The sequence below is a fragment of the Idiomarina sp. H2 genome (assembly GCF_004364275.1).
Taxonomy (GTDB): Bacteria; Pseudomonadota; Gammaproteobacteria; order Enterobacterales; family Alteromonadaceae; genus Idiomarina; species Idiomarina loihiensis.
Map to the genome: position 1 here is coordinate 286,831 of NZ_SNZY01000003.1, position 57,671 is coordinate 344,501.

48 protein-coding genes (1 of these 48 running past the window's edge) are annotated in these 57,671 nt (G+C 46.5%); 21 read left to right on the plus strand and 27 right to left on the minus strand.

Going from position 1 to position 57,671, the window contains the following annotated elements:
- Nucleotides 1-89: 89 nt before the first annotated feature.
- On the minus strand, nucleotides 90-602 hold the full coding sequence (locus tag DET62_RS05460) for a hypothetical protein (RefSeq protein ID WP_110013268.1): 513 nt from the start codon (nucleotides 600-602) through the stop codon (nucleotides 90-92).
- 389 nt (nucleotides 603-991) lie between these two features.
- On the opposite strand from DET62_RS05460, the gene DET62_RS05465 reads away from it, so the two are divergent.
- Together DET62_RS05465 and DET62_RS05470 are read left to right on the plus strand one after the other, a co-directional pair.
- On the plus strand, nucleotides 992-2,107 hold the full coding sequence (locus DET62_RS05465; protein ID WP_110013269.1) for a DEAD/DEAH box helicase: 1,116 nt from the start codon (nucleotides 992-994) through the stop codon (nucleotides 2,105-2,107).
- Between the two features lie 359 nt (nucleotides 2,108-2,466).
- Entirely contained in the window at nucleotides 2,467-3,165 is a 699-nt protein-coding gene (locus DET62_RS05470; RefSeq protein ID WP_110013270.1) for a GPP34 family phosphoprotein, read from the plus strand.
- A 35-nt stretch (nucleotides 3,166-3,200) separates the two neighbouring features.
- Here DET62_RS05470 and DET62_RS05475 read toward each other — a convergent pair whose 3' ends face one another.
- Nucleotides 3,201-4,151: a prolyl oligopeptidase family serine peptidase gene (locus tag DET62_RS05475; protein ID WP_110013271.1), complete on the minus strand. Its 951-nt coding sequence runs from the start codon at nucleotides 4,149-4,151 to the stop codon at nucleotides 3,201-3,203.
- Between the two features lie 130 nt (nucleotides 4,152-4,281).
- Nucleotides 4,282-5,721, minus strand: coding sequence for a serine hydrolase (locus DET62_RS05480; protein ID WP_110013272.1), 1,440 nt, complete (start codon nucleotides 5,719-5,721; stop codon nucleotides 4,282-4,284).
- A gap of 169 nt (nucleotides 5,722-5,890) precedes the next feature.
- On the opposite strand from DET62_RS05480, the gene DET62_RS05485 reads away from it, so the two are divergent.
- The 6 genes from DET62_RS05485 to DET62_RS05505 all read left to right on the plus strand — a co-directional run bounded on the left by DET62_RS05485 (nucleotide 5,891) and on the right by DET62_RS05505 (nucleotide 12,087).
- A complete protein-coding gene (locus DET62_RS05485; RefSeq protein ID WP_166635824.1) occupies nucleotides 5,891-7,465 on the plus strand; it encodes a winged helix-turn-helix transcriptional regulator in 1,575 nt (524 codons plus the stop codon).
- Between the two features lie 220 nt (nucleotides 7,466-7,685).
- Nucleotides 7,686-7,862: a DUF6435 family protein gene (locus tag DET62_RS05490; RefSeq protein ID WP_110013274.1), complete on the plus strand. Its 177-nt coding sequence runs from the start codon at nucleotides 7,686-7,688 to the stop codon at nucleotides 7,860-7,862.
- A gap of 335 nt (nucleotides 7,863-8,197) precedes the next feature.
- Entirely contained in the window at nucleotides 8,198-9,109 is a 912-nt protein-coding gene (locus DET62_RS14535; RefSeq protein ID WP_243734848.1) for a TonB-dependent receptor plug domain-containing protein, read from the plus strand.
- 66 nt (nucleotides 9,110-9,175) lie between these two features.
- Nucleotides 9,176-10,351 carry a TonB-dependent receptor gene (locus DET62_RS14540; protein WP_347876345.1) on the plus strand — a complete coding sequence of 392 codons (1,176 nt, stop codon included), beginning with the start codon at nucleotides 9,176-9,178 and terminating at the stop codon, nucleotides 10,349-10,351.
- A gap of 12 nt (nucleotides 10,352-10,363) precedes the next feature.
- Nucleotides 10,364-11,596, plus strand: a complete 1,233-nt coding sequence (locus DET62_RS05500) for a PepSY-associated TM helix domain-containing protein (RefSeq protein ID WP_110013275.1) — start codon at nucleotides 10,364-10,366, stop codon at nucleotides 11,594-11,596.
- Between the two features lie 125 nt (nucleotides 11,597-11,721).
- Nucleotides 11,722-12,087: a hypothetical protein gene (locus DET62_RS05505; RefSeq protein ID WP_110013276.1), complete on the plus strand. Its 366-nt coding sequence runs from the start codon at nucleotides 11,722-11,724 to the stop codon at nucleotides 12,085-12,087.
- Between the two features lie 216 nt (nucleotides 12,088-12,303).
- Here DET62_RS05505 and sucD read toward each other — a convergent pair whose 3' ends face one another.
- From sucD to sdhC, 8 genes are all read right to left on the minus strand, one after another.
- A complete protein-coding gene (gene sucD, locus DET62_RS05510; RefSeq protein ID WP_011234743.1) occupies nucleotides 12,304-13,176 on the minus strand; it encodes a succinate--CoA ligase subunit alpha in 873 nt (290 codons plus the stop codon).
- Nucleotides 13,176-14,342 (minus strand): ADP-forming succinate--CoA ligase subunit beta, encoded by a 1,167-nt coding sequence (gene sucC, locus DET62_RS05515; protein WP_011234744.1) that lies wholly within the window; start codon nucleotides 14,340-14,342, stop codon nucleotides 13,176-13,178. The genes sucD and sucC overlap by 1 nt, the downstream gene beginning before the upstream one ends.
- A gap of 136 nt (nucleotides 14,343-14,478) precedes the next feature.
- The gene (gene odhB, locus DET62_RS05520) at nucleotides 14,479-16,041 is read right to left on the minus strand and encodes a 2-oxoglutarate dehydrogenase complex dihydrolipoyllysine-residue succinyltransferase (RefSeq protein WP_110013277.1); all 1,563 of its coding nucleotides are present in this window, start codon (nucleotides 16,039-16,041) and stop codon (nucleotides 14,479-14,481) included.
- Between the two features lie 13 nt (nucleotides 16,042-16,054).
- On the minus strand, nucleotides 16,055-18,862 hold the full coding sequence (locus DET62_RS05525; RefSeq protein WP_110013278.1) for a 2-oxoglutarate dehydrogenase E1 component: 2,808 nt from the start codon (nucleotides 18,860-18,862) through the stop codon (nucleotides 16,055-16,057).
- A 111-nt stretch (nucleotides 18,863-18,973) separates the two neighbouring features.
- Complete coding sequence (locus DET62_RS05530) at nucleotides 18,974-19,687, minus strand: succinate dehydrogenase iron-sulfur subunit (RefSeq protein WP_034821292.1); 714 nt, start codon at nucleotides 19,685-19,687, stop codon at nucleotides 18,974-18,976.
- A gap of 12 nt (nucleotides 19,688-19,699) precedes the next feature.
- Nucleotides 19,700-21,466, minus strand: coding sequence for a succinate dehydrogenase flavoprotein subunit (sdhA, locus tag DET62_RS05535; protein ID WP_011234748.1), 1,767 nt, complete (start codon nucleotides 21,464-21,466; stop codon nucleotides 19,700-19,702).
- Entirely contained in the window at nucleotides 21,467-21,814 is a 348-nt protein-coding gene (gene sdhD / locus DET62_RS05540) for a succinate dehydrogenase, hydrophobic membrane anchor protein (RefSeq protein WP_011234749.1), read from the minus strand. It abuts the gene before it with no gap.
- The gene (gene sdhC / locus DET62_RS05545) at nucleotides 21,808-22,182 is read right to left on the minus strand and encodes a succinate dehydrogenase, cytochrome b556 subunit (RefSeq protein ID WP_011234750.1); all 375 of its coding nucleotides are present in this window, start codon (nucleotides 22,180-22,182) and stop codon (nucleotides 21,808-21,810) included. Before sdhC ends, sdhD begins: the two co-directional genes overlap by 7 nt.
- Before the next feature lie 326 nt (nucleotides 22,183-22,508).
- Between sdhC and gltA the strand changes: the two genes are divergently transcribed.
- Nucleotides 22,509-23,789, plus strand: coding sequence for a citrate synthase (gltA, locus tag DET62_RS05550; protein WP_011234751.1), 1,281 nt, complete (start codon nucleotides 22,509-22,511; stop codon nucleotides 23,787-23,789).
- Nucleotides 23,790-24,005: 216 nt separating this feature from the next.
- Nucleotides 24,006-25,352, plus strand: coding sequence for a lysine 2,3-aminomutase (locus DET62_RS05555; RefSeq protein WP_110013279.1), 1,347 nt, complete (start codon nucleotides 24,006-24,008; stop codon nucleotides 25,350-25,352).
- Here DET62_RS05555 and kdsB read toward each other — a convergent pair.
- From kdsB to DET62_RS05580, 5 genes are read right to left on the minus strand one after another with little or no spacing between them, the layout of a single operon-like run.
- Nucleotides 25,349-26,110, minus strand: a complete 762-nt coding sequence (gene kdsB / locus DET62_RS05560; protein WP_110013280.1) for a 3-deoxy-manno-octulosonate cytidylyltransferase — start codon at nucleotides 26,108-26,110, stop codon at nucleotides 25,349-25,351. The genes DET62_RS05555 and kdsB overlap by 4 nt on opposite strands.
- Complete coding sequence (locus tag DET62_RS05565; protein WP_110013281.1) at nucleotides 26,107-26,304, minus strand: Trm112 family protein; 198 nt, start codon at nucleotides 26,302-26,304, stop codon at nucleotides 26,107-26,109. The genes kdsB and DET62_RS05565 overlap by 4 nt, the downstream gene beginning before the upstream one ends.
- Nucleotides 26,291-27,280, minus strand: coding sequence for a tetraacyldisaccharide 4'-kinase (gene lpxK, locus DET62_RS05570; protein WP_110013282.1), 990 nt, complete (start codon nucleotides 27,278-27,280; stop codon nucleotides 26,291-26,293). Before lpxK ends, DET62_RS05565 begins: the two co-directional genes overlap by 14 nt.
- Complete coding sequence (gene msbA / locus DET62_RS05575; protein WP_110013283.1) at nucleotides 27,280-29,028, minus strand: lipid A export permease/ATP-binding protein MsbA; 1,749 nt, start codon at nucleotides 29,026-29,028, stop codon at nucleotides 27,280-27,282. The genes lpxK and msbA overlap by 1 nt, the downstream gene beginning before the upstream one ends.
- A gap of 35 nt (nucleotides 29,029-29,063) precedes the next feature.
- The gene (locus DET62_RS05580; RefSeq protein WP_110013284.1) at nucleotides 29,064-31,361 is read right to left on the minus strand and encodes a DNA internalization-related competence protein ComEC/Rec2; all 2,298 of its coding nucleotides are present in this window, start codon (nucleotides 31,359-31,361) and stop codon (nucleotides 29,064-29,066) included.
- Between the two features lie 50 nt (nucleotides 31,362-31,411).
- On the opposite strand from DET62_RS05580, the gene DET62_RS05585 reads away from it, so the two are divergent.
- Entirely contained in the window at nucleotides 31,412-31,927 is a 516-nt protein-coding gene (locus tag DET62_RS05585; RefSeq protein WP_110013285.1) for a DUF2062 domain-containing protein, read from the plus strand.
- On the opposite strand, the gene DET62_RS05590 is transcribed toward DET62_RS05585, so the two are convergent.
- The 3 genes from DET62_RS05590 to DET62_RS05600 are packed head-to-tail and all read right to left on the minus strand — an operon-like array spanning nucleotide 31,924 to nucleotide 35,067.
- Nucleotides 31,924-33,159, minus strand: coding sequence for a lipoprotein-releasing ABC transporter permease subunit (locus tag DET62_RS05590; RefSeq protein ID WP_110013286.1), 1,236 nt, complete (start codon nucleotides 33,157-33,159; stop codon nucleotides 31,924-31,926). The two genes, DET62_RS05585 and DET62_RS05590, sit on opposite strands and share 4 nt — an antisense overlap.
- Nucleotides 33,159-33,845 (minus strand): lipoprotein-releasing ABC transporter ATP-binding protein LolD, encoded by a 687-nt coding sequence (lolD, locus tag DET62_RS05595; protein ID WP_110013287.1) that lies wholly within the window; start codon nucleotides 33,843-33,845, stop codon nucleotides 33,159-33,161. The genes DET62_RS05590 and lolD overlap by 1 nt, the downstream gene beginning before the upstream one ends.
- Nucleotides 33,838-35,067, minus strand: a complete 1,230-nt coding sequence (locus DET62_RS05600; RefSeq protein ID WP_110013288.1) for a lipoprotein-releasing ABC transporter permease subunit — start codon at nucleotides 35,065-35,067, stop codon at nucleotides 33,838-33,840. The genes lolD and DET62_RS05600 overlap by 8 nt, the downstream gene beginning before the upstream one ends.
- Nucleotides 35,068-35,173: 106 nt before the next feature.
- Between DET62_RS05600 and DET62_RS05605 the strand changes: the two genes are divergently transcribed.
- From DET62_RS05605 to DET62_RS05625, 5 genes are read left to right on the plus strand one after another with little or no spacing between them, the layout of a single operon-like run.
- Nucleotides 35,174-35,782 carry a PilZ domain-containing protein gene (locus DET62_RS05605; protein WP_243734846.1) on the plus strand — a complete coding sequence of 203 codons (609 nt, stop codon included), beginning with the start codon at nucleotides 35,174-35,176 and terminating at the stop codon, nucleotides 35,780-35,782.
- A 47-nt stretch (nucleotides 35,783-35,829) separates the two neighbouring features.
- Complete coding sequence (gene mfd, locus DET62_RS05610) at nucleotides 35,830-39,312, plus strand: transcription-repair coupling factor (protein ID WP_110013290.1); 3,483 nt, start codon at nucleotides 35,830-35,832, stop codon at nucleotides 39,310-39,312.
- A gap of 15 nt (nucleotides 39,313-39,327) precedes the next feature.
- Nucleotides 39,328-40,425 (plus strand): peptidoglycan binding protein CsiV, encoded by a 1,098-nt coding sequence (locus tag DET62_RS05615; protein ID WP_110013291.1) that lies wholly within the window; start codon nucleotides 39,328-39,330, stop codon nucleotides 40,423-40,425.
- A 17-nt stretch (nucleotides 40,426-40,442) separates the two neighbouring features.
- Entirely contained in the window at nucleotides 40,443-40,922 is a 480-nt protein-coding gene (locus DET62_RS05620) for a MarR family transcriptional regulator (RefSeq protein ID WP_110013292.1), read from the plus strand.
- 1 nt (nucleotide 40,923) lies between these two features.
- Nucleotides 40,924-42,693, plus strand: a complete 1,770-nt coding sequence (locus DET62_RS05625) for an ExeM/NucH family extracellular endonuclease (protein WP_110013293.1) — start codon at nucleotides 40,924-40,926, stop codon at nucleotides 42,691-42,693.
- On the opposite strand, the gene DET62_RS05630 is transcribed toward DET62_RS05625, so the two are convergent.
- The gene (locus DET62_RS05630) at nucleotides 42,597-43,646 is read right to left on the minus strand and encodes a hypothetical protein (RefSeq protein WP_110013294.1); all 1,050 of its coding nucleotides are present in this window, start codon (nucleotides 43,644-43,646) and stop codon (nucleotides 42,597-42,599) included. The two genes, DET62_RS05625 and DET62_RS05630, sit on opposite strands and share 97 nt — an antisense overlap.
- A 99-nt stretch (nucleotides 43,647-43,745) precedes the next feature.
- On the opposite strand from DET62_RS05630, the gene msrB reads away from it, so the two are divergent.
- On the plus strand, nucleotides 43,746-44,804 hold the full coding sequence (gene msrB / locus DET62_RS05635; RefSeq protein WP_279513162.1) for a peptide-methionine (R)-S-oxide reductase MsrB: 1,059 nt from the start codon (nucleotides 43,746-43,748) through the stop codon (nucleotides 44,802-44,804).
- Between the two features lie 14 nt (nucleotides 44,805-44,818).
- Here the strand turns inward: msrB and asnB are convergent, their stop codons facing one another.
- The 4 genes from asnB to DET62_RS05655 all read right to left on the minus strand — a co-directional run bounded on the left by asnB (nucleotide 44,819) and on the right by DET62_RS05655 (nucleotide 49,951).
- Entirely contained in the window at nucleotides 44,819-46,834 is a 2,016-nt protein-coding gene (gene asnB / locus DET62_RS05640) for an asparagine synthase (glutamine-hydrolyzing) (protein ID WP_110013296.1), read from the minus strand.
- An 18-nt stretch (nucleotides 46,835-46,852) separates the two neighbouring features.
- Nucleotides 46,853-47,920 (minus strand): aspartate carbamoyltransferase, encoded by a 1,068-nt coding sequence (locus DET62_RS05645; RefSeq protein ID WP_110013297.1) that lies wholly within the window; start codon nucleotides 47,918-47,920, stop codon nucleotides 46,853-46,855.
- A gap of 113 nt (nucleotides 47,921-48,033) precedes the next feature.
- Nucleotides 48,034-49,470 carry a sodium:solute symporter family protein gene (locus DET62_RS05650; RefSeq protein ID WP_110013298.1) on the minus strand — a complete coding sequence of 479 codons (1,437 nt, stop codon included), beginning with the start codon at nucleotides 49,468-49,470 and terminating at the stop codon, nucleotides 48,034-48,036.
- Nucleotides 49,463-49,951 (minus strand): hypothetical protein, encoded by a 489-nt coding sequence (locus tag DET62_RS05655; protein ID WP_110013299.1) that lies wholly within the window; start codon nucleotides 49,949-49,951, stop codon nucleotides 49,463-49,465. Before DET62_RS05655 ends, DET62_RS05650 begins: the two co-directional genes overlap by 8 nt.
- 145 nt (nucleotides 49,952-50,096) lie before the next feature.
- Here DET62_RS05655 and DET62_RS05660 point away from each other — a divergent pair, with 145 nt between their 5' ends.
- A complete protein-coding gene (locus DET62_RS05660) occupies nucleotides 50,097-50,468 on the plus strand; it encodes a 2-amino-4-hydroxy-6-hydroxymethyldihydropteridine diphosphokinase (protein WP_110013300.1) in 372 nt (123 codons plus the stop codon).
- Complete coding sequence (locus DET62_RS05665) at nucleotides 50,465-51,172, plus strand: SDR family NAD(P)-dependent oxidoreductase (RefSeq protein WP_110013301.1); 708 nt, start codon at nucleotides 50,465-50,467, stop codon at nucleotides 51,170-51,172. The genes DET62_RS05660 and DET62_RS05665 overlap by 4 nt, the downstream gene beginning before the upstream one ends.
- Before the next feature lie 45 nt (nucleotides 51,173-51,217).
- Here the strand turns inward: DET62_RS05665 and acnA are convergent, their stop codons facing one another.
- The gene (acnA, locus tag DET62_RS05670) at nucleotides 51,218-53,887 is read right to left on the minus strand and encodes an aconitate hydratase AcnA (protein WP_110013302.1); all 2,670 of its coding nucleotides are present in this window, start codon (nucleotides 53,885-53,887) and stop codon (nucleotides 51,218-51,220) included.
- 259 nt (nucleotides 53,888-54,146) lie between these two features.
- On the opposite strand from acnA, the gene tesB reads away from it, so the two are divergent.
- Nucleotides 54,147-55,007, plus strand: a complete 861-nt coding sequence (tesB, locus tag DET62_RS05675) for an acyl-CoA thioesterase II (RefSeq protein ID WP_110013303.1) — start codon at nucleotides 54,147-54,149, stop codon at nucleotides 55,005-55,007.
- Between the two features lie 18 nt (nucleotides 55,008-55,025).
- On the opposite strand, the gene DET62_RS05680 is transcribed toward tesB, so the two are convergent.
- Together DET62_RS05680 and udk are read right to left on the minus strand one after the other, a co-directional pair.
- Entirely contained in the window at nucleotides 55,026-56,234 is a 1,209-nt protein-coding gene (locus DET62_RS05680) for a NupC/NupG family nucleoside CNT transporter (RefSeq protein WP_110013304.1), read from the minus strand.
- A gap of 13 nt (nucleotides 56,235-56,247) precedes the next feature.
- Entirely contained in the window at nucleotides 56,248-56,880 is a 633-nt protein-coding gene (gene udk, locus DET62_RS05685; RefSeq protein ID WP_054487310.1) for a uridine kinase, read from the minus strand.
- A 214-nt stretch (nucleotides 56,881-57,094) separates the two neighbouring features.
- On the opposite strand from udk, the gene DET62_RS05690 reads away from it, so the two are divergent.
- Nucleotides 57,095-57,671 carry the 5' portion of a pitrilysin family protein gene (locus DET62_RS05690; RefSeq protein ID WP_110013305.1) on the plus strand. It continues 2,198 nt past the right edge of the window, so only the first 577 of its 2,775 coding nucleotides appear in the window; it begins with the start codon at nucleotides 57,095-57,097; its stop codon lies beyond the right edge, outside the window.

The window sequence follows — 57,671 nt, forward strand, 5'->3', positions numbered from 1 at the left end:
GATATAACGCCCGGCTCACGCGCCGGTTTGGAGCCGCGAAAGCGGCGGAAAATCGGTCGCCGTGCAGCCGATTGTTATGCAAAGCTCGCTCATACTGAACTTCCCAAGGGAACTCCTTTCCAGATTGGATGTTTCAAAGCCGGTCCAGTTGCGCCTAGCTCTGAGATGTCATGAGCAACTTGGTAACGCTTTCCGTTTGCTGAGATCACCTCAAGACTCAATATTGTATGCCGATGCTGATTTGGATCTGATTCCTTTGGCGGTCTATAGGCAGCATCATGCACCACAGTGAAAGGCCGAATCTCCCCTGGTTTTAACACAAACGGATCAAGATGGTTGATTGGGACTTCAAGATATGGGGCATCATGCTTCAAATGCCCAAGTGGAGATGGCCCCATCAACAAAGCGATATCCTTGATGTAAAGCTCCTGATTACCAGTATTACTGAAGGTGTAGTTCAGCTCTCTATTCGTTTTTTCACTGAGGCAATCAAAAAATCGGCTATTCAAACAAAGAATAGCTTTTGAAGATTTATGCCAGTGGGAAAGGTACAGCGCTATTAAAGAGACCAGAAAGGCACCCACCGAAACTACCATCTCCATCAGCTAACCCCTTTCATTTCGAACAACCTGTGCATAACATATATATACTGCGCATGCGCATTTTGTAACGCCCAAAAACAGCACTCCAAACCGTCTTAGCGACTGATAATAATTACTATTTTTACTCTTAGGTCAAACTTACCCGAAAAAACAATTCGAGCATGCTCACTTTCGTTCAACCTAATGCGCAATATTATACTTTAATTTTTTGTTATATAGCTGACGATAAAAGAGTTAATTCCATAAAGCAATGCTAAACGGTGCGACATCACCGAAGAATGTGCGCAGGCAACTGAATCAACCAGCCAGTCATAAGCGGCGGAACCGTACCAAATAACCCGAATCTAACGTACAATACACAGCCTAAACACCAAACCGCACACGGTCACATGACTTTTTCTGATCTCGAACTTTCTCCTGAAACTCTTGCAGCCCTTGCACGTCAAGGTTACGGCGAGCCTACGCCCATTCAAGCTCAGACTATTCCTTTGGTGCTTGCAAGGAAAGACGTCATGGCAGCGGCGCAAACGGGTACGGGAAAAACAACCGCTTTCACCGCACCTATTTTAGAGCTTCTGAAAGGTAACGAGCGCGCAAAGGCAAACACGGCGCGCGTACTCATTTTAACGCCGACTCGCGAATTAGCTGCTCAGGTGGGTGAGAACGTTGCGAACTTAAGTGCGGGTCTGCCACTGAATTATGCGGTGGCGTTTGGTGGTGTGAAAATTAATCCGCAAATGATGAAGCTTCGTAAAGGCGTGGATATTCTGGTGGCGACGCCAGGCCGCTTGCTGGATTTATACAAACAAAACGCGGTTCGTTTCCCCAAGTTAGAAGTGCTGGTGTTAGATGAAGCCGACCGTATGCTCGACATGGGCTTTATTCACGACATAAAGAAAATTATTAAGTTACTTCCGGCTAAGCGCCAAACACTTCTGTTCTCGGCAACCTTTTCCGATGACATTCGTACGCTGGCTAAGGGCTTGCTGAAAAGCCCGGTAGAAATTGCCGTGGCACCACCCAACTCCACAGCCGAGCCTATTGAGCAAACAGTGTATGAAGTACAAAAAAGTCAAAAGTTAGGGCTGCTATTAAAGCTACTGAAAAGTATCAACTTACCCCAGGTGCTTGTGTTTTCGCGCACCAAGCAAGGCGCTAACCGGTTAGTCAAACAGCTGGATAAAGCCGGCTTCTTGGCAGCGGCTATTCACAGCGCCAAAAGCCAGGGTGCCCGCACCAAAGCATTAACTGACTTTAAAAGCGGCAAAGTGCAGGTGCTTGTCGCCACCGATATCGCATCACGCGGCATCGACATTGAAAAGCTGCCGTACGTTATCAATTACGATCTCCCCCACGTTGCGGAAGATTACATACATCGTATTGGCCGCACTGGCCGCGCCGGTCAAACCGGTCATGCTATATCATTGGTAACGGACGAGGACGCTGAAGCGCTAAAAGCCATTGAGGATCTTATAGGGGAGCGGATTAAGCAGCGTGAGTTGTAGAGGTTTGCCGACGTCGAACTTACTGGAACGATTCTGCCTAAAAGCGAGACAGTAGAAAGCATAGCACCAATTGGCACAAGCTGGTTTTCATTCGAGCTACGTACAATATTTAACTCAAATATTTTATTATGTAATTGGCATTAGTCGAATTAAACACACAAGACAACAAACTAGGCTGTATTGCTGACAAAAGCTAGTAATATTAGACTAAAGTTAACAGTAAAACTCAGATCTAATTCACTACTTAAGCAGGTATCAACAAGCATCTACTGTACCTACCCTATCTTAGCCTTGCCTGTCTCAACCCAAAATGCTTATTATGAACAATCTTATAACAACTATTATTAAGCAGGTACCGAATGCCGGACAACTTAAAGCTTCACGAAGCCATTGTGCTGCTCGCGTTATGCGAGGAAAAAGGCACCATGAACGGAGCGTATGTAGAATATGCGACCGCGGCCGCACTAGCTGCCGAGCTATTGATTCTTGGACGTATAAAAGTTGATGACGGCAATAAAGAAAAAGTCACGTTAGTTAACGACAGCCCAACAGGTGACTCGTTATTAGATGAAGCGTTAGCTAAGATCTCGGACACAAAGCGGCAATACCAATTAGAGTACTGGGTAGAGAAACTCGCTGGCATTAAAGACCTTAAACACAAAGTAGCGCAGGCACTCGCTGCTGACGGAATAGTGGCGTCAGAGAAAGAGAAAGTCTTGTGGCTGTTTGAGCGCCGTGTTTACCCAGAGGTGAATCCTGAACCTGAAGAGCAGTTGCGCCAGGAAATGCGCAATGTAGTACTGAGTGATGAAAACGATATTGGGCCGCGAATAGCTATTACAATTGCTTTAGCCAATAGCGCAGCGCTTTTACCTCAGGTATTTAGCCAACAAGAGCTGAAAGATCGCAAACAGCGTATTAAGCAAATAGAAAACGGCGAACTGGTATCCAAAGCCGCAAAAGAAGCGATCCAGGCTATAGAAGCAGCAGTTATGATAGCTGCCATCATGCCGGCTATAACTGCAGCAACAGTGACATCGAGCCCAAGCTCCTGTTAAAAAAATACGGTTGCCGTTGCAGGCTAGTTTACCGTTTATTCTGCCTTGGGCTCTCCCGTTATCCATGCTTTTATCTCTTTAAACATTAGGCCTTGCGAAAACTGTAAACCGTGGTAGTCATCATAAATAACCAGCTTATGGGGATGATTAATATCGGATAACTTATCCGCTAAGATCTTTGCTTGCTCCACAGAAACCCTTTTATCCTTAGCTCCGTGAAGTATGAGAGTAGGTAATTCATCAGGGAGTTCGTCTAACCAATACACTACGGAGCGCTTTCTTAATTCGGACTCTTTGTTGCTCGTGAAATTCGGTACTCTATAATCGAAGACCTTTTCCATTTCAGGTCTTTCCTCAATTGTTTTGAATAAATTAGAGGGCGCACCGAGCACCGTCAGTGACTTTATATTATTCAGCTTTTTGAGCGATATAAAAGCCGACATTGCCCCCCGACTAAACCCAACCATATGAATTTGATGTTCATCTATGTATGGCAACTGAGAGGCTAGCCGGACAATATTAGTAACATCTTTCACATCGCTCCCGCCAAACTCATCAACACTCTCGTCCGGCCCATCAGTTAACTCCATTCCACCTCTGTATTGAGTGGCTAAAACAGCAACTCCCATTTCAGCAATCGGTTTCAAATGCAGAAAAATATTGGAATAGTTTAGAGCCCCAAAATGGCCATTACCCCCTCGATTGAAAATGACCGCAGGCACTTTTTGGTCGCCCTCGGTTTTCGGGGTTAACAGTATTCCGCCAACAGGATACTGGCCGCTTTGGTAGACAATGACCTTGCAGATAAAATTAGCTTGTAAATCCAGGAACTCTTTTTTGTTTATCCTTGAGTGCATGGCCTCTTCATAAGTATCCCCGAAGCAATTTTTCTCTCTAAGAATATCGCCAGAGTCATTCGCCAAAGAGCTGTCGGAAAATATCAACGAAATAAATATTAAAGCTAATTTTGTGATGTTCCTTATCATTTTTCAGTCTCAGATTGCCATAATTTAAAGTGTGATTCGCTTGATAGCGACGGAATATTATCTGACTCAAGATATTGTTATTAGTTCTTTTAACAATGAGTATATAAACGATTCACAAGTCAGCCATGGCTCATAGTGATTTTTTTATCTTAACGATAGCTTCAGCCGCATTTCGATTATCTTCATCCAGTAAAAATGCTTTCTCGTAAGCTACCAATGCTTTCTTAAATTCCTTGTTCGCAAGGTAAGCCTCACCGAGACTGTCATAGGCATTGGATGAGTTTGGGTACTCTTCAGAGTTAATCTGAAAGAAAGCTATCGCCGCTTCTATACTGCTTACTTCCATCAATTGATAACCAAATGAGTTCAAACCTCGTTCACTGAAACCACGGTCCAATTTCTGAAGTTGCATATACGTGTTAATAGCAGTTCGGAGCCCATTCTGGCGAAGTGTAGAATAGAGCCTATCTTCAATACCGATTTGTGCAAAAGTAACCGGTTTATTGTAAATAATATTCAGGATCCCCTCAGTCATAGCACGAAGTGGAGCGCCTCCAGTGTTATTTTGAATGATGATAGTAATATCGTCTTCAATAATCCGAACCACGTCACCATTGAAGCCGGGCATCATTCCGGGATGGTGTATTTGAGTTAGCTTTTTATCGAACTTGTCCTCCGGTAAGTCAGTAATTAACCAGCCGTAACCATAGTTTCGGTGAGGTGACACTGAAAAGGCTTTTTGCTTTAGCTCTTCACTCAATAGTCCACCTGAATGTAAAGCCTTGCTGAACTGATATAAGTCTCTAACCGTTGAATAAATCGATCCAGCTGCATGCGTAACTGTCATATCAATGTTCTTCGCTGGTTTAAACCCTGCTAACGTTCTCTCGTAACCTTCGGCTAATTTCGGAACAACAGCTCCGGCGTAGGAATCTCCGCTGTTATGCATTTTCAGTGGATCAAAAATATATTTCTGCAAAGCCTGTTGATAACTTAACTCGCTTACCTGCTCTACTATTTTTCCCAAAATGGTGTAGCCAGCATTACTGTAACGAAACTGAGTGCCTGGTTCGAACTGCAAATCGCCACTGCAAAATTTTGAAATAAAATCATCCAGGCCGTAAGGGTTATTTGCTTCTATATTTCTGAACTCAGGGTGACTAAAGACGTTTGGAATGCCTGATGTATGATTTAACAACTGATGAATACTAACTTTTCCGCCAGTGTCACTGCGATAATCAGGCAGGTAGTCACTGATAGGATGGCTTAGCTTTATCTTTCCTTCTTCGACTAACTTTAGAACCAAAGCAGCTGTAAAAGGCTTGGTTGTGGAGGCTATCCTGAATTTTGTATCAACCGAATTGGGAATTTTCCACTCCATATTGGCATAGCCATAACCTTTTTCCAGCAGCACATTGCCTTTATAAGAAATCAACGCCGAACCATTAAACTCGCGATTTTCAGCGTATGACTCAATAAAATCATCTAATTTTTTGGCTTTGTTTTCAGTTGCTCCGGCAATGCCAGTCGCCAAAAACAGAAAGTAAATACCCAATAATTTTATGTACATAAATATCCTTAAGTCGTTCGAAATAAGATAAGGTTTACACTAAGTTGAGGAACTGTACTGAATATATAAAAAGAAACATGACTAAGCCGGTCCTTTTCGGTGACTTATAGTGACGACCAAATAAAATATTTGAAATCAATTATTTAAAATGCAAAAAGTGAGTTTGATAATGAATGTCTTTAAAGTGGGGAACGACCTAACCCTGGATACTTTAAACAGAAAGGTAGTCAAGAACGGGGATAATATCCCTTTACCGGAGCTGTCTTATCGCTTACTGAAAGTACTTGTTGAAAATGCTCCCAATATTGTGACCCATGACCAGCTTATTGAAGCCGTCTGGAAAGAGAGGGTCGTCTCTGATGAGAACCTTAAAAAGCGAGTATCCCGCTTAAGAGAATCACTATCAGATACTTATTCTGAACCAAAGTACATCGTCGCCGAACGCGGAATGGGGTATCGATGCATTGCTCCGGTCGCAAAAGTCATGAGTTCAGAGGGAAATAACAATAATGATGGTGCCGACTCTCAATCTACTTCTTCAAATAAAAGATCGATCTCCCGCTTGCCCGTGGTGTCATTTCTAGCCCTTGGTTTACTCGCCATAGGAACCATTTTCTTCTTAATCTTTAACGTTCAAAACGAAAGCCCATTTAATCAAAGAAACGAAGAACTCAGCTACAAAGCCGCTCAGTATTATTTCAAATACACTGAAAAAGATAACGACACTGCGATTTCCTTATATCAGGATGCGATAGATAGCGCTCCTGAAGAAGCTTCAAACTATAGTGGTCTGGCTGACGCATATCTCCAAGGGTATTGGCATTATGGTAAGAACGAGACTTGGTTGGAACTTGGAAAAAAGTATGCGAAAAAAGCTGTGCGGCTTAATGACAGCTTAGCCTGGAGCCACAAATCTCTTGGGCTTGCCTACTATTTATCCGGGCAGTTTGAAAACTCAATTGCTTCATTCAATCTTGCCCGTCAAATAGAACCCAACTGGGGAGAGGTATCAGCCTATGCCTCACTTGCACACATTCAATTAGGTCACCTAATCGAGGCGCACAAGCTTGCAACATCGGCGGTTGAGCTCGACCCCGGAAATCCATTGACTAACGCTTCTCTCGGAGAGCTTTACCGGCAATCATATCGTTTCTCTGCAGCCGAGGAGCAATTCAAAGAAACGTTAAATAAAGAGCCTAATTCTCTTATATCCCGGTTATTTTTTAGTGATTATCTTCTTGCGAGCGGGCGACATATTGAAGCTATTCCCTTGTTACGCGAAGTGATTCAAAAAGAGCAGTATTCACAGCAAGCCCATTGGCTAATGGGTATGGCGTTATTAATAGATACACAAACTGAAGAATCGATTAACGAGTTTGCCGAGGCATCCCGACTAGGAGGACGATATAGTCTGCCTGCGAAAGTCTACCTAGCTGCACTTAGAAAGGAAAGCTCAAGCCTAACGGCGTTAGGTAAACAAATTGCAAAACTTAAATTAAATGGAAACCAATGGGCTGAACTGACTTTTCTGGAGGGCATAATATTATTGACGAATAATAAGATTCTTGAAGCAACAGAGAAGTTTGAACTTGCTGTCGCTGAGGGGTTCACACCCACGTATCGATTCACTCATTTGCCGGTAAATTCAAAAGTTGCGACTTCAGATCATTTGAATCGTTTACTGGATTTGATTGAATCAAAAAACAGAGGGAAAATGCCAAAGCGCGTTCCCCCAACAATGTAAGATCTCACTTTTACAATATTTAAGTTCAGGAAACGAAGAAAAAATGCCTGGACGGCTAATACCTGTTAGCTATTCTTTGGCCTCTATCTTTTTTGGTATTGGTTCCGGTAACCACCTTTATATGGACTCGCCTAAAGTTCAAATCCCTAAACGACAAATAAACTTTTAACCAGATTTTATCGTACTGCTAAATACATTTTATAATTTGAGGCAGTCATTAATGTTTGGACTTTTTAAGTCAGACCCTACGAAGAAAATGCGCAAAGAACTAAAGCAACTGCAACAAAAAGCCATGGAAATGCAGCGTAACGGAAACATTCGCGATAGTTCGCATATCAGCCAGCAAGCAGACGAACTCTGGAATAAGATTCAAGCACTGGAAAGCCAGAATAAATAAGCTTTCAGTTTGGGGTTGCTAACTGGCAACCCGCTTTTCTCAAAAGCCTCAAAACAAACTTGCAAATAATAATGGTTCTCATTACAATCCGTATCGCAATTACTTAAGTACTCTTAAGTTTTGCTTTTACAGGTCTTTGCTTTTCCTCTCCCTGGAAGTGCAAATTTGTTCCCTAGCTGCGGCTAGGGAACGTTTTTTATCAAGACCACCATCAACACACTCTAAAGCTCGTATCCCACCTGTATACAAATAAACTGAAAACTTATTTCACCTTTACATTGAAACGCAAATCATTCTCATTTATGATCCTCCTCCGACATTTCACGGGGGTATCAATGAAACTGACAAAATGCTTTATCGCACTGACTCTGGCCGGTATGACAAGCACACCACTACTGGCACAAGAGACACAAACAACAAACGAATCTGACACAACTGGGGCTCACGAGAACATTGAGCACATTAACGTTAAGGGTCGTGCCCAAACGCTATACCGTCAGGACTCAAGCAGTGTTGCTACACGCACGAATACGCCCATTGAAGAAATTCCACAAAGCGTTCAGGTGCTGACCGAAGAACTGATGAAAGATCAGGCCGCCCGCCAAATAACCGATTTGTATCGCAGTATCAGTGGCGTGAATTCATTCAGTTACTCCACCATTACTTTCCGTGGTTTCCGTCAGGATGACATTTTCTATGACGGTGTCCGTGGTGACCCGTTTAACGGGTTTGCGGTTCCGCAGCTGTTCAATATTGGACAAATTCAGGTATTGAAAGGCCCAAGTGGTGCCATGTTCGGTAGCGGTCAGCCCGGCGGTGTTATTAACTACGTGACTAAAAAGCCGACAGCAACAGCGGAGCGTTCCATTGAGCTGGGGCTCGGAAATTACGACTACAAACGCGGTTCTGTTGAATTAAGCGGCCCACTAACAGAAGATGCTTCTCAGCGTTACCGTGCTGGTTACTATTACGACAACGAAAAACCGTTTCGCTATAACACCGAGCAAACCAATAAAATTCTCGATTTAGGTTACGCTTTTGATGTAGGAAGCGACAGCGAGATCATTCTTCAACTAACCGACTACGAGCAAGATTACCAGGGCGCTCGCCTTCGCGGCGTGCCGGTTGATAACGACGGTAACTTTGTCACCGACCGTAAATGGAACCATAACGAAGCCAGCGACTTCCAAAGATTAGAAGCTACCGTTTATCAGGCCCGTATTAATCACGACTTCTCGCTTAACTAGCGCGGCGATTTAACCATTCGTCACTATGAAAACACCGAGCGTCAGAATTACCATGAGCCTCGCGGCCTGCTTGATGCCGATTTAAATCCTGTGGACGACCCGAGAGAGGCGGTTTACAGTCAACGACAATTCCGTAATCAGTATCGTGAAAACGAAGCCACCAGTGTTACCGGCAACTTAATTGGTGAACTCAATATTTCAGGTCTGGAACATACTGTGTTAATGGGAGCCGAAAGTTATACGGCAGACAACACCTTTATTGGCAACAACGCTAATCCTGGCGAAGTTCCCAATTTAGAGATCCATAACCCAGTTTACGGACTGACCTCAGGCCCCTACTCTACCGCATTAGAAAATGCGACCCCAAGAGTTACCAAAACTCAGCGCGACGGCTTCTACCTGCAGGATCAAATTTCGTTTAACGAAAAAGCGAACCTGTTACTGGGTTTGCGTTACGACCAGTTTGAAGACGAGACCAATGCAGCAGATTTTGATGACAGTGACTTAACCTACCGTATTGGTGGAACCTATGAATTTGCCGACTGGGTTCGGGCTTATGCGTTATACGGTACCGGGTTCTCACCGCAATCGGCCGGGGATCAAGAGCCAGAGGTTGGCGGTCCTTTCGAGCCGGAACAGTCGGACATTGCCGAGTTAGGTGCCCGCTGGTCATTGATTAACGACAGCATTCGCGTCAGCACAGCGGTTTACGAAATTAACCGTGAAAATATTTTGCAGGCAACTGGTGAAGTCAGCGAAGACGGTCGCAATGTTTTAGGCAACGTAGGTAAAGTACGCAGCCGTGGGTTTGAAATTGATGTTCTGGGCGACATTACCGACCAATGGGTTATTAATGCTAACTATGCATACAACGACGCAAAAGTGGTAGAAACCGTACCTGGCCAGGGTATTACCAACGCAGTCGGTGACCAGTTCGCAAACGCTCCTATGCACCAAATGGGTTTATGGACGCGCTATGACTTGCCTGCACTGAACTCCTCTATCAGCGGTGGTATGGATTACGTCAGTGAGCAAATAAGCTTTTCGAACCCCGCTCAACGAGTTAAACCCTACACAGTGTTTGATGTCAGCTGGCAGACTGAGTTTGACCAGTGGTTAGTTCAGGTTAATATCAAAAACTTATTTGATAAGGAATATGCGTCAAGCGGCTTCTTAACCCGTACCGGACACTTCCCGGGCGAACCTCGTCGCATTTACGCATCGGTTAAATATCGTTTTTAAGGACTTTGCTCAATGACTAACCGCCAGTGGTTCAAATTTCATTCCTGGGCTGGCTTCGCCTTTGCGGGGCTTCTGCTGCTCATTTGTATCACTGGCGTTTTGGCTACTCTGAGTTACGAAATTCAATACCTTAGTGACGAAAAATACCGGGCTCTAGAAGAACGTGAAGGCCCGGTGGCCTGGAAAGAGCTAGAGTCTAACCTGAGTAAAAGCTACCCTGAGAGCCATATTTTAGGGGCGCAGGTGCACTCGCAAAACTACCTCGCCGGCGAAGTACGTTTAATGACCCCAAATGGCTTTCGCTTTGTTTATTTCGATGCAGCCAGCGGACAATTACTGGGAGAAGGTGACTGGGGGCAAGTTTCACGCTACTTACGCGACATTCACATGTATTTGTCTATGGGTGGCGTAGGTAAATACATTGTTACCCTCACCAGCCTCCTGCTTCTTATTTCGCTTATTTCCAGCTTTTATGTTTACCGCAAATGGTGGCGCGGATTTCTCGCGAAACCCGGTAAGCTCAGTTGGAAGAAACGAACGGAGTGGTCCTCCTGGCACAAATGGATGGGGCTTTGGAGTTGGTGGTTTATCGCTACTATTACAATTACGGGAATATGGTATTTAGCCGAACATATGATGTTCAATTTTGACATTGAACATTACCCGGCCGCACCAACAGTTGAGCATACCAAAGCGCAACAGCAACAACCCGCGCTTTCACTCACGGAGCTCGTTAGTATTGCGCAAGCCGCCCGACCAGATATGGACATTACCCGATTCTACTATCCGCACCAATACAACCAGCCCATATCCTTTACCGGACAAAATGGTTCAATACTGCTGCGTGACCGCGCTAATCGAGTATATCTTGACCCAGTTACCGGAGAGGTTGCAGGAACTCAGTACGCCGGCAATTTAGGTATTGTTGCCAGAATTTCTGATACAGCCGACCCACTCCACTTTGGTGACTTCTCCGGACTGACCGTAAAACTTATTTACGCCTTCTTCGGGCTTATTCTAGTGGCATTAGTTGCAGGCGGAATGAGAATGCACTATTTACGGACTCAAAAACGCGACCCAAACACCGCCAAATGGCTGGGTATTACCGGCAGCTTATCACTTGTACTAAGCGTTGCGGCACTTATCTACACTACCGTTGTCTTCGACGACTACAGCAACATCTCCACGTCAATTTCGCCGCAGCTTGAACAGCTTAAAACCAGAAACTCTAACTACCCAGAGTAAACTTACTCATTAACACTAAATCTACAAACGGACGCTATCTGTACAATGCACAAAGTTTAGTGTAACTTAAAATAATTATCAGATAAGGATTCCAGCCATAGTAGGCTGTTTATTAAAGGGATTTTATGAAGAAAAAGTGGGAAGATTTAACCTTTTTACAAAAGGCGGTAGCTGGCGTTGTTCTAATGGCTTTAGCACTGCTTGCTCCCGAGTTTGCCATGCTGGTTCAATTTGGTGGCATTGAAGTCGCTTTCGCATTTTTACTTTTGTACCTCAAACCCACTTTGCTGTGGCTCCAGGCTAAATACAGCGAACTAGAAGCTAAACTCTTTACAGCTTATTTGTCGTTCACGCAAAGCGCGTCGACCAAACCATCTGTGTTTATTACCCAGGCAACATTCTGCTGCGCCGCGCTTGCCCTTACGGGCTCAATGGCCTTCTCCTTCAGCTTTTTTATGCCCGCCCTGCTGTTCAATTCCGTATTAATTTAATTTTCAGAAAGAACCTTCGTCAGAGCAGCGGAGTTTGTTGCTAGGCAAGGGAAGAAGGACTCGGCATCACGGAGTGTCGAAGGCCAAGGATGGCCTGAGACAAGCGCACACGGACGTGCTCGTAGCGTCTCCGTGATGCAGAGTCCTTATTCCCTCAGAGCCAGCAACAAAAAACCCGGCTCGAAGGCCGGGTTTTGTTTAAGCGTTGGCGAGTTATTACCAGCCAGTTTTCTCTGCTACAGCTTTGCCGATATCGGCCAGGCTGCGTACAGTTTTAACGCCTGCTGCTTCAAGTGCAGCAAATTTCTCGTCAGCAGTACCTTTACCGCCGGCAATGATGGCACCAGCGTGGCCCATACGTTTGCCCGGAGGAGCAGTAACACCAGCAATGTAAGAAACAACCGGCTTAGATACATTGTTTTTAATGTACTCTGCCGCTTCTTCTTCTGCCGTTCCGCCGATTTCACCGATCATTACGATAGCTTCGGTTTCTGGATCTTTTTCGAACAGTTCCAGAATATCGATGAAGTTAGAACCCGGGATAGGGTCGCCACCGATACCAACACAGCTAGACTGACCAAAACCAGCGTCAGTAGTCTGCTTAACTGCTTCGTACGTTAATGTACCTGAACGTGACACGATACCCACTTTACCTTTCTTGTGGATGTGGCCAGGCATGATACCGATTTTGCACTCGTCCGGAGTGATAACACCCGGGCAGTTTGGACCGATCATGCGCACGCCTTTGTGCGTCAGATATTCTTTAACGTAAAGCATATCCAGTGTAGGAATGCCTTCAGTAATACAAACAATCAGTTCGATACCAGCGTCTGCTGCTTCGATGATTGAATCTTTACAGAAAGGAGCTGGTACGTAGATAACTGAAGCAGTTGCGCCAGTTGCTTCTACAGCTTCTCTTACAGTATTGAATACAGGCAGACCTAAGTGCTCTTGACCACCTTTACCAGGTGTAACACCGCCAACCATTTGCGTACCGTAAGCAATAGCTTGTTCAGAGTGGAAAGTACCCTGACCGCCAGTAAAGCCCTGGCAGATAACTTTGGTATTTTTATCGATCAAAATGCTCATTATTGACCTCCTGCCGCAGCAACCACTTTATCGGCAGCATCAGATAAGCTCTCTGCAGCGATAATGTTCAGGCCACTTTCGTTCAATTTCTGGGTACCCAGTTCAGCGTTGTTACCTTCAAGGCGAACAATAACTGGAACTTTAACACCCACTTCTTCAACAGCGCCGATAATACCTTCAGCAATCATATCGCAACGTACGATACCACCGAAGATGTTAACCAATACGGCTTTAACAGAGCTGTCTGACAGGATAATTTTGAACGCTTCAGAAACACGTTCTTTTGTCGCGCCGCCACCAACGTCAAGGAAGTTAGCTGGTTCGCCGCCACTCAGTTTAACGATGTCCATAGTACCCATCGCCAAACCAGCACCGTTAACCATGCAACCAATGTTGCCATCTAGTGCTACGTAGTTCAGTTCCCATTTAGCCGCTTCTGCTTCACGAGCGTCGTCTTGTGACGGATCGTGCATTTCACGGATTTTAGGCTGACGGTACAATGCGTTGCTGTCGATGCCAACTTTCGCATCCAGACAGTGAACGTTGCCTTCGTCAGTAATAACCAATGGGTTAATTTCTAACAGTGCTAAGTCGTACTGTTCGAACATTTTCGCCAGGCCCATGAAGACCTTAGTGAACTGCTTAACCTGGTCTGGAGTCAGACCCAGTTTAAAGCCTAGCTCGCGACCTTGGTATGGCTGCGCGCCAACCGTAGGGTCAATTTCAGCTTTCAAGATTTTCTCAGGTGTTTCTTCAGCAACGGTTTCAATTTCTACGCCGCCTTCGGTTGATGCCATGAACACGATTTTGCGTGAAGCACGGTCAACAACTGCACCTAAGTAAAGCTCGTCTGCAATGTCAGTGCAGCTTTCAACTAAAATCTTAGCAACCGGCTGACCTTTCTCGTCGGTCTGGAAAGTTACTAAGTTTTTACCTAACCACTGCTCAGCGAATGCGCGAACGTCGTCTAAACTTTTCACTAATTTCACGCCACCCGCTTTACCGCGGCCACCAGCGTGAACCTGACATTTGACAACCCAAATGTCGCCACCAATACGTTTTGCCGCTTCTACCGCTTCATCAGCAGTGTCGCAGGCATAACCTTCAGATACTGGCAAACCAAACTCTTTAAAGAGTTGTTTACCCTGATACTCATGCAAATTCATGATGCTCTTCCGATTCGTTGAAACAACTTAAGCAGCTAAAGTGCTGCCTACCCGAATACCGCGCCGAATTTTAACCTGCTCGGCGCATAATTAACAGCCGCAAGCTAAATTGCATTGCGGCTGGTTCTCAGCGTCTTTAGATATCCAGGATAAGACGTTGAGGATCTTCTAATAACTCTTTCACGGTAACCAGGAAACCTACCGATTGTTTACCATCAATGATTCGATGGTCATAAGAAAGAGCCAGGTACATCATCGGTAAGATTTCGATCTTACCGTCTACCACCATCGCCCGCTCCTGGATTTTATGCATACCCAGAATAGCGCTTTGTGGTGGGTTCAGAATTGGCGTTGAAAGCAGTGAACCAAATACGCCACCGTTAGTGATGGTGAAGTTACCACCCTGCATTTCATCCATAGTCAACTTACCGTCGCGGCCTTTAATAGCCAGGTCACGAATACCGTTTTCCATATCCGCAATGCTTAGGCGGTCTGTGTCACGCAGAACTGGGGTTACCAGACCACGAGGCGTCGATACCGCGATGCTGATATCGAAGAAATTGTGGTAAACAATATCGTCGCCATCAATGGATGCGTTTACATCTGGGAAACGTTTCAGTGCTTCAGTTACTGCTTTTACGTAGAAGCCCATGAAACCAAGACGCGTGCCGTGTGTTTCTTCGAACACGTCTTTGTACTTCTTACGCAAATCCATAATTGGCTTCATGTTGATTTCATTAAACGTGGTCAACATGGCTGTGTCGTTCTTAGCTTGCAACAGACGCTCAGCAATACGCTTACGCAGACGTGTCATAGGTACGCGTTTCTGCTCACGGTCACCTGAAACCTCAGGCTGTGAAGACTGCTGTTTGCTGCTATCTGAAGACTTAGAAGACTGAGCTTTAACGTGTTTCTCAACGTCTTCTTTAGTGACGCGACCGCCCTTACCAGTGCCTTTAACGTCACTTGGCTTAAGGCCGTGTTCACCAAGTAAACGACGAACCGCAGGACCCGCTACTTCGTTGTCACCGTCATCGTCTTTACTTTCTGAAGAAGACTCAGATTTGCTGTCGTCAGACTTGCCTGAACCTGAACTAGCAGACCCACCAGCTTCGACAATACCGATAACGTCATCAGCACCGACTGTCGCGCCTTCTTCGTGCTTAATTTCAGCTAAAACGCCATCAGCCGGAGCAACCACTTCCAGAACCACTTTATCGGTTTCAATATCAACCAGGTTCTGGTCACGTTTTACTGCATCGCCAGCTTTAACGTGCCAGGTAGAAACAGTGGCATCAGAGACTGATTCTGGCAGTTGAGGAACTTTAACTTCCATCTTCTCGCCAGAACCTTTTGTGTCAGAGCCTTTGTCTTCTGAAGAATCAGATTCTTTTTTCTCTGACTTCTTGTCGTCGCCTGAGTCTTTATCGTCTGATTTATCGTCAGATGCCGACGCACCGTCACCTTCTTCAATTTTTCCGATAACTTCTTCAGCTGTTACGGTAGTGCCTTCTTCGGCAGTAATTTCGCCCAAAACACCGTCTGCTTCCGCAACCACTTCCAGCACTACCTTGTCGGTTTCGATGTCAACCAGATTCTGGTCGCGAGACACTTTATCGCCAGGTTTTACGTGCCATGTTGCAATTGTTGCATCTGCAACAGACTCGGGTAATTGAGGAACTTTAATATCAATCGCCATGGTTCATCTTCACCTATTTAATGGTTAGCGCTTCGTCAACAAGGTTTTGCTGCTGCTTGTTGTGCTCTGAAATGTATCCGACCGCCGGTGCGGCTGACGCACTACGACCACGATAAGACAACTGAGCTCCTTTCGGAATTGCGGCCCAGAAGTGATGCTGGCTGCTATACCATGCACCCTGGTTCTGAGGCTCTTCCTGACACCAGACAAAATCTTTAACGTGCTGATAATCTTTCATAATTTCTGCCACTTCTTCCGCAGGGAACGGATACAGCTGTTCGATACGAATAATGGCAACATCTTCTTGTTCACGCTCGCGGCGTTCTTTCAGTAAATCGTAGTAGACTTTACCTGAGCAAAATACCACGCGTTTTACTTTTTTCGGATTCAGATCATCGATTTCACCAATCGCGTTCTGGAATCCAAGATCCGCTAAATCATCCATTTCTGAAACCGCTAACGGATGACGTAACAATGACTTAGGCGTCATAACAACTAACGGACGGCGAACCGGACGTAAGTGCTGACGACGGATCATGTGGAAAACCTGTGCAGGCGTTGTCGGTACACAGACTGACCAGTTGTGATCGGCCGATAATTGCAGGAAACGCTCAAGACGGGCGGAACTGTGCTCAGGACCCTGCCCTTCATAACCGTGCGGCAATAGCAATGTTAAACCACATAAACGTCCCCATTTCTGCTCGCCAGAACTTAAGAACTGGTCAATAACAACCTGGGCGCCGTTAACGAAATCACCAAATTGAGCTTCCCACATAACCAGAGACTGCGGTTCAGCCGTAGCGTAACCGTATTCGAAGGCCACAACTGCAGCTTCTGATAAAACTGAGTCATAAATTTCAATTTGCCCCTGATCTGAACCTAAATTGTTCAGTGGCATATAGGTAGAACCATCTTTTTGGTTATGCAATACCGCGTGGCGGTGGAAGAAGGTACCACGGCCGCTGTCCTGACCGGTCAAACGAATATGAGTGCCGTCGTTAACTAAGGTGGCATAAGCCAAAGTTTCAGCGAAACCCCAGTCCATTGGTTTATCGCCTTTCGCCATTTTCAGACGTTCTTGATAAACTTTTTCAACGCGGGAATTCAGCTTGTCTTCTTCCGGATACTGAGTGATTTTTTCGCCCAGATCTTTCAGCTTATCTGCTGAGACTTTGTAGTCGTACTCAACGTCCCAGTCGTTTCCTATGTAGGGAGACCAGTCAACAGAGTGCTGACGCATAGGACGGTGTTCATCAACCACCACTTCGCCTTTATCTAATGCATCACGATAGTCAGACATCCACTGCTTAGCCGTGTCTTCATCAACTATCGATTTCTCTATCAGACGCTTGCCATAAAGCTCGCGGGCAACGGGCTGTTTTTTAACTTTTGCGTACATCAGCGGCTGTGTTGCACTTGGCTCATCGGCTTCGTTATGTCCATGACGACGATAACAAACCAAATCAATAACCACGTCGCGCTGGAATGCATTACGGTAATCAAGCGCTAACTGAGTGACAAAAACAACGGCTTCAGGGTCATCCGCATTAACGTGGAAAATTGGCGCCTGCACCATTTTGGCAATGTCAGTACAATACTGAGTAGAGCGCGCATCTTCCTGTTTAGATGTAGTGAAACCAACCTGGTTATTCACCACGATACGGATAGAGCCGCCTACACGGTAAGCGCGTGTCTGCGACATATTGAACGTTTCTTGCACCACACCCTGACCAGCAACAGCAGCGTCACCGTGAATGGTAATAGGCAGAACTTTTTTGCCTTCCGGATCTTTCAGACGATCCATGCGTGCACGAACCGAACCCATAACAACCGGGTTTACAATTTCCAGGTGCGACGGGTTAAAGGCCAAAGCAAGGTGGACGTCGCCGCCCGGCGTTGCATAATCAGAAGAAAAGCCCATGTGATACTTAACATCACCCGAGCCTTTACTGCTGTCATGCTTCCCGGCGAACTCGTCGAATAAGTCTTGTGGCTTTTTACCCAGAACGTTGACTAAAACGTTCAAGCGACCACGGTGAGCCATGCCAATAACCACTTCTTTGGCACCCTGCTCACCAGAGCGTGAAATGAGTTCTTTCAACAACGAAACCAGACTGTCGCCACCTTCTAATGAAAAGCGCTTAGCTCCCGGGAATTTTGACCCAAGATACTTTTCCAGTCCGTCAGCGGCTATCAGTTCTTTTAAAATTTTAGTCTGTTGTTCTTTTTCAAACTTGGGCTTTCCAAGAACACCTTCCAACCGTTGCTGAATCCAGCGTTTTTCCTCGGTTGAAACAATGTGCATGTATTCGGCACCAATAGAGCCACAATAAATATTTTCCAGCGCTTCGTGAATATCACTCAGCTTCATTGTGTCTTTGCCAACAGCTAAAGAGCCGACATTAAACTCGCGTTCTAAGTCGTCTTTGCTTAAATCGTGGAAGTTTAATGAAAGGTCTGGAACGGTTTCCTGTTTCCATAAACCAAGAGGATCAAGGTTGGCGTGCTGATGGCCGCGGAATCGATAAGCATTGATGAGCTGTAAAACTTTAACTTGCTTCTGATCTGCGGCAGTCGTACTGCCTGTTTGAGATTGTTTGAGCTTATTCTTAGCGGCCTGGCGAAACTGCTCCCGGACATCGCTGAGTTTAGTATCAACAATGTGATTATCCTTCGGCAACGCATCGAACATTTGACGCCATTCATCACTGACTGCCGTCGGATCATCCAGATAAGCCTCAAACATTTGTTCAATGTAGGCAACGTTACCACCGGCTAGATGCGATGTTTCTAACCATTCACGCATTACACCATCTTGCATTGCGTTTCCTTCACCTGAATAGATAAACCGTTTTTATAAAAAAATAGCCATCCTTTGTGGGATGGCCATCCACAACATCAACCGTTCAAATTGGCGCGACAATATAACGAGTTAAACAGCGCGACTCAAAAGCATCGATTTGATGTGTCCAATAGCCTTTGTTGGATTCAACCCTTTTGGACATACGTTAACGCAGTTCATGATTCCGTGACAACGGAATACACTAAAGGCATCATCGAGTTCATCCAAACGCTCGTCTGTTGCTGTGTCACGACTATCAATTAAGAAACGATAAGCGTGCAGCAGACCAGCAGGTCCAACAAATTTATCCGGGTTCCACCAGAACGATGGACATGATGTTGAACAGCATGCACATAAAATGCACTCGTAAAGACCATCAAGCTTAGCACGGTCTTCCGGCGACTGCAGTCGTTCACGCGCTGGTGGCGTTTTGTCATCGTTGATAAGGTACGGTTTGATTTTCTCGTACTGCTGATAGAACTGGCTCATATCAACAATCAAATCACGAATGACCGGCAAGCCTGGTAGCGGACGAATCACAATTTTGTCTGATTTCAAAGAAGACAAGTGAGTGATACAAGCCAAACCATTTTTACCGTTAATATTCATACCATCGGAGCCACAAACACCTTCACGGCACGAGCGGCGAAACGCCAGCGATGGATCTTGTTCTTTCAATTTGATCAGTGCTTCTAGCACCATCAAATCCTGATTATCCTCTACTTCCAACGTGTACTCTTTCATGTGAGGCGCGTTGTCGACATCAGGATTATAACGATAAACTGAAAATGTGTATTTTTTCATATACCCTCCAACTTAGTAGGTACGAGCTTTCGGAGGGAAAGCTTCACGCAGTTTAGGCGCCATATTGACTTCCCGCGTCACCATATCTTCCTTTTCAGGACGATAAACAGTGTGTACTAACCACTTCTCATCATCACGATCCGGGTAGTCTGCACGGCTGTGAGCACCGCGGCTTTCTGTACGGAAGCTGGCAGCAACTGCAGTTGAGTAAGCCGTTTCCATCAAGTTATCTAGCTCAAGGCACTCGACGCGCTGAGTATTAAACTCTTTAGAGGTGTCATCAAGACGGGCGTTTTTCAGGCGTTCGCGAATTTCGCGTAGCTCAGCAAGCCCTTCTTTCATTGAATCGCCTTCGCGGAAAACCGAGAAATTAAGTTGCATGCACTGTTGCAGGTCTTTCTTAATTTGTGCCGGATCTTCGCCTTTCTGAGTATTTTCCCAACGATTATAACGCGCTAGTGCAGCGTCAATGTCGTCGCTACTTGCTTCTCTGGCTTCTACGTTAGCCGCAAGCGTTTCGCCCAGGTGCATACCGGTTGAACGACCGAATACCACCAGGTCAAGCAGTGAGTTACCGCCTAAGCGGTTAGCACCGTGTACGGATACACAAGCAATTTCACCACAAGCAAACAGGCCTTTAACGTGAGATGTCTGACCATCGTCACCAACAGTCAGGACTTGTCCATTAACGTCCGTCGGAATACCGCCCATCATATAGTGACAGGTAGGGATAACCGGAATAGGCTCTTTCACCGGATCAACGTGTGCGAATGTACGTGATAAGTCACAAACACCCGGCAAACGACTCTCCAGGGTTTCTTTACCCAGGTGATCCAGTTTCAGTTTAAGGTGAGTACCCCATGGGCCTTCACAACCACGTCCTTCACGGATTTCAGTCATCATAGCGCGTGAAACAACGTCGCGTGATGCCAAATCTTTCGCGTTTGGCGCATAACGCTCCATAAAGCGTTCACCGTCTTTGTTCAGCAGGTAACCGCCTTCACCACGACAACCTTCTGTAACAAGCGAGCCCGCTCCGGCAATACCGGTTGGGTGGAACTGCCACATTTCCATATCTTGTACAGGAACGCCGGCACGTAGTGCCATACCAATACCGTCACCCGTGTTGATATGAGCATTGGTCGTTGAAGAATAAATACGACCCGCACCGCCGGTAGCAAGAACAACGGCCTTAGCTTTAACAAAGTAAACTTCGCCGCTTTCGATATCCATGGTGGTTACACCACAAACTTCGCCGTCTTGGTTCTTAACGATATCCAGCGCGTACCATTCTGAAAATACGGTGGTTTTTTTCTTCACGTTTTGCTGATAAAGCAAATGCAGCAAAGCGTGACCGGTACGGTCAGCTGCAGCGGCAGTACGAGCAGCCTGCTCGCCACCAAAGTTCTTCGACTGACCACCAAATGGACGTTGATAAACTTTGCCGTTTTCAAAACGCGAGAATGGTAAACCTAAGTTTTCCATTTCTAAAATAGCTTCAGGGCCAGCTTTACACATGTATTCGATAGCGTCCTGGTCACCAATATAGTCCGAACCTTTAACGGTATCGAACATGTGCCATTCCCAGTTATCTTCATGCGCATTACCTAATGCTACGGTAATACCACCCTGAGCAGAAACTGTGTGAGAGCGTGTTGGAAACACTTTGGACATCAACGCGCAGCTCAATCCCTCTTGGGAAATTTGCAGTGCTGCTCGCATGCCGGCACCGCCAGCACCAATCACCACTGCATCATATTCTAAAGTTTTAACAGTCACTTAAACACCCCACAGTACGAATAAGCCAGTGAGCCAAACAGCGATCAGACCAACGCTGAAAACCAGTTGGATAAAAGCTCTGAGACCGGACGCTTTCACGTAGTCTGTTGATACTTGCCAAATGCCAATCCAGCCGTGAATTAACACAGAGGATAAAGCCAGCATAGTGAACACTTTCATCCAAATGTTGGCAAACAACCCACTCCACACTTGATAAGTTACATCTGGCGTAGAAAGGAAGAACCCAGCCATGAACAGTGAATATAGAACCATTACAATCGCGCTGGCTCTCAATAAAATAAAGTCATGAGAACCGCTACGACCAAAAGTAGCTGCTGCTGTTACCATAGCCAAACTCCTACTAATACGGAAAAGATCACAGAAAGAGCAATTGAGACAATTGCGCTGATTCTTCCGGAATCGAGTTCTTCCCAGTAGCCCATGTCCATTACTAAGTGACGCAGACCAATGATTAAGTGAAATCCTAGCGCTGTCAAAATACCCCAGCCAATAAATTTAGCGATAAAGCTGGTCATGATACTCTCGATTTGAGCAAAGCCTTCAGGGCCACTAAGTGACACGGCAAAAGCCCAAATTAGAAAAGCCAGAGAGAACAGCATAGCAACACCGGAAATACGATGCAGTATGGATGCTTTGGCAGCGGCAGGAAGCTTGATAGTTGATAAGTCTAAATTAACAGGTCTTTCTTTTTTCACGATAGATTGCCTTTTAATAAAGCACAAAAGAAATGCAATTTTCGTTTGCGCGACACAGAAACATGCCACCAATACGGCGCAAAGTATATCTAGCCAAGCTATTAATTACAACGACAAACTCAGATTTGAACGCTGACTAAAATACGCTTTACTACTAAAGTCTAACCTAACAAGATAATTCTTCAATCTGAGTAATCTTTTCGTCATGTTTATTACGTATATTTCGCTATAATTGGTTCATGTTCCCCGATTAAAATTGACATTTACGGGCATGATCGAGTTAAATTAGCGCACTTTTTCAAAGTAGATAGCGAGGAGAATTCCTTATGGCTGATCGTAAAGCCACTTTACAGATTGACGGCCAATCCATTGAATTGCCGGTACTATCACCAACGGCAGGAAAGGATGTAGTTGACGTCCGAACTCTGGGAAAACATGGTTATTTTACTTTTGACCCAGGGTTTCTGGCTACAGGCTCTTGCGAGTCGGCTATCACCTATATAGATGGTGAAAACGGCGTTTTACTGCACCGCGGTTACCCTATTGGTGAGTTAGCAACTAAAGCAGATTACTTAGAAGTTTGCTACATGTTGTTGCACGGCGAAGCTCCTACCGAAAAGCAATACCATGAATTCAAAAACACCATTACTAAACACACTATGGTGCATCAGGGAATTCACAATTTCTTTAATGGTTTCCGTCGCGATGCTCACCCTATGGCAATGTTATGTGCCGTAACGGGAGCTTTATCATCGTTCTATCATGATGATCTGGAGATTCACGATGAAAACCAACGTTTACGTAGTGCTTACCGTCTGATTGCAAAAATTCCAACAATTGCAGCAATGGCTTATAAATTCAGCATTGGTCAACCTTTCGTTTACCCACGTAACGACTTAGGTTATGCAGAAAACTTCCTGAACATGATGTTCTCGGTTCCTGCGGAAGACTACAAAATAAGCCCTGCGGTAGCTCGCGCTATGGATCGCATCTTTACTTTGCATGCTGACCACGAGCAAAACGCATCAACGTCAACAGTACGCCTTGCCGGTTCTTCTGGTGCTAACCCTTACGCATGTATCGCTGCGGGTGTTGCGTCTTTATGGGGACCAGCCCATGGTGGTGCAAACGAAGCTTGCTTGCGTATGCTGGCTGAAATTGGCTCTGTTGAAAACATTCCAAAATATATTGAGAAAGCAAAAGACAAAGACGATCCTTTCCGTCTAATGGGCTTTGGTCACCGTGTATACAAAAACACCGACCCTCGTGCAACGGTAATGCGTGAATCTTGCCACGAAGTACTGAAAGAATTGGATCGTGATGATCCATTACTTGACGTCGCAATGGAACTGGAGCGCATCGCTCTGGAAGACGACTATTTCATTGAAAAGAAACTCTTCCCTAACGTTGACTTCTACTCAGGTATCGTACTGAAAGCTATTGGTATTCCTACCAATATGTTCACCGTTATCTTTGCGCTGTCACGTACTGTCGGCTGGGTTTCTCACTGGCACGAAATGATGGGCGAAGAAAACCAGAAAATTGGTCGTCCTCGTCAGTTATATACTGGTTATACAAAACGCGAGTTTTCACCAATTAAAAAATAAATTGGTTTGAGTTAAGAAGGCGCTCGGTTGAGCGCCTTTTTTTATGCCCGCTCTTAATTAGTTCGAGTACATTGCTTTTCACACCTTACAGAACGTGCAACGAAGCCTTAAATTCTTTATACTACGTCGCATTTCGTTGGTCGCCAAAGAGAGAGCTGACAGACAAATTCATTTTCAACGTGCTTTAGCAGGTTGCAGATAATTACAGAGAGGCTTATGCAGCAAGTAGTCAATGTACAACAACCCATCATTACACCACGTAAATTCAAGGTATATCAGCATCGCCAGTTAGATAAAATTGAGGCGTTAAAGAAAGTTCCTGCTGACATGCGTTTTGAAATGAAAGTCGTCGCTAATGTACTGCCATTCAGAGTTAATGAATATGTATTTAACGAACTGATTGACTGGGAAAATGTACCCAATGACCCGCTGTTTCAGCTAACTTTTCCACAAAAAGATATGCTGGAGCCATCTGCGTACCAGCGCATGGCAGACCTAATGTCCGGCAAGCACACCACCAATGAAGTGTTTGATTTGGCGACTCAGTTACGCGATGAGATGAACCCTCACCCTGCCGGACAAATGCAAATGAATGTGCCGCATGTTGATGGTGAGCCTTTGCCGGGTATGCAGCACAAATATCGCGAAACGGTACTCTTTTTCCCGGCTCAGGGACAATACTGCCATTCTTACTGCACTTTCTGCTTCCGCTGGGCGCAGTTTGTCGGTAAAGCTACCCGCTTTAATTCAAACGATGCTGATCAATTGCATCGCTATCTGGCTCAACACAAAGAAGTTACTGACTTGCTGGTGACCGGCGGTGATCCTATGGTGATGCGCACACGCAAACTGGCTCACTATTTAGAAGGCTTACTGCAACCTGAGTTCGAACATATTAAAACCATACGCATCGGCACTAAATCACTTACATTCTGGCCTTATCGGTTCATCACCGACCCCGATGCGGACGATTTACTACGTTTATTAGAGCGCTTAGTTGCTGGTGGCAAGCATGTATCGATAATGGCGCATTTAAACCACCCGAATGAGTTGCGCACTGAAGTCTGTCAGGAAGCCATTCGCCGCCTACGCGCTACAGGTGCGCAAATCCGCTGTCAGGCTCCTTTGCTCAAACACATTAACGACGACCCGGATGTCTGGGCTTCTATGTGGGAGAAGCAGGTACAACTAGGATTAATCCCTTATTACATGTTTGTCGAACGCGATACTGGCGCGAAACGTTACTTTGAAGTGCCACTGGAGCGTACCTGGGAAATTTTCCAAAAAGCGTATCAACAGGTTTCCGGTATTGCTCGTACTGTTCGAGGCCCCTCGATGAGCGCAGGCCCGGGAAAAGTAGAAGTTCAGGGGGTTACTGAAATTGCCGGTGAGAAAGTCTTTGCCTTACGCTTTATTCAGGGACGCAACCCAGACTGGGTACAACGCCCCTTCTTCGCTAAATACGACCCGGATGCCACCTGGCTGCATCACTTGAAACCAGCTTTTGGTGAAGAAAAGTTCTTTTTCGAAGATGAGTATTCACAAATGTCGGCGATGGATTAACCATCGGCTGCCAGTTTTCGTGCCCGCTGCAGGTCTTCTTCGGTATCAATGCCTGTAGCTGGTGCGAGAATGGCTTCAGCGACATGAATACGCTCTCCGTGCCAAAGTACCCGCAATTGCTCTAACGACTCAAGCTGTTCAATAGGGCTTGGTTGCCACTCAACATAACGTCTCACAAACCCCGCCCGATAAGCGTAAATACCAATGTGACGATGGTAATGCTCAGTAACAACATCAGTCGCCCGGTCGGCAGAGAAGTGCTCTCTGTCCCAGGGAATTGCGGCACGGCTAAAGTACAGCGCATAACCGGCAGCATCGGTAACCACCTTTACTGTGTTGGGATTAAAAATATCTTCAGCGTCGGTAATAGGCACGGCCAGCGTCGCCATAGGTGCCTGTCGTTGATTCGCTAAGTTATCGGCAACCTGTCGAATAATTTCAGGTGGAATAAAGGGTTCATCACCCTGCACATTAACCACAACTTCGTTTTCTGCCAGAGCTAATTGCTCGATAACCTCAGCCAACCGTTCCGTACCAGAGGAGTGTTCACTTGAGGTCATCATTACACGACCACCAAACTTATCAACGCCCTCTTTAACCCGCATATCATCGGTAGCAACTATGACTTCGGCAGCACCACTAGCCTCAGCTCGCTCAACCACATGCTGAATCATCGGCTTTCCGGCAATATCGGCTAAAGGTTTTCCCGGCAAGCGACTGGAACCGTAACGAGCGGGAATGACAACGGTAAAACTCATGAAGGAACCTTTTCTAACTCTTCTGAAGATAATTCGCGGGCCTTATCCGCTATAAGCACGGGAATATTCTCGTCTATAGGGTATGCAAGGCGTTCTCCGCGGCATACTAACTCGTCTTTATCCGAGTAATAGGTCAACTTTCCTTTACACTTTGGACACGCCAATATTGCTAATGTCGTTTTATCGATGGCCATTTTTCTTCCTTTCCAGCTCTGCCAATAAGTTAGTTTTCATCACTTCGGGCAGCTTCGCTTCAATTGTTTGGTAATACCAGTCAGCTTGGGCAAAAGGCTGGCATTTACCGGCATCTTTTTCTGTCATTAATATAGGGTTTCCGGCCAGGTTAGAAAAGTCCTGTTGGCTAAAAGCGTGATGATCCGCAAACCCCTGACTGTTCTCCAGTTCAATACCCTGCTCAATTAGCGAGTTAAAAAAGCGCTGCGGATAACCAATACCAGCCACTGCATTAAATTTGCTCTCGGTTTTTAACGCAATTTGCTCATTGTTATCAACCCGGTACCAGTTGCCTGGCTCTACATCCACAACATGCCGGGCAAATGCGTGGCGACCATAGTTAGAAATAACCCAGTCAGCGCCTTTCAGACGCCAGGGGCCTTCTCTTAATGGACCTGCAGGCAAAAGCCATCCGTTTCCGGTTCCTCGCTCAGCGTCTATCATAATTAATTCAATGTCGCGCTTAAGCCCGTAATGCTGCAGCCCGTCATCACAAATAATAACGTCTACTTTTGGATGTTGTTCAGCCATAAGCTTTGCGGCCTGAGCTCGTTTTGGGGCAATAACAACAGGGCAGCCAGTTCGACGACGCATGAGCAAGGGTTCGTCACCGGCTTTTTCCGGAGAGTCGCTCTCTAAAACCTCGTAGGGAAAAGGCCCTTTTGCACCGTAACCACGACTGATAATGCCCGGATTCCAGCCCTCATCTTTGAGCCATTGACTTAAGGCCACAACCATAGGTGTTTTGCCAGTGCCGCCCACGCTAATGTTTCCCACTACTATGACCGGAACATCAGCTTTATAGCGTGGCATTAACCCCAAAGCATAAAAACTGCGACGCAAATTTGTTACCAGCCAAAACACCAGCGACAGTGGTGTCAGCAAAAACAGTAAAGGGTGCAGACTGGCTTTATACCACTGCTTTTGAAGCCACATTAGGCGCTCCCGCTAAACTGCAAGTTATGCAGCTGAAAATATGCGCCTTCCTGATCAAGCAATTGCTGGTGTGTACCGCGCTCAATAATCTCACCGTTGTCCATAACCAAAATTTCATCGGCATTTTCAATGGTTGATAAACGGTGCGCAATAACAATAGCTGTCCTGTTTTTTCTCAGGGTTCCTAACGCATCCTGAATATGGCGTTCGGACTCGGTATCCAGAGCCGATGTTGCTTCATCCAGTATCAGAATAGGCGCGTCTTGTAGTAGCGCACGGGCTATAGCAATACGCTGACGTTGACCACCGGACAGCATCACCCCGTTCTCGCCCACCATAGTATCCAGGCCTTTTGGCATGCTGTCGGTGAACTCAGTAACATAAGCTTGCTCAGCGGCTTTAGTGATGTCTTCACGCGAGACATCTTTCGAGGCACCATAAGCAATATTGTTTGCTATGGTGTCGTTAAACAGGGTTACGTGCTGAGATACCAGCGCAAACTGACGCCTTAAGCATTTCAACTTATAGTCGTTAATATTATGGCCATCAAGCAAAATGCGTCCCTGCTCGACATCGTAGAAGCGCGTGAGCAAATTCGATATTGTTGACTTACCACTGCCTGAACGACCTACCAGCGCAATGGTTTTGCCCTGATCAACTTTAAAGTTAATGTGCTGAAGCGCGGGTTCATCACCTTTTTGATAAGAAAAGGTCACGTCATCAAAAACAATATCGCCCGCTGCCCGGTCAACCACCCGCGAACCTTTATCAACTTCAATCGGCTCGTCCAGAATTGCAAACACGCTGGTTGCCGCCGCAATACCGCGCTGGAAATCACTGTTTACGTTAGTCAGCTGCTTTAACGGGCGCAGCAACATGATCATAGCGGTAAGTAACGTAGTAAAAGCACCGGCCGAAAGCTCACCCAGCATTTCTGGAAAACTGGCAATAACCAGAACCATAGAAAGGCTTAACGAAGCTATAAACTGAATAACTGAAGTGCTGATAGCCCGGGTATTCACCAGCTTCATATTCTGGTTACGAGTAATATTGTTTATGTTCGAAAAGCGGGCCGACTCACCTTTTTGCCCCTGATGCATGATCACAACCTTATGGCCGTTGATCATTTGCTCTGCAGTTGTGGTTACATTACCCATAGCGGTCTGAATACGACTACTTACTTTACGGAAACGACGTGAAACAACCCCGACAACTTTTGCAACCAGAGGGCCTATCACTAAAAATACCAATGATAATTGCCAGCTTTGATAAAACATCAAACCCAATAAACCGGCGACGAACGCGCCTTCTTTCACCAAGACCAAAACGGCCCGGCTACTCGCTTCCGCCACCTGTTGAGTGTCATAAGTTATTTTTGAAATCAAGTCACCGGTTGAATGCTGGTCATGGAAACCCACCGGCAGTTTCATCATATGGTCAAAAAGCTGCTGCCGCATTTTAGTAACGACTTTAAAACCCACCCAATGCAGGAAATAGCTGGAAGCAACATTCAAAGAACCACGAAGGATGAAAATAAAAGGAACAAAGAGGGCACCGTAAAGCAATATATTAGAGTCTTGCTCTGTTAACCCATCATCTATTAACGTTTCAATTTGGGATAAGAACAATGTATCAATGGCAGAGTAACCAATCATACACAGGATAGCAGCGATAAAAGCTGCCTTATAAGGTTTGATATAACCTAATAAGCGTTTAAAGGTCGTCTTCTTTTTAAGCTGAGAATCCATGTAGTCTCAAATAAGTCATTAACACTTTTGCTATTCTACCTGTTTTCAAAGGGTAACTCCAAACTCCATGTGTTGCCGTCACTAACAATAGTCAGTTGCCCGCTGTCCCTGGTTCCAAACCAGGGCTTTTGAGTACGGGAGAGCCTTTCCAGTGTATAGCGGTGAGGAAAGTCATAGCCACTATGCTTACCGTAGCTGATAAGATAGACGTCAGCATTAACCGCCTGTAACAGAGGCCAGCTGGTCGATGTTTTGCTGCCATGGTGTGGAATTAACAGAACATTAGAGTTAGCTTCTGACTGTTTATGTAAAGACTTCAACAATAATTGCTCTGCCGTCATTTCAATGTCACCGGGCAAAAACATACTGAAGTTTTTATAACTGATGCGTAGTACACATGAACGATTATTTTTACTTAACCGATTTGTATTCTGATACGCAGGCGTTGGCCACAGAACCTCCCATTGTATGCTGTTCCATTCACCTGTATCACCAGCGCGACAGGGTTTATCACTGGCATCCCCGCGCCACTCTAGCTGAGGATACCTTTGTCTAAGAAAATCTCTGCCGCCGTTATGATCTCTATCGCCATGGCTGATAAAAGCCAGCTCAGGCCGCAAACCATGATAATTAAGAAAAGGTTCAATAACCGCTTCTGCAACACTGAAACCCGAACTAAACTCAATACCGGTATCAATGAGCATGGCTTTGCCGTCCTTCTCTATTACTACAGCCTGGCTTTGCCCCACATCCAGAACATGAAGACGCAACTTCCCGTCCCGTTGATTAAAAAATGAAAAAGCCGCAACAGGCAAGCACAATAATAGACCTAACCTTTGCCAACCACGACTTACCGGCAACAGCATGGCCGCAGTAAGTGCGAACAAAACAGCAAACCGTGCTGCGCGGGTTATCGGCCATTGATTCAGTTCCAACCAATTAGCCGGGTGCCCTGCTAAAGCGTCCAATAGTGGGGTCAAACAGGTAACCGGTAGTTCAGACAACTGCCAGAACGACACAGCAATATCAGAACCAAACAACGCAAAAACAGTTCCTATTAATGCCAGCGGCAATAACCAAAAGCTGATAACAGGCAACACCAACAAATTGACTACGGGAGCAAAAAGCGAAAAGCCGCCAAATAATAAAAATGATAAAGGAGACATCACCACCAACAGCAGCCATTGAATTGACCAAAGGCTTTTTACCGCGGAGAAACGGCCACGACTTTTGCTCCATCGCCAACTGGCAAGAAAAAGTGCGGCAACGGCAGTAATAGATAACCAAAAACCGGGATCCTGCCAGGCAAAAACATCAACCACTAGTACCGCAGCCACCACTCGCAACAATAAGCTTAGCGGATTTAACTTGAGCTTTAACACAATATGCAGAAGAACCACCAGAAACATGGTTAAAGCTCTTACAGTCGATATTGAAAAACCTGACATGCCTGCATAGGCGCTTACCACAATTGCCGCGAAGACCAGCGACCACAGCCGAATGTCTAGTCGCTCTCTATTTTTTAAGCTGATAGGAAAACAGTAAAAACAAAAACGAAAGAATAAAATAGCTGAGCCTGCGACCATCCCCAGATGCAAGCCGGATATGGCCAGACTATGAGCTAACCCCGTTTTTTGCCAGGTTTCACGAGTGGCAGAGGTTAGCAGGCTGCGTTCGCCAATAGTTAATGCAGCCAATATACCCGGTTCAGATAAATCAGCTTGTTCTATGCTATCGAAAACTCTCTGCCGAAAACTGGTTACACGAGTCAGTTTTTCGCCATCTTTGACCGTTCCTAGGGCATAAATATTATTGCGCAATAAGTATTTCCGGTATCGAAAACTCCCCTGGTTTCGGTAGTCCGTTGCCTGTTTCAGCTTCACTTCCAGTTGCCAACGTTCACCAGCTTTCGGCACCTGTTTATGGTGGCTGTTATACCAGCTCAGTTGAACCCGGGGTTGCTGCCAGAATGGCAAAACTTTACCAGCCAGAACTTCTACTCTGCCCGTCATACGCAAATGAAAAGGATAACGACGCGACATTTCATCCACGACAAGCGTCAATTGAATTTCATTACCCATCAATTCGTCTGGTATCGCGCGTAAATTTTGCCAATAAAGGTTGGCATTACCCCATAAAATGCCGCAAAATAACACCATCAGTCGTAGTACGATGGTTCGCTGTTTTACTTCCCTCTGTCTAAAATAAAAAAAGGCATTAACTGTCGCCAAAAGTAGTAGTGCGATAGTTGAAAAAATTAGCCAAAATTTGATGTCAGAGTGTAACGAGGCGGACAATATTCCGCCAACAAAGACCAGTAACCAACGATCCATCGTTGCTCCTTCCCTGGGGCAGTAACCGGATAGGTAATAAACGTCACATTATGGCCAGACGCTTCATTAAACGCTTAATGCCTGATCATCAGAAAGTGCGCGAATCCAAAGCGATTCGTTTGTTCGGCAGCCTTCTGCACGATGCAAACTTGTGGCATTTAAATAGACGTTCAGCTTCAGGCGCCTTTGCAGTCGGCTTATTCTGCGCTTTTATACCAGTACCCTTTCAAATGTTATTGGCGGCAGCGGCTGCAATTCCTTTTCGCGTTAACTTGCCACTTTCGGTCGGGCTTGTCTGGGTCTCAAACCCTATTACTATGCCGCCAATGTTCTATCTGTGCTATTTAGTCGGTAATGCCCTGCTCGCAGAGCCACCACAACCCTTTGCTTTTGAACTTAGCTGGGAATGGCTAATGCACAGCATTTCGACCATCGGTCCGGCATTACTGCTTGGGTGTTTGATTCTTGGCACGTTATCCAGCTTTATCGGTTACATCGGTATTCGCTTGCTTTGGCGCCAGTCGGTGGTCAAAGCCTGGCGCCGTCGCAACCCTGAAGGCAATTAAGTACTTTCGTGCAGGGCCTTGGCTGGTTCAACTTTGACCGCCCTCCAGGCTGGATAAATAGTGGCCAGCAAGCTCATTACCAGTGCCACGCTGGCGACTAAAATAACATCGCCCCAAACCCATTCAGAGGGCACCTCGCCAACAAAGTAGATATCGTTGGAAAGCACCTCAAAGTGGAACCAGGATTCAAGCGTTAGCATAATATCCGGTAGAAACTGCGCCAGAAGTATCCCGCAGAAGCAACCGATAGCCACTCCATATAATCCATTCATTAACCCCTGAAACACAAAGGACTGCAGTAAGGAACTATCTTTCATACCTAAGGTTTTCAACATGGCAATTTGGCTGCGCTTTTTCGCTACCGTCATAATGAGTGTTGAAACAATATTAAAACAGGCTACAGCCATAACCAGAATCAAAACCAGATACACTACCCAGCGCACTAACTCAATATCTCGATATAAATGACCGTGACTTCGGGTCCAGTCATCCAGATAGACCAATTCTGGCAACTGGTTACCTATTTCCCGGGCAACCGCAGGAGCCGAAAAAACATCCTTTAACCGCAAGCGTACCGAGCTGACATCATTTGCAAAACTCAACTCATTTTTAGCCGTTTCCAGAGAGACGTAGGCATTTTGATAGTCAATTTGTCCGCCAAATTTAAACAACCCGGTTACTTCCAGTCGCACCCGCTCTGGCGAACGAAACCCTCGCTCAGACTTTTCCGGGGTTAGTAAGGAAACAGAGTCGCCAACAGCTAAGTCAAGCTTCTCGGCCAAACCTGCCCCTAGCAATAAACCGCCTTTTTGCTGCCACCTTTGCCAGTCTTCGTTACTTACGTAGTTGGATATATCCGATACTTTTTGTTCCTGCTCTGCGGATATTCCCCGAACCTGAATGCCATGAAAAGTTGACTGGGTTTGCACCATAACGGTGGAATTAATTCCCGGAGCCGCCGCTATAACCTCCGGATGCTGCTGTGCAATTTCCGCAACCTCCTGCCAGTCTTCCAGTGCGCCCTCGACGGCACTGTACTCAACCTGCGGAACAACCGCCAGTAACCGCTCCTGCAGCACCTGATTAAAACCGTTCATCATCGACAAGGCAGCAATTAAAACCGCGCACCCGAGCGCTATACCAATAGTTGATGAAGCCGATATAAACGACAAAAAACCCTGTTTCGCGGTACCTTTACGAAAGCGTCGGGCAATTAACCAGGCAAGCTGCATTAGCCTTGCTCCTTATGCAAAATTCCATTTTTTAAAACTTCTACACGCTGCAGTTGCTCGGCCAGCTGTAAGTCATGAGTTACCACAATAAAGGCCGTGCCCATTTCCTGATTCAGCTCCAGCATTAACTGATAAATACTCTCAGCCGCTTCTCCATCCAGGTTACCGGTTGGCTCATCAGCCAGCACAACCTGTGGTTTATTCACAAAAGCCCTGGCTATAGCAACCCGTTGACGTTCACCGCCGGAAAGCTGTGCCGGACGATGAGACAATCGATGCTCTAACCCCACGCGGACTAAAAGCTGTTCAGCCTGTTGTTTAGCTTCTGCCGGGCTTTTACCGGCTATAAGTTGTGGCATGGCAACGTTTTCTAACGCTGAAAATTCCGGCAATAAATGATGAAACTGGTACACAAAGCCTAGATTCTGGTTACGCCACTGCGCCAACTTGTCGGCTTTCCAGGGCGTCATTTCCTGATCTTTATAAAACAATTGACCCGATGAGGGTTTATCCAGTCCACCCAACAAATGCAGCAAGGTGCTTTTACCCGAGCCTGACGCTCCGACTACGGCAACCATTTCTCCGGCTTGCAGAGCAAAATCAATGTCTTTTAAAACGGTAACCTGGTCGCCCCCGTCCTGATAGGATTTACTCAATTCTTTGCAACGCAACAGCGCGTCAGTCATAGCGTAATGCCTCCGAGGGTTGAACATGTGCGGCTTGTGATGCGGGATATAACGTTGCCACCAAAGTTAAGGCAATTGCAGCAACGGCGGTAATAATAACCTGAGACACATTAATGATAATTGGCAGGCCTTCATCTGAACCGGCAAAGATTTGTGCACCGAATAACGCCAGAATATCATTCAGGTACCAACTCAACACCAGCCCCAGAATAACGCCAATTAGTGAGCCCAGCACGCCGTTATAAAGCCCCTGCAATAAAAATACCGTGCGTATACGTCCGTTAGATAAACCCAACGTTTGTAATATGGCGATATCGTGACGTTTGTCGTTTATCACCATAATAAGAGCCGATAAAGTATTAAACGCAGCGACCGCAATGATTAGCGCCAGCATTAACCACATCATGCGTTTTTCCATGCCCACAGCTTCAAATAACTGGCCGTAATTTTGTCGCCAGTCGCTGGTCGTTAATTGCGTTTTATTGCGCAGGCTTTCTGCCACTTGGGGAGCTTTAAAGGCGTCATCTAAAAATAATTGCAACCCACTCACTTTTCCTTCAGGTAACCGAATTAAACGCGCCAGGTCACTGCCATGGGCAAAAACAACCGACTCGTCAACCTCAGAGCCCATAGCAAAGAACCCGGTAACAACAAAGCGGCGCTGCGAAGGAACCAGTCCAAAAGGCGTATAAACCCCGCCCTGCGCTGCGATAATTCGAATGCTATCACCAACGGTTATTCCTTGTTTCTGCGCCAGCCGCTGCCCTATCACCAAGTGATAATTTCCCGGCGTCAGACTGAGCCAGTCACCGACAACCATTTTATCTTTGAGTGAGAGAGGTACCTCGCCTGCATCCGGGTAAATGCCCTGTATATTGGCTACCGACATTTTTTCTGAAAACTGCAATATGCCCTGCGTTTGTACATACGGCATTGACCCTTTAATAGCTTCTAATTCAGGCAGTTGCTCTTGGGTTTTACGCCAGTCTGTCAGTTCCGTATTGCTGTCAGCATCGGTTAGCGTTACCTGAGGAACCGCGCCCAGAATGCGCTCTTTCAATTGGCCTTCAAAACCGTTCATAACCGACATGACAACCACCAGAGCCATAACCCCAAGGGCAATACCGGCAAAGGCAAAGCGGTTGATAAAGGCGGTAAACGCAGACCCCTGCCTTGCCCGACTATAACGCAAGCCAATAAACAGCACGACCGGCTGAAACATATACCCTCAATTATTTGATGGTTGCTAATTCATAACGAGCAAGGATAATGAGTTGTATTGAGCCTGACAACTAAAAGCCGACACAATGACGCAATCGCAGACATCAATGACATCACCAATCGGAGATTTCTTCACCGTAAGAGATCGCTTCCCGGTCAATTTAATTGCGCTGGAATCGGCTGACAGCATCCCTGACGAAGACGCGTTTATAGCTGAAATTCCGGAACTGTTCACTATTGCATCCAGCATGGCTGAAAGTGATCAGCAACAACTGCAAAGTATTAAAGTTGAACAGTCGTCGGGCAGCGCTCTGGTCGCTTTTCTAGAACAGCAGCACAAGCGTATGAACATATTACTGGGCTACATGCTCCGCAACGAAGATGACCCGGCTCATCGCTTTGAAGGTGTTGAATACGGTGGCGGCGGTATTCGCATACTAAATGACTCGCCATTAACCGAAGGTCAAACATTTCAGGCAAAACTGTTTTTTAAAGAAGAGGCTCTGGCAATTTATTGTTATCTGACAGCTGAAAAGTCAGAACCAGAGGAAAACGGTGAGACTTATCGTTGTACGCTGAGCTTTGCTCGAATTCGCGAGGAAGATCAGGAGTTGTTGATTCGGGCCAGTCTTCATGCCCAGAGCCGTCAGCTCAAAGAACGTTCAAAGCAACGCCGCGAAGAAAAACAAAACGACAACCTGTCATCCAAATCCTGATTGATTTCGGTATAATACCGACGTTTTTCCAAACCAGTTGAGTAGTCATGACTAAGGCATCTGTATTAAGACCCCCTTTTCCTCCGGCAGCAAACAAAGACCTTACCTGGCAAGAGTTGCATGGTAGCTCACCAGCAATGGCCATAGCGCGGCTAATTGACGCCACGCCCGGCCGGGTTTTAATTGTCACCGCAGATGCTAACCAGGCACACCGGTTAGCACAGGAAGTGAAATACTTTGCCGGTGAACACACCGAATACCATGACGACATTACGCTGTTCCCCGACTGGGAAACTTTGCCCTACGACAGCTTTTCACCGCATCAGGACATTATTTCTGACCGACTCAGCGCGCTGGCACGCCTTCCCGATGCCAAGCGCGGGGCACTGATTGTCAGCATTAATACCCTGCTGCACCGCATTGCTCCAACCTCATTTGTGCAGGGGCAAGCGTTACAAATTGAAAAAGGCCAGCAGCTCGACAGTCTGAAGCTACGCCAGCAACTTGAAAATGCCGGTTACCGTCATGTTAATCAGGTAATGGAACATGGCGAGTTCAGCGCCCGCGGCTCTATCTTAGACTTATACCCTATGGGCAGTCAGACACCCTACCGGCTCGACTTTTTTGACGACGAAGTCGATACCATTCGGCCGTTTGACCCTGAGACTCAACTATCAAAAGACCCAATAGACGGCATTAATTTGCTGCCCGCACACGAGTTTCCACTGACAAAAACGGCGATTGAACGCTTTCGCGCAAATTACCGTGAGCACTTTGAGGCGAGCACTGAGCGTGAATCGGTGTATCAGCAAGTCAGTAAAGGCCAGTTACCTGGTGGTATAGAGTACTATCTGCCGTTATTTTTTGAAGAAACGGCCAGCTTGTTTGATTACCTTCCGGACGACACGGTATTGGTTACTTTCGGCAACATTCAGGCGAGCCTGGAACGATTGTGGCAGGATATTAATCACCGCTACGATCAACGTCAGTTTGACCCTTTACGGCCGTTACTGCACCCCAATGAGTTGTTTCTTCCGGTCGATAATATTCATGCCGGTTTCAAACAGTATCGCCGGGTGCGTGCCAATGTACCTGCAGAAATGGCCCAACCCGGTCCGACGCCGTTTCTGACAGAGTCAGTAACGGAAATTGCAGCTGACCATCAGCAAAAGCAACCCTTTGCCAAGTTAAAGGCGAAACTGGAACAGGCTTTGGCAAAGGGTGACAAAGTTCTGCTCTCAGCCGAAAGCGCAGGCCGCCGCGAAGCCTTACGGGAAATTGTCAGCAAGCTTGGCTTTCAGGTAAGACTTTGCTCCGGACTGGATGAATGCCCAACCCAACAAATTGGGTTAATCATTAGCCCCATTATTAATTCATTTTATTTACCAGACGCCAAACTTTGGTTTATTACCGAAACCGAATTATTTGGTAACCGCGTGGTGCAAAGCCGTCGACGTCAGCAAAAAGCCACTGTCAGCGCCGATACGCTGATTCGCAATTTAGCAGAACTGCAAGCCGGTCAGCCGGTTGTTCACCTGGACCACGGGGTTGGTCGCTATCAGGGCCTGACGACACTGGATGCCGGGAATGTCACCACCGAATTTGTCACCATTGAATACGCTGGCGGTGCCAAGCTTTATGTTCCGGTCGCTAACCTTAACGTTTTAAGCCGCTACAGTGGCGGTGAAGAGAGCCATGCTCCATTAAACAAACTGGGTAACGACAGCTGGGACAAGGCCAAAAAACGAGCTGCGGAAAAAGTCCGTGATGTTGCCGCTGAACTGCTCGATATTTACGCACGCCGCGAAGCGAAGCCCGGCTACGCATTTAATATCAACGAAGAAGATTACCAGCGTTTTGCCGCCGGATTTCCGTTTGAAGAAACCATTGACCAGCAGGCTGCAATTGATGCGGTTAAGCAGGATATGCAACAACCCCGGGCTATGGACAGGCTGGTCTGCGGCGACGTTGGCTTTGGTAAAACCGAAGTGGCTATGCGTGCTGCCTTTATTGCGGTTAATGAAGGCAAGCAAGTCATGGTATTGGTTCCGACCACCCTGCTTGCCCAGCAACATTATGAAAACTTCAGTGACCGTTTTGCTGAGCAGGCTATTCGGGTTGAAGTGCTGTCGCGCTTTAAAACCGCCAAGCAGTCAAAAGGCATTCTTGAAGACTTATCCAACGGCAAAGTCGATATTGTTATTGGTACGCACAAGTTACTGCAAGACAATGTGAAGTGCCATGACTTAGGTCTGCTCATTGTCGACGAAGAACACCGCTTTGGTGTAAGACAAAAAGATACCATTAAACGCCTGCGCGCTGACGTAGATATTCTGACGCTAACAGCAACACCGATTCCGCGTACCCTTAATATGGCCATGAACAACATTCGTGACCTGTCAATTATAGCCACGCCACCAGCGAAGCGACTGGCAGTAAAAACCTTTGTCCGCGAATACGACGAGCCCACGGTTCGTGAAGCTATATTGCGTGAGATTCTGCGCGGTGGTCAGGTTTATTTCTTACACAACAATGTCGACACCATTGAAAAAACCGCAGCCGATATTGAAGCTCTGGTTCCGGAAGCGCGGGTTGTGGTTGCTCACGGACAAATGCGTGAACGTGATCTTGAACGCATTATGTCGGACTTTTACCATCAGCGCTTTAATGTACTGGTCTGTACCACCATTATTGAAACCGGTATCGACATACCCAGCGCCAACACCATTATTATGGATCGCGCCGATCATCTGGGGCTGGCGCAAATGCACCAGCTGCGAGGCCGGGTTGGACGCTCCCACCATCAGGCTTATGCCTATTTATTAACGCCGCACCCCAAACGCATGACCAAAGACGCACACAAGCGCCTCGAAGCGATCTCTCAGCTTGAAGACCTGGGTGCCGGCTTTATGCTTGCAACTCACGACCTGGAGATTCGTGGTGCCGGCGAGCTGCTGGGCGATGATCAGAGTGGTCAGATTGAAAGCATTGGCTTTACTTTATATATGGACATGCTGGAGCAAGCGGTTAAAGCTTTAAAAGAAGGCAAAGAACCCGCGCTTGCACAGCTGCTGCACGAACGTGCTGAAATTGACTTAAAACTGCCGGCACTTTTACCTGAAGCTTACATACCAGACGTCAATAATCGTTTAAGTTTGTATAAGCGAATAGCCAACTGCGAAACCAGCAAAGAGCTTGATGACCTGCAAGTTGAATTGATTGATCGTTTTGGCCTGTTACCGGACGCCGCGAAAAACCTGATTCGACAGACACAACTTCGCAATAATGCTGAACAGTTAGGTATACGCAAAATTGATATTGGTAATCAGGGCGGTATTATTGAATTTGCCGACGACACGAAAATTAACCCCGAGATAATTATTGGGTTAATTCAAAAAGCACCCAGCTATTATAAGCTGGACGGGCCAAACCGTTTACGTTTGAGTCAACCACTGGAAGATACTCAAAGCCGCTTAAAACTGGTAGAGTCTCTGCTAGACGAGTTTGCAGAGCAATCTCAGGCGGCGTAACACAGGAGTGAATAAATGGCGCTGGTACATCGGGGTGTAAAATCGGTACTGGGTTTAGCAACCGCATTAACGGCTTTAGTGTCTGTAAATGCTATGGCCCAAGCAAATAAAGATTATTGGCGATGGTTTGAAGTTGAAGTTCTGGTCTTCAAACAAACCGCTACCGATCAGTCCGGTGAAAACTTTTCTTTAACCATGCAGCCTATTGCGGTAAATAAAAGCCGGGATTTATTGACGCCTCACTACAGCCAACAAAACCGCTCTCTTCGCAGCGCTCTGCCTGTTTGCGAAGCATTCTCTGAACAAAACTGGCAAATTGATATTGCCTGTCGGTATGACAACGAAGACCAATGGGTACCCATTGCCGGTAACCCATTCGCACCGGAACATAGGCTATCTGAAATGGCCTCTACTGAGGTTGTTATTGATGGTCCTGGTGGCAACATAGAGCAAGCCTCTCAGCCGTTCCTGATGCCTGCGGACGCCCTCGAACTCTCTCCAATCAGAACCGAACTCGAGCGCAAAGGCCAGGCTAAATCGTTGTTGCATCTAGCCTGGAGACAACCAGTTTTTACCCGGGGTGTCGGTCGTAAAATGCGCTTATTTGGCGGCAAAAATTATGGTAACGACTTCTTCTATAATGGTTTTCCCAAAGAGCAGGAGCAACTCGATACACCGCTGTCCAGTGCAGGCCAGGAGCAGCGCATGGATAATATCCAACGCCTGTTCAGCGTTATTGAATCGGGCACTGCCCCTTTTATCAGCCCGGAAGATAATACCCCAGTTCGCCCGCCTCTGACGGCGGCCGGAAATCCTCAGCTTGCCTGGGAATTTGACGGCTTAATGCATATTTTTCTAGTCGGCAACTATCTGCATATTGACGGTGAGTTCAACTTACGCGAACAAGATGAAATCAAGCGTATTGCCAACGACTTAGAATCTCAGGCGACTTATGCTCTTAATGGCGCGAGTAAACAAACACCTTATTTACGTAGCTATTATTTTTCTCAGTTACGGCGCGTTATCAGTCACGAAACACATTACTTCGATCACCCTAAACTCGGGGTTGTCGTTCAAATTCGCCGTACTGACTTATCGGCTCCAAGATACTAATAAGTTACGAGGCAATTATGGAAAAGTACGAAGAACTGCTGCTGGCCTTAAGAAAAGTTATTCGCGCTATCGACTTATACTCTAAGCAGCTAAATAAGTATTCCGGATTAACCGCGCCTCAGTTATTAATTTTGCGTGAAATAAATGCTGCAAACGGTATAACCGCCAGTAAGGTTGCACAAAATATCAATCTAAGCCCGGCAACCGTCTCTAATGTCATCGAACGCCTTGAACATCGGCAGTTAATCCACAGGCACCGTAGTGAGCAGGATAAACGCCGTGTATCTCTTTATTTGACTGAACAGGGCCTTAATCTTCTGCAAAAGGCACCACAGCCATTGCAGGAAGATTTCATAGAAAAGTTTCAGGCACTGGATGAGTGGGAGCAGTCGCTGCTGCTCTCGTCAATGCAAAGAATTGCCAATATGATGGATGCGGAACGTCTCGACGCCGCGCCCGTACTTGAAGTTGGAAGCTACCACAAACTGGACCACTAACATGCACAAACGACTACTTAGCTTATTACCAGCTCTGCTTTTATCTGGAGCTGCAATTGCAGAAACCTGTGGGAGTGATAAAGAGATTATTCCTATTTCACAGGTGCAGGGAGACAATGAACAGTCTCCAAAGGTTGGTAAGCAAGTAACCGTCCGCGGTATTGTTACCGCAAGCTGGCAGCCGTCTGAACAACTTGGCGGCTTTTTTATTCACAGTTTGCCTGAGGATATGGATGAAAACTCTGCCACTTCAGAAGGTTTATTTATAGTTACCAATAAGCAGCATTCACAAGTTAATAACGGTGAATGGGTAAGAGTTACAGGTGAAGTTGAAGAGCGTTCGGAATTAACCTCGTTAATAGAGGTATCCAATATAACAACCTGTGGCGAAGCAAAAACACTTCCTGAAACAACTGAGTTGAAACTCCCGGTTGAGTCACTTGACGAGCTTGAAGCCTTAGAAGGCATGCCTGTCATTTTATTCGCGACTAAAGGCGAGAGCCTGACAGTTTCCGGCAATTACAATTACCCTCGCTACGGTTTTTTCGATATTTCTGCAGGGCGCTTATGGACGCCGACTCAAATCGTTATGCCGGGAAAAGATGCAAAACTTCAGGCACAGGAAAACGAATTGAACCGCTTGCAGGTTGATGACAACAGCAATGTTATCGAGCCACGTCCGCTGCCATTTTCTGAGCTTCAGCATGGTGAGCAAAGTAGCCTACGCTCGGGTTCAACCCTGAAAAGTTTCTCCGGTATTATCAGCCAGTTTAATAACCGTTACCGAATTCAGCCAACCGACGACTTAGAACTAGAAACACCGTCTGTGCAACCGCAACTGGCAGAGAAGCCAGATAATGCCTTGCGCATCGCCAGTTTCAATGTGCTGAATTTCTTTAATGGAAACGGCGCCGGACAAGGTTTCCCGACTCCCAGAGGAGCTGATACTCCTGAGCAAATGCAACGACAACAGAAAAAAATTGTTGCTGCACTAACGGCTATAGATGCTGATGTCATTGGCTTAATGGAAATTGAAAATGACGGATTTGGTGAGCGCAGCGCAATAATGCAACTGGTCAAGGCACTGGAGAAAGCATCAGGAAAAGATTACGCAATAGCTGAGCCGCGTGCAGAAAAAATTGGAACAGACCAAATTACTGTCGGTATTATTTATCAACCACAGCGTGTAAAACCAAGTTCTCACGCGATATTTACACGTCAGGGCCCTTTCTCCTGGGGAAGCCGCCCTCCTCTTGCGCAAAGCTTTATCGATGCCAACACCGATCAAGAATTCAGTGTTGTGGTAAACCACTTCAAGTCGAAGGGCAGTTGTCCGGAAGACTCTGAAAGCCCAAACAGTAACCAAAATGATGGCCAGGCCTGCTGGAATGACTTAAGACTTCAGTCCTCGCAAGAATTAACGCAATGGATTCAGAGCGAGTCTTTAGCAAACCCGGTATTACTGGGTGATTTTAATGCTTACTATCAGGAAGACCCGGTGCGTTATTTTGCGGACAATGGTTTTTATAACCCTTCAGGCGCAAAAGACTATTCTTACGTTTATGACAGTCAGGCCGGGGCTTTAGATCACGTTTTTGTTGCAGATTCACTTAAAGACGCGATTCAGGAAGTGTATCACCTACCCTTTAATGCTGACGAACCCCAGGTATATGATTACCGCGATGAGGCGTATTTTGCAGAAGGTCCTTTCCGCTCTTCTGACCATGACCCACTAGTACTGGACTTAGATTTTTCCGGCTCGGGCATGTAGGCATTATCGGTTCCGAAGTGAACCTCGAACTCGACACCAATTAACCACTGGCCGCTACGCTGCTCTGTCATAAGATTGCGAGGCCAGTGGTACCCAACCCAGGTTTCCACAAAAAACCAGTCCCGTAAGTATCGCTGACGATTAAGAAAGCGTAATCCATAATCCTGAACAGGCACCTCGTGGTCAGTATTGCCCTCTATCCAGGTCTCTGTCGCCCAGGCTTTTTCCTGCCCATACAAATGATATAAACGCGCAGTACTGTTCCAGCGAACACCATCTGTTTCTTCTGCAAAAGTACCTTTAGAAGCCCACCTTAATAACCATGTATCAGTTAATGTGGCTTCATAATCCACTCTCTGCGCAACACCAAAGCCATCGCTGTCGCGCCAGAAAGCCGAAGACTGCATACGAATCTGCTGATTACCTGCAAAAACAAAACCGGTCATATAGCGGGCTCTTGCATAGGTATCAAACCGTAACCCACCACGGATACCTACACTGTAGGACACTCGGTGCGCTTCGTTAATTTCAGGATCAAAACCTAAACCCACTAACCACTCTTCGTCTGACCTTGGAGAGCGAATAACTGAGGGACGACCGGTAGAGTCATCATCCAGAAACTCATTTTCATCAACCCGGCCAATGAAAGCTGAAACGTTTTCTTTTAGCTTAGGTAAGGTTACCCGGGCTCTGAATCGCGACTTAACTTCAAAACCATCGTACTGGTCCCATTGCGGCGCAACCGAAAGCCGCCCATAAGAGCGTTCATATTGATTAATGCTTTCATCTCCGAACAAGCCGTCAAACCAGCGCGCGGTTGCGTCTACCGAGGTTCCAAGCCCGCTGCGGAAACTGTCCAGCCACATATCATCTTCTTCATCAGCCTGTTGAGCTGCTGTAGCTGACTGGCAACCAAGACTAAAAATAAAAGCTAGCCAAGTAATCTTTTTCATATTGAACGGTCTATAACTAAACACCACCTTTGGTTGGAGAACACTATGTCGTTTCGCCTTATAATTGTTATTGTCGGTTTGTTAGTATCTTGTTTCAGCATGGCACAGAATAGCGAGCCAACAAAGCAAAAAAATGAAAAAGTCGCGACTTTTGCCGGCGGCTGTTTCTGGTGTGTTGAAGAAGCCTTCGAGAAGATGCCTGGCGTCCGGGAAGTCATTTCGGGATACAGCGGCGGCGATGAAGCTAATCCAACCTATGAGCAGGTTTCAGCAGGCAGAACCGGGCATACGGAAGCAGCCCAGATATACTACAACCCCGATGTCGTAAGCTACGCAGCATTACTTCAGAAGTTATGGCGTATCAGTGACCCGACCGACAACGACGGACAGTTTGTTGACCGCGGTAAACAGTATCGCCCCGCGGTTTTTTATCACAATGATGAACAAAAGCGCATAGCTATGGAGTCGCGCGAGTGGCTGGATAAAAATGGCCCCTTCCCTGACCCGGTGGTTATTGAAATAACACCCTTTAAGAGCTTCTACAAAGCGGAAGAATACCACCAGGACTATTACGACAAGAACCCCGTTCGCTACCGTATTTATACCTACAACTCGGGGCGTTATGACTTCGTTGAGAAGCATTGGGGGGATACCTCGGACGTTGACTATCAGCAATTTACGAATGACAACCCCACAGGTACATCTGATCAGCAAAGCTTCGTTAAACCTAGTGACAGTGAACTGAAACAACGCCTAACGGATATTCAGTATGCGGTGACTCAGGAAGACCAAACGGAACCCGCCTTCGATAACCGCTACTGGGACAATGATCGCAAGGGTATTTATGTAGATGTAGTAAGTGGTGAGCCACTTTTCTCTTCAGCAGATAAATACGAATCGGGTACCGGTTGGCCAAGTTTTACTAAGCCCATAAGCCCAGACGCGGTAGTAGAAAAAGATGACAGCAGCTGGTTCTACACCCGTACTGAAATTCGCAGCCGCAAAGCAGACTCTCATGTAGGCCACGTTTTTAATGATGGTCCACCACCTACGGGTTTAAGATACTGCATGAATTCAGCGGCACTGCGCTTTATTCCTTTAGAAGAAATGGAGGAAGAAGGGTACGGTGACTACATTCCTGCAGTCACCGATGATTAGTTAAGCGGTAATAATCAGGCCGTCCAGCCCAGCTCAGTAGCGCGCTGCTGAGCTTGCTTGGGCACATCAGTTGCCACAAAGTGATGATGCAGCACCTGAACACCAAGCATATGGTTGATGACGGCATCAAGCTGCACACGCTCTTCATTCGGAACATTCTCATCCTGATGCCGTTCAAAGGTCCGCACCACTTCGTCGTAGTCAAGCAAACCGGCTGACTTAACTGCCTCAGCATTCAGGAATTGCTCCGCCAGCTTCTCAACAGCTTTCCACTTCTCCGGGTCGGTGTGCGCCGGCGGTGCCATAAAAGCGAACTTTTCCCGTTTATACAGCGTTTCCGGCAACAAGCCTTTCATGGCTTCACGCAACACATATTTTTCTTTATTGCCTTTAATACGCAGGTGCGGCGGCACAGTGAAAGCGTATTCCGCCAAGTGATGATCTAAAAATGCCGGGCGCGCCTCCATTGAATTAGCCATATCCACCCGGTCGCCGCCCCAGGTCAGAATTTGCCCTTCCAGCATGGTTTTAATCCAGACATACTGAGCTCTGTCCAGCGGATGCCGACCATCCAGCATGTCTTTATCAAGCGTGTTGGCAATAGCCAGGCTGGGGTCATAGCCTTCAACCTGTTTTCGCTTGTTCTCCGACATAAGCGGCAGCGCAACCGATGAGCAGGAAAGCCACGGCTGCACACAACTTGGAGTAAAACCCATTTTCTGGTTAAAAGCGTCGCTGACAAACTCTTCGCGAGCCAACATCGCGCCTTTAAAGAGTTTATTGTTTTTCTCCAACAGCTCCTGCCACTCAACCCGCTCTACTTCCGGTAAATGGTCGAGTCCATGCAGGAACATGTCCTTTCTAAAAGCCGGGTAACCGGCAAAGAGTTCATCGGAACCCTCTCCGGTCATCACGACTTTATAGCCGGCTTCATGCACCTCTTTACTCATCAGGTACTTGGCTACGCCCAGCGTGTTATATATGGTTCGTTCTGTATGCCACAAAGTTTTTACGAAATGGTCGTAAAGGTCATCGGCTTTAAGCCGCATAATGTGGTGATCAGCCTTAGTAGCTTCAGCCATTTCTTCTGCAATAGGTGTTTCATCATAGTCAGCAGAATCGAAACCTATGGTAAAAGCTTTTACCGAGGTTTGGGTTGAGGCGGACGCAAGTCCCAGAATGGCACATGAATCAATGCCACCGGACAAATAGCAACCGACAGGTACGTCAGCTGTCATTCGGTGCTGAACGGCTTCCAGTAGCTTAGCGCGGACCCCTTCAATATAACTCTCTTCGTCAACATCCGCTCCCGGATAGCTCTCTTCCGGCGGAAAATCGACATCCCAGTATTTATGTTCCGTTGCAACCACTTTGCCATTTTTACGCTGCAACTTAACCACATAACCCGGCTGAACCTGATTAATCCCTTCAAAAGCCGTAGAGCCCGGCACCATCACTTGAATCAGTTGGTGGTATAAGCCCTCTGCCGAAAACTCCCGTTTAACGTCCGGGTGAGCAAACAACACTTTCAGCTCAGAGCCAAACACCACGCCATGCTCCGTTTCCGTCCAGTATAAAGGCTTAATTCCAAACCTGTCGCGCACCAGGTACAGGCTTTCATCTTTTGCATCGAATAAGCCGAAAGCGAACTCTCCACGAAGCTCCTTTAGGGTGTCCTCCAGTCCGTAACGCTCAAACAGGTGAAGAACAATTTCAGAGTCGCTTTTACTGTTAAAGCGTGCGCCACGAGCGGTTAAATCCGCGCGTATGCGTTTAAAGTCGTAAAACTCACCGTTGTGAGTCAGCATCAGTCGTTTATCGGCTGATATAAAAGGTTGCCGACCTCGCTTTTCATCCAGGTCGATAATGGATAAACGGGCGTGACTAAATCCTACGCCGTAGTCTTGTTGTACTTCATAACCAAACCCGTCGGGACCACGATGATGCATTATCGCAGCCATATTAACTAAGGTTTGGGGGTCAATCGCTCTTTCCGTTTGATGATGAAAAACGCCAGCAATTCCGCACATTCTTTGCTTTTCCTCGTATCAGACGACATCAATGACGCGTTCAGCTCGCTGTACCATACAGGTCAGCAGCGCCATACGTAAAAACACCGCACCCCGTGCCTGGCTGAAATACCAGTTATGAGGCGTATGGTCGAGATCGGCGGATAATTCTTCACCGCGCGCTAAAGGGTGTAAAATAATCGCGCTGTCTTTTAGCGGAGACTGCGCCGTTAAGTGAAACTCACTGCCATAAGTACTAAAGGTATCACCTTCCCACGAAATCGCGTTGATATAAACCACGTCGAGCTCTGGTAGTACCTGCTCTAAATCCCGGGTCGTACGAATCTTTATTCCAGCTTGCTCAATCTGTTCTCGTTGCTCACTTCCAAACAGCTGAGTCGACGATTCCTCGTCATGAATAATGACAATTTCATCAATTGCTTTTGGAAACTTTACTAAACATTTAATAAAGCTGCGCACGGTACGCATTTTATTTGGCACACCAATAATGCCAATTTTTATCGGCGCTTTATCGGCTTCGTCCGTCACTAAATCGGGACGCCATTTAAACAGTGCGTACATATCCGTAAGCGCCTGAGTCGGGTGTTCATCTGAACCATTACCCGCATTAATAATAGGAATGCGCAGCGAATCGATCATCTCTTCCAGTGAGGTTTCATTATTGTCCCTCAACACCACGCAGTCACCATAGTTATTAAACATTTCAGCCACATCGGCTAAACGTTCACCTTTGGCTATGCCGGTAGTAGAACGGTCAGTAATTGACATAATATCGCCGCCCAGACGGTGCCAGGCGCTTTCAAATGACAGACGAGTACGAGTACTTGGCTCGTAAAACGCGCTGATTAAAATTTTGCCCTGTAATGAGGTACTAAAACGACGAGGGTTAGCCTCGTACTTTGCGGCAAGTCGAAATAACTGCAACATACCCAGCTGAGAAAACTGGTCAGCGGATACCACGTGCTGGTTTGATAACTTCAGCAGGTAATCACCATCTTCCTGAATTACTTTCAATAACGCCTTTGGGTGGGCATCGCCACACACATCGGGGCGGTCACGTTCAAAGGAGACATCCTTTATAGTCATACAATTACCATATGGTTTTAGAAATAAAATCTTTTATAAAAAGCCCAAGTAACAATACTGGCGCTAAACATGTCATGACCAGCGCCAGGAGAATCAGCCATTCAAAAGCCAGATTATTTATCAGCATCGATAGGCTCCTTCTCATCCAGTTGGTTCCAGTCAAATTCCGTATCGCTACGCACAATCCCGACAAGACAAATCAATCCAGAAACCGCGCAGGACACAAGTGCTGCTACATAAAAGCCAACCACAAAATAGCCCAGCATGCCAAATGCCGTACCGAACGCCATAGCACAGGCAGCGTACCCACCGGTAAGACGACGCTGATACAGCCCCAGCAGTATCGGCCAGATAGTACTAGCGACAAAGGCGCCGGCAAAGTTCAACAAGGCCCCTAACGTAGCAATACGCGGTAGGCACAACAACCAGGTCATGATGCCCAGCCCAAGAATGCAGCTACGATTAAAACGCATCAGGGTTTTGTCACTTGCTTTAGGTTTAAGCTTTTTATGATAAATGTCTCGCGTAACCAGGTCAGAAGTTGCAGCAAGCAACGAATCCAAACTGGAGGCCAGAGCCGAAAAAATCACGATAAAGACAACAATTGCACCAACCTTACCCAGCACCGCTGCTGCAACCGTCGGACCAATCATGTCCGGACTTGGCGGAAAAATACCTAATTGTGGCGCAGCCAGTGCAATAAATCCGGTAACAACAGGAATTGGCAGCCACAACAGGCCACCGGTTAAATAGGCTTTGTAAGCCACATTTTTCTTGAAAGAAAGTGCGCGTGACCACCACACATTGGAATGGAAAATCTCGCCCAGGCCGAAGAAGATATTATTAAACAAGAACATGATGGCTGCGGGAAATAAGAGATCCAGAAGTTGTGGATGCTCAGCGGTCAAATTGCTGTGGATGCTTTGCAGGCCAACATTGTCAATTAACCAATAAGCAATAAAGCTCACGCCGACAATAATGATCAACGCCTGGATAAAATCTGTGGCAATGACGGCTCGCATGCCACCAAACAGTGTATACCCAACGCAAATCACCAGTATGGTTGTCATTCCAATGTGATAGTCGAGACCACTTAACGATTCCAATAAAATGCCTCCGGCCATACCTAAGCTGATCAGCCAGCCGAACGCATAAACAACAGAAATAATAATAAAAACAATCCAGGCCCAATTACCGTACCGTAACCGGACAAAGTCACCCGAAGTATAGCCATTGGGTAACAGCTCTTTAATTCGCTTGGCCATGGGAGCAAATAGAATCAATCCCAATGCAGCAAAGGAATACCCTATCATTCCCCATATACCAAATTGGTAAGTCAATTGCGGCGCCACCAACGTCGTGTTACTGGTCACCCAGGTTGCCATAGCGGTTGCCGCCGCAAAGGCAAAGCCGACATTTCGTCCTGCCAGCGCAAAATCTTCATGGTTGCGGTTTTTTCGTCCCAGCCAATAACCAAAGCCGATCCAAAATAAACCGAACAGGATGATAATGGTGATACCAGTACTCGTTTCTAATGCAAACTCAGTCATGATGCTCTTTTTTGGAATGTACCCACCGACGATGCAATAGTAACAAGGTTGCTACCAGAGTAATAAAAATCACCAAACCGATAAAAAACAGTGTGAGGGCTTGCCAAAGTGGGTAATGTTTTACGGTAATTTTAATGGTATTACTGACAAGAGTCTGGCCGTTGCCGGACTCCGCACGGGCACGTAAGTAATAGGTTCCGTTACTAAAACCTGTTAACGAAATATCTTTAAAATTACCTAGCGCCGGAAACTGTCGAGTATTCTCTGTGAACGCTGAATTGCTGGCAACCTCAACTGTAAGTCTGTTAAGCTCAGGCACGTCAGTAGCGCGAACAGAAACGGTAAAATAACCTTCTTTAATGACAGAGCCAGGTCCGCTTAGCGTTAACGAGCCTGCAAGCGTAGGTGTTGGCAATAACATGAAGAAACATAAAGCCAACAAAATATAGCGATAGTTAAAGCAGTTTTTCTTTATTGCCATTAAGACGTCTGCTCACCAGCGTTAGTTGAAATTTCAGGCTATCAGCAGATCCTCGCAATTTCAACTATTTGAAGCTGTCATCTGTTTCGCGCTTTTACCCGTACTTAAGACAACAAATTATTCACGTTTAGCGGTCAAATATTAAATGAAGAAGTATTTATGCAGTCTTGGCTCAAACATTGAACCTCAAATTCACTTTTCGCAAGCTCGGAAAGCTCTAGAGGCATTGTCTGACGACATTACTTTCTCACGCAACATCCCTACATCTCCGGTTGATATCAACACGGAGAAAACCTTCTTAAATTCGTTGTTTATTATTAAAACCCCAATGACCGCAAAGGCGCTTAAAGATGAGTTTAATAAAATAGAGGAGCTGTTGGGGCGTGACCGTTCCGATCCTCAGAGAAGTATTAAAGATCGCACGATAGATATTGATATTCTGGGCGACGTCGAAGAGGAACCCGAAGTGCCTGGTTATTTGGCGTCATTATTACCCGATTTAGGACTCACCTCATGAAAAAAACAGCAGTTATTACTGGTGCCGGACGGCGTTTTGGTTTTGAGTTAGCCAAATCATTACTTGCGGAAGGCTATCAATTATTTGCCCATTACAATAACTCGCGCGAGGGTATTGATGAACTGGAATCACTCGGCGCCAAAGGCATACAAGCTGACTTCACCAACATAGAGAGTATTCAGGGCATGGTCCGCGCTATTAACAGTGCTACCGACTCGCTCGATCTATTGGTTAATAACGCTTCCTGTTTTTTCGACAATGACACCGTTGATAACGATAACAACGCTTTAGCGGCCGTATTTCAGGTGCACGCAATGGCACCTTACCTGCTCATCAGTGGCTTGCAGCAGCAATTAAGTCGTTCAAAGAACGGGCTGGTCGTCAATATTACGGACATCTACGCTGACCGCCCGTCTACCGACTATATTGCTTATTGCGCAGCGAAAGCCGGACTCGCCAACATGACCCAGGCTTTTGCTAAAAGCTTAGCGCCGTCAGTAAGAGTCAATGCCATTCAGCCAGGCCCTATTCTATTTTTACCAGAGCACGATAAAGAACATCGTATGCAGGTTCTGGATGAGACACCATTGCGGGTTGAAGGGGGTTTAGAGCCCATGATAGAAACGGTTCGCTTTTTACGTGACAACCCATTTATTACCGGCGAATCCATTAAAGTCGACGGTGGTCGTGGCTTGATGATATAAAAAAACCCGGCGCAATGGCCGGGTTTCAGTTCACTGTAAAAAAGCTTATTTAAGCATTCCGCGCAATACGTAATGTAAGATACCACCACTTTTGTAGTAGCTCATTTCATTACCGGTATCGATACGGCATTTGACCTCAAACTTAACTTCACTGCCGTCTTTACGTTTCGCCACAACGTTCAGCATTTGTCCGGGTTTCAGGTCATCATTCAAACCAAGAATCGATATCTGCTCTTCGCCGGTCAGCTTGTGTTCCTTAACACCTTCACCTTCAACAAACTGCAGCGGCAGAACGCCCATACCCACCAGGTTAGAACGGTGAATACGCTCGTAACTTTCAGCCAGTACGGCTTTAACACCTAAAAGCGTTGTCCCTTTTGCAGCCCAGTCACGGCTTGAACCGGTACCGTACTCTTTACCGGCTAATACAACCAACGGCGTATCATTTTCCATGTACTTCATGGCGGCATCGTAAATGGCCATTTGCTCGCCAGTTGGGATGTACTTGGTGTAACCGCCTTCGACATCATCCAGCATCTGGTTCTTAATACGAATATTGGCGAAGGTACCGCGCATCATCACTTCGTGGTTACCGCGACGCGAACCATAAGAGTTAAAGTCTTTAACTTCTACGCCATTTTCCTGCAGGTACTTACCTGCTGGCGAATCAGGCTTAATAGAACCTGCCGGTGAAATGTGGTCCGTGGTAATTGAGTCAGCAAATACCGCCAGCACGTTAGCGTCTTTAATGTCGCTCGGTGCCTGCAGTGGCTTATCAATACCTTCAAAGAACGGCGGATTCTTGACGTAGGTGGAATCATCCTGCCAGTTATACGTATTGCCTTCAGCAACGCTAATTGACTGCCACTCTTCGTCACCTTCAAAGACTTCGCCATATTCTTTGCCGAACATCTCGTTATCAACCATTTTCACCGCTTCAGCTATTTCTGCGCTACTTGGCCAAATGTCCTTCAAGAATACGTCATTGCCGTCTGAGTCTTTACCTAACGGATCTTTGCTTAAATCGGTACGTGTTGTACCCGACAGCGCGTAGGCAACCACTAACGGTGGTGACGCCAGCCAGTTCGCCTTAACTTCTGGGTGAACGCGACCTTCAAAGTTACGGTTGCCCGATAACACAGAAGACACGGTCAGGTCACCTTCATTAATGGCCTGCGTTATTTCATCATCCAACGGTCCGGAGTTACCAATACAAGTGGTGCAACCATAGCCCACTAAGTTAAAGCCAAGCTTATCAAGATACTCGTCTAAACCGGCTTTTTCAAAGTAGTCGGTAACCACTTTAGAGCCCGGTGCCAGCGAGGATTTAACCCAGGGTTTACGTGTCAGGCCTTTCTCTACGGCCTTTTTAGCAACCAAACCAGCCGCCATCATGACGCTTGGGTTTGACGTATTGGTACAAGAGGTTATAGCAGCGATGACAACATCACCGTGCGATAAGGAATAATCCTTACCTTTCACTTGGACTTCTTTGTCTTTCTCACCCGATTTACCGTTCGTTTCCAGTATCAGGTCGAAGTTACTGCCAAGCTGCTCCATATCCACTCGGTCCTGTGGACGTTTCGGGCCAGCCAGTGAAGCCGTAACGCTACTTAAGTCTAACTCCAGCGTGTCAGTGTACTCGGGTTCGTTATCGTTATCGCGCCACAAACCCTGTGCTTTAGAGTATTTCTCAACCAGCTCAATGGTTTCTTCGTCACGACCTGACAGGCGGAAATAACGCAGGGTTTCATCATCAACCGGGAAGAAACCACAAGTTGCGCCATATTCCGGTGACATGTTTGAAATCGTTGCACGGTCGGCTAAAGGTAAGTTGTCCAAACCTGGGCCATAGAACTCAACAAACTTACCTACTACGCCTTTTTCACGCAGCATTTGAGTAACAGTTAAGACTAAATCCGTTGCAGTAACACCTTCTTTCAGCGCTCCGGTCATACGGAAGCCGACAACTTCCGGTATCAACATAGACACAGGCTGACCTAACATTGCGGCTTCAGCTTCGATACCGCCGACACCCCAGCCTAAAACACCGATACCGTTGATCATGGTGGTGTGCGAGTCTGTGCCCACCAAAGTATCAGGGTAGGCAAAGGTTTTGCCATCTTCTTCTTTCGTCCAGACACTCTTGCCTAAATACTCCAAGTTCACCTGGTGGCAAATACCGGTACCCGGTGGTACTACGCGGAAGTTTTCAAAGGCACCCTGGCCCCACTTCAGGAACTCGTAACGTTCTTTATTGCGTTCCATCTCCATGCGGACATTTTCTTTAAAGGCACCCTCGGTAGCGTATTTGTCGACCATAACCGAGTGGTCAATAACCAGGTCGACCGGCGACAACGGATTAATCACTTCAGGGTCGTGCCCTGCTTTCGCCACAGCATCACGCATTGCGGCTAAGTCGACAATACCCGGTACACCGGTAAAATCCTGCATCAGAACCCGCGCCGGGCGATACTGAATTTCGCGGTCAATTTTTTTCTTTTTCGACCAGTCAACCATGGCTTGTAAGTCGTCTTTCGTGACGGTTTCGCCATCTTCATTTCGCAATAGGTTTTCGAGTAACACTTTCATTGAAGCCGGAAGTTTTGAAATGTCTCCTAAGGCTTCCTCTGCTTTAGGCAGGCTGTAGTAATGAAAGGTTTTTCCTTTAACGTCTAACGTACTTAAGGTTTTCAGACTGTCTTTGCCTGACATAGATACTCTCCCATTCGCTTCTAAAAGCGCAGTTTTTAGCTCAACGGTCTTCTAAATATAGACAAACTGAACCGTTTCAGCCATAAAGTTTGTGCTTTGATGAAAACATAAATCAACGATTTGTGCCAACTAACTGGTGGTAAAGTACCCAGTTAAGCGACTATTTTTATTATAAATTGTGTTTATATTACATAGTCTGTAAAAAGCGTTTAAGATCAATCGCACATCGGTCTTACTGCAATCAATAAGGACATATTGAATGAGTCAGGTACTTGACGATTTACTTAACTTACTGACCCTGGAAAGTATTGAAGACGGACTTTACCGCGGGCAGAGCCAGGATTTAGGCTTTGGTGCTGTCTTTGGCGGGCAGGTTATTGGACAAGCCTTGTCAGCGGCAAAAGAAACGTTGCCGCAAGAGCGAGTTTGTCACTCCTTCCACAGTTGTTTTTTACGCCCCGGTGACGCTAAAAAACCGATTGTCTACGACGTAGAAACGATACGCGACGGTAAAAGTTTTTCAGCGAGAAGGGTCAAAGCCATACAATATGGTAAACCCATTTTCTACATGACAGCGTCTTTCCAGCAACAGGAGAAGGGTTATGAGCATCAGGACACTATGCCGGACGTACCTGGCCCCGAAGGCCTAATTTCAGATTTAGACATTTACCGTGAACATGAGGAACTGATACCAGCGCCGCTGAGAAAAAAGTTCATTTGCGACAAACCCATAGAAATGCGCTTTGTTACGCCCTACAACCCGTTCAAACCGGAAAAAGACGAGCCTCGCCGGTACGTTTGGTTCCGTGCAAACGGGAGCATGCCGGATGATCAACGCGTTCATAAATACCTGCTGGCTTATGCGTCGGACTTTAACTTTCTGCCAACCGCTTTGCAGCCGCACGGGGTCAGCTTCGCTCAGCCTAATATGCAGGTTGCTACCGTTGACCACGCCATGTGGTTCCACCGGGATTTCCGCATGGATGACTGGCTGCTTTACGCCATAGACAGCCCTTCTGCCAGCGGTCAGCGTGGTTTAGTTCGTGGGCAGATATTCACACGCGACGGCGTGCTGGTAGCTTCAACAATTCAGGAAGGCGTTATGCGGGACCGCGGTTAATCGCGGCCCCGTATCAATTCAGGTTAAAGACACAAAGAAGCCAGCGATTGCGGCACTCATCATGTTTGCCAAAGTCGCTGCCAACAGTGCGCGCATACCTAAGCGGGCAATATCATGGCGTCGGCTAGGAGCCATGCCACCTAAGCCACCCAGCAAAATAGCAATGGATGAAAAGTTAGCAAATCCACACAGTACAAAAGTAATAATAACCTGCGAGTTCTGGCTTAACTGATCTTTGTAGTTAACAAAATCCAAATAAGCGACGAATTCATTAATCACTAACTTCTGACCGATGAAGCTGCCGGCCAACTGCGCCTCATCCCAGCTCACGCCCAATACATAAGCTACCGGCTGGAAAACATAACCAAACAGTTCCTGAAGGGTTAAATCTGAATAGCCAAACCAACCGCCTACCCAGCCAAAGATTCCGTTGACTAGTGCGATCAGTGCAACGAAGGCTAAGAGCATAGCGCCTACGTTCATTGCCAGCTGAAGACCACTGGAAGCGCCCTGCGCTGCGGCATCAATAACGTTTGCTGAGTTGTCCTCAACCTCTACTTCTTCCAGGTCGTTACGTGGTTTCTCGCATTCGGGAATCATCATCTTTGCCATGAGAAAGCCGCCCGGAGCCGCCATAAAACTGGCCGCAATCAAGTACTTCAACTCTACCCCAACACCGGCATAACCGGCCAACACCGAGCCAGAAACTGACGCCATACCACCAACCATTACGGCGAAAAGCTCCGAGCGCGTCATAGTGCCAATAAACGGCCGAACCATCATCGGTGCCTCAGTCTGCCCGACAAAGATATTGGCTGCTGCAGACATGGACTCCGGACGGCTGGTCCCCAGTAATTTCTGTAAGCCACCACCCAAAATACGAATGACCCATTTCATGATGCCTAAGTAATACAGGACAGAAATAAGAGAAGAGAAGAAAACAATAACGGACAAAACCTGGATGGCGAAAACAAAGCCAAACTCTTCCGAGGCCAGACTACCGAACAGGAAGTCGATACCGGCTTTGGTATAACCGATAACCGCTGAAACCCCTTGCGCAAATCCAAACAACAATTCACGACCAATAGGCACGTAAAGTACAAAACCTGCTAAAACAACTTGAATGCCAAATGCTCCAAGAACAGTGCGCCAGCGAATGGCTTTACGGTTCGTTGAAACTAAATAAGCAACGATAAAAATGACGGCAACGCCGAGAATACTATTCATAGAGGAACCAATTTTATTCCGCCAGTAACTGACGTATTTTTGTTTTTATAATATCAATGGCGATTTCGTTTTGACCACCGCGAGTGACAACGAGATCAGCAAACTGCTTAGATGGGAATATAAAGTCGAAGAATGCAGGGCGAACGTACTGCTCATATTGCTCGGTAACCGACTGCAAAGTCCTGCCACGCTCTTCAATATCGCGTTTAATACGACGCAACAAACAAATGTCCAGAGGCGTATCCATAAACACCGAAATATCAAATTGTTCGCGTAGCTTTTCGTCAGTTAACAGCAAAATACCTTCAACCATGACCACTTTTGCCGGAGCAACCCGAATGGATTCTTCCAGACGAGTATGCGTAGTATGGCTGTATTGCGGCATTTCAACGGCCTCGCCGGCTTTTAGCTGGCGTAAATGTTGCATCAGCAAATCGTGTTCGAAAGCAGCCGGTTGATCGTAATTAGTTAACACCCGCTGTTCCATGGTCATATGGCTCTGGTCACGGTAGTAAGCATCTTCGGCCAGAATAGCAATGCCGTCAGTTCCTAACTCAGCCACCAACTCCTGATACACCGTTGAGGCAAACAGGCTCTTTCCTGACGCTGATGCGCCAGCTATCGCTATAACTGTTATTTTACTCACAAGCTTCCGTTTCTATTTGCTGCAAACCGCGCGCAATTATCCTTGATTGTCTGAGTAATTAAAAGACTTGACTGGCACCTTTATTGCCGCAACATCTGCAGCCCGTCCCTGAAATGTTTAATTTCGTTACAATTTATCCTGAACATAGGCAAGCACAGAAGTCTCTCCTCTCGTATAGTAATCTGGCTTAATAAAAATTAATTCAGGAAACACTATGAAAATGATGAAAACCTTAACGGCTGTCGCAGTCGCAACGGCTCTGTTAGGAGGCTGTCAAACAACTCAGTCAGCCAGTAACGAACAAACTGTCAGCCAGTCTCAATTTCCAGAAGTTAAAGTTAACTACGAAACCTTTACTCTGGATAACGGCTTAACGGTTGTCGTTCACGAAGATCGCAAAGCCCCGATTGTTGCCGTTAACGTTTGGTACGCGGTCGGCTCAAAAGACGAAGAACCCGGCAAAACGGGTTTTGCTCATTTATTTGAGCATCTGATGTTTAACGGTACCGAAAACTACGATGACGAGTACTTTGGCCCGTTTGAACGTGCCGGTGCTACCGAAATGAACGGCACAACCAACAACGATCGCACCAATTATTTTGAGAATGTCCCTACCCCAGCGCTTGACATGGCGTTATGGATGGAATCTGACCGCATGGGTCATTTATTGGGAGCCATTACTCAGGAAAAACTGGATGAGCAACGGGGCGTTGTTCAGAACGAGAAGCGTCAGGGCGAGGCACAACCTTACGGTAAAGCCTGGAGCTATATTGCTGAACAAACCTTCCCTG

What these genes read in the sequence shown, in the direction of transcription:
- DET62_RS05460 (WP_110013268.1), bottom strand. Translation starts at nt 602, where the DNA reads ATGGAGATGGTAGTTTCGGTGGGTGCCTTTCTGGTCTCTTTAATAGCG.
- DET62_RS05465 (WP_110013269.1), top strand. Translation starts at nt 992, where the DNA reads ATGACTTTTTCTGATCTCGAACTTTCTCCTGAAACTCTTGCAGCCCTT.
- DET62_RS05470 (WP_110013270.1), top strand. Translation starts at nt 2,467, where the DNA reads ATGCCGGACAACTTAAAGCTTCACGAAGCCATTGTGCTGCTCGCGTTA.
- DET62_RS05475 (WP_110013271.1), bottom strand. Translation starts at nt 4,151, where the DNA reads ATGATAAGGAACATCACAAAATTAGCTTTAATATTTATTTCGTTGATA.
- DET62_RS05480 (WP_110013272.1), bottom strand. Translation starts at nt 5,721, where the DNA reads ATGTACATAAAATTATTGGGTATTTACTTTCTGTTTTTGGCGACTGGC.
- DET62_RS05485 (WP_166635824.1), top strand. Translation starts at nt 5,891, where the DNA reads ATGAATGTCTTTAAAGTGGGGAACGACCTAACCCTGGATACTTTAAAC.
- DET62_RS05490 (WP_110013274.1), top strand. Translation starts at nt 7,686, where the DNA reads ATGTTTGGACTTTTTAAGTCAGACCCTACGAAGAAAATGCGCAAAGAA.
- DET62_RS14535 (WP_243734848.1), top strand. Translation starts at nt 8,198, where the DNA reads ATGAAACTGACAAAATGCTTTATCGCACTGACTCTGGCCGGTATGACA.
- DET62_RS05500 (WP_110013275.1), top strand. Translation starts at nt 10,364, where the DNA reads ATGACTAACCGCCAGTGGTTCAAATTTCATTCCTGGGCTGGCTTCGCC.
- DET62_RS05505 (WP_110013276.1), top strand. Translation starts at nt 11,722, where the DNA reads ATGAAGAAAAAGTGGGAAGATTTAACCTTTTTACAAAAGGCGGTAGCT.
- sucD (WP_011234743.1), bottom strand. Translation starts at nt 13,176, where the DNA reads ATGAGCATTTTGATCGATAAAAATACCAAAGTTATCTGCCAGGGCTTT.
- sucC (WP_011234744.1), bottom strand. Translation starts at nt 14,342, where the DNA reads ATGAATTTGCATGAGTATCAGGGTAAACAACTCTTTAAAGAGTTTGGT.
- odhB (WP_110013277.1), bottom strand. Translation starts at nt 16,041, where the DNA reads ATGGCGATTGATATTAAAGTTCCTCAATTACCCGAGTCTGTTGCAGAT.
- DET62_RS05525 (WP_110013278.1), bottom strand. Translation starts at nt 18,862, where the DNA reads ATGCAAGATGGTGTAATGCGTGAATGGTTAGAAACATCGCATCTAGCC.
- DET62_RS05530 (WP_034821292.1), bottom strand. Translation starts at nt 19,687, where the DNA reads ATGAAAAAATACACATTTTCAGTTTATCGTTATAATCCTGATGTCGAC.
- sdhD (WP_011234749.1), bottom strand. Translation starts at nt 21,814, where the DNA reads ATGGTAACAGCAGCAGCTACTTTTGGTCGTAGCGGTTCTCATGACTTT.
- gltA (WP_011234751.1), top strand. Translation starts at nt 22,509, where the DNA reads ATGGCTGATCGTAAAGCCACTTTACAGATTGACGGCCAATCCATTGAA.
- DET62_RS05555 (WP_110013279.1), top strand. Translation starts at nt 24,006, where the DNA reads ATGCAGCAAGTAGTCAATGTACAACAACCCATCATTACACCACGTAAA.
- kdsB (WP_110013280.1), bottom strand. Translation starts at nt 26,110, where the DNA reads ATGAGTTTTACCGTTGTCATTCCCGCTCGTTACGGTTCCAGTCGCTTG.
- DET62_RS05565 (WP_110013281.1), bottom strand. Translation starts at nt 26,304, where the DNA reads ATGGCCATCGATAAAACGACATTAGCAATATTGGCGTGTCCAAAGTGT.
- lpxK (WP_110013282.1), bottom strand. Translation starts at nt 27,280, where the DNA reads ATGTGGCTTCAAAAGCAGTGGTATAAAGCCAGTCTGCACCCTTTACTG.
- msbA (WP_110013283.1), bottom strand. Translation starts at nt 29,028, where the DNA reads ATGGATTCTCAGCTTAAAAAGAAGACGACCTTTAAACGCTTATTAGGT.
- DET62_RS05580 (WP_110013284.1), bottom strand. Translation starts at nt 31,361, where the DNA reads ATGGATCGTTGGTTACTGGTCTTTGTTGGCGGAATATTGTCCGCCTCG.
- DET62_RS05585 (WP_110013285.1), top strand. Translation starts at nt 31,412, where the DNA reads ATGGCCAGACGCTTCATTAAACGCTTAATGCCTGATCATCAGAAAGTG.
- DET62_RS05590 (WP_110013286.1), bottom strand. Translation starts at nt 33,159, where the DNA reads ATGCAGCTTGCCTGGTTAATTGCCCGACGCTTTCGTAAAGGTACCGCG.
- lolD (WP_110013287.1), bottom strand. Translation starts at nt 33,845, where the DNA reads ATGACTGACGCGCTGTTGCGTTGCAAAGAATTGAGTAAATCCTATCAG.
- DET62_RS05600 (WP_110013288.1), bottom strand. Translation starts at nt 35,067, where the DNA reads ATGTTTCAGCCGGTCGTGCTGTTTATTGGCTTGCGTTATAGTCGGGCA.
- DET62_RS05605 (WP_243734846.1), top strand. Translation starts at nt 35,174, where the DNA reads ATGACATCACCAATCGGAGATTTCTTCACCGTAAGAGATCGCTTCCCG.
- mfd (WP_110013290.1), top strand. Translation starts at nt 35,830, where the DNA reads ATGACTAAGGCATCTGTATTAAGACCCCCTTTTCCTCCGGCAGCAAAC.
- DET62_RS05615 (WP_110013291.1), top strand. Translation starts at nt 39,328, where the DNA reads ATGGCGCTGGTACATCGGGGTGTAAAATCGGTACTGGGTTTAGCAACC.
- DET62_RS05620 (WP_110013292.1), top strand. Translation starts at nt 40,443, where the DNA reads ATGGAAAAGTACGAAGAACTGCTGCTGGCCTTAAGAAAAGTTATTCGC.
- DET62_RS05625 (WP_110013293.1), top strand. Translation starts at nt 40,924, where the DNA reads ATGCACAAACGACTACTTAGCTTATTACCAGCTCTGCTTTTATCTGGA.
- DET62_RS05630 (WP_110013294.1), bottom strand. Translation starts at nt 43,646, where the DNA reads ATGAAAAAGATTACTTGGCTAGCTTTTATTTTTAGTCTTGGTTGCCAG.
- msrB (WP_279513162.1), top strand. Translation starts at nt 43,746, where the DNA reads ATGGCACAGAATAGCGAGCCAACAAAGCAAAAAAATGAAAAAGTCGCG.
- asnB (WP_110013296.1), bottom strand. Translation starts at nt 46,834, where the DNA reads ATGTGCGGAATTGCTGGCGTTTTTCATCATCAAACGGAAAGAGCGATT.
- DET62_RS05645 (WP_110013297.1), bottom strand. Translation starts at nt 47,920, where the DNA reads ATGACTATAAAGGATGTCTCCTTTGAACGTGACCGCCCCGATGTGTGT.
- DET62_RS05650 (WP_110013298.1), bottom strand. Translation starts at nt 49,470, where the DNA reads ATGACTGAGTTTGCATTAGAAACGAGTACTGGTATCACCATTATCATC.
- DET62_RS05655 (WP_110013299.1), bottom strand. Translation starts at nt 49,951, where the DNA reads ATGGCAATAAAGAAAAACTGCTTTAACTATCGCTATATTTTGTTGGCT.
- DET62_RS05660 (WP_110013300.1), top strand. Translation starts at nt 50,097, where the DNA reads ATGAAGAAGTATTTATGCAGTCTTGGCTCAAACATTGAACCTCAAATT.
- DET62_RS05665 (WP_110013301.1), top strand. Translation starts at nt 50,465, where the DNA reads ATGAAAAAAACAGCAGTTATTACTGGTGCCGGACGGCGTTTTGGTTTT.
- acnA (WP_110013302.1), bottom strand. Translation starts at nt 53,887, where the DNA reads ATGTCAGGCAAAGACAGTCTGAAAACCTTAAGTACGTTAGACGTTAAA.
- tesB (WP_110013303.1), top strand. Translation starts at nt 54,147, where the DNA reads ATGAGTCAGGTACTTGACGATTTACTTAACTTACTGACCCTGGAAAGT.
- DET62_RS05680 (WP_110013304.1), bottom strand. Translation starts at nt 56,234, where the DNA reads ATGAATAGTATTCTCGGCGTTGCCGTCATTTTTATCGTTGCTTATTTA.